We start from the raw sequence: 56,398 nt of genomic DNA, 5'->3' as shown, positions 1-56,398 counted from the left end.
CTCGGGTCTGGCGTGCAGGCCGCCCACCACCTGGCCACGGCATTTGATGGTTTGTTCGGCGAAGGCATCGCAGCGGCGAATACGCAGCCCCATATCCAGCTGGCGCAGAGCCAGGGTCGGCGTATCGAAATAGACGTTGCCGAGCTGCTGTTGTGATGATTCTTTAATCTCAAGAGAATTCAGCAGGTTGGATAACTCGGCTTGAATGTCGTGGGCGACAAAAAACTTTATCTCGATCTCAGTTTGCATAGTCATTCCGGGCTGGCAGACAACTTTGGGGGGCAGGATTCGGGTCGCGGGGATATAATGCCCGCGAGACGACTAGATTAATTCGCGGTTTAATTGAGGGCGCAGTTCGGTTACCATGCGCGCCTCATAAAATCGTATCGAGTGTTTTTTCACCGACACAGGTTTGGCCATGCCAGTAAATACTATTTTGGGGCTTTTTGCCAAGTCCCCCATCAAGCCGCTGCAGAAGCATATCGTCAAGGTTCACCAGTGCTCCCAGCAGTTGGTTCCCTTCTTTGACGCCGTTGCCGAAGACCGTTGGGAAGATGCCGAGAAGATCCGGCAGCAGATCGCCCAACTGGAAAAAGAGGCTGATACCCTCAAGCGTGAAATCCGTCTGAAACTGCCTCGCGGCCTGTTCCTGCCGGTTGCACGTACCGACCTGCTGGAGCTGTTGACCCAGCAAGACAAGATTGCCAACCGTGCCAAGGATATCTCCGGCCGCATGCTTGGCCGTCGCATGGAGTTCCCCGCCGAAATGCGGACGGATTTCATGGCTTACCTCAAACGTTGTATTGATGCGACCGCTCAGGCCGAGAAAGCGATCGGGGAGCTCGACGAGCTGCTCGAGACCGGCTTCAAAGGACGGGAAGTGGAAATGGTTGCCGAGATGATCCACCAGCTGGATCTGATCGAGGACGATACAGACACCATGCAGATCGGACTGCGCCAACAGCTGCAAGCGGTTGAGCACAATTACAATCCGATCGATGTGATGTTCCTTTACAAGATCCTCGAATGGGTAGGTGACCTGGCAGATCAGGCCGAGCGCGTAGGCGCCCGTCTGGAACTGATGCTGGCTCGTTCGTAATCGACTGACTGGGTAAACACTACTAATGGACATTATCGCGAATTACGGCACCACTCTGGTGCTCGTGGCGGCCTTGTTCGGCTTTTTGATGGCTTGGGGTATTGGCGCGAACGACGTTGCCAACGCCATGGGGACATCGGTCGGCACGAAATCCCTGACCATCCGTCAGGCGATCATCATTGCCATGATCTTCGAATTTGCCGGTGCCTATCTGGCCGGTGGCGAAGTGACGGCCACCATCCGTAACGGTATCATCGACAGCAACGCCTTTGCCGATACGCCGGATCTGCTGGTGCTCGGCATGATCGCCTCCCTGCTGGCGGCGGGCGCCTGGTTGATCCTCGCCTCCTACTTCGGCTGGCCCGTCTCCACCACTCACTCAATCATCGGCGCCATCGTCGGTTTCGCTGTGGTGAGCATTGGCCCGGAAGCGGTGCAGTGGAGCAAGTTTGGCGGCATCGTCGGCTCCTGGGTCATCACCCCGGCCATCTCAGGTGTCATCGCCTACTTCATGTTCATCAGCGTGCAGAAGCTTATCTTCAACACCGATGATCCCCTGAACAACGCCAAGCGCTATGTGCCGTTCTACATGTTCCTGACTGCGCTGGTTATCTGTCTGGTGACCATCAAGAAGGGGCTGACCCACGTTGGTCTGCACCTGAGCGATGGCGAGGGCATTCTGCTTTCCATCGCCATCTCCATCGCAGTGGCGTTTGCCGGCTGGATCTACATTCGCGGCCAGAAGTACAACCCGCAGGATGACAGCAAGATGCACTTCGCCAACGTGGAGAAGGTGTTTGGCATCCTGATGGTGATCACCGCCTGTGCCATGGCCTTTGCCCACGGCTCCAACGATGTGGCCAACGCCATCGGCCCGCTCTCTGCGGTGGCCTCTATCGTGGCTTCCGGTGGCGAGATTTCCAGTCAGGCAGCCATTGCCTGGTGGATCCTGCCCCTCGGCGGTATCGGTATCGTGATCGGTCTGGCGACCATGGGCGAGAAAGTGATGGCGACGGTCGGTACCGGCATCACTCACCTGACCCCGAGCCGTGGTTTTGCTGCCCAGCTGGCCACTGCCGCGACCGTGGTGATTGCCTCCGGCACCGGTCTGCCCATCTCCACCACCCAAACCCTGGTCGGTGCTGTGATGGGTGTTGGCCTGGCGCGCGGTATTGCGGCGCTGAATCTTGGTGTTCTGCGCAACATCGTAGTCTCCTGGATCATCACCCTGCCTGCCGGTGCCATTCTGGCTATCGCGATTTTCTATGTGCTGCAGGCTTGCTTCTCCTAATCGAAGCGGCATTCAGCAAAAAGCCCGAGTCATCGACTCGGGCTTTTTTATTGTGCGCGGGAGCTGAGGTGTTGCTCCCTTTGCATATCAGCCTTAGAGGCTGGCGCAGATCTGCCACAGATCGTACTGGATAGCGGCGGCGGTCACTTCCCGGCCTGCCCCCGGCCCCTGGATCACCAGCGGGTTGGTGCGGTAGCTGTCGCTCTCGATGGCGAAGATGTTGTCGCACGGCAAGAGGTTGGCAAACGGGTGGTGGGGCTCCAGCGACTCCAGTCCGACCCGCGCCTTGCCGTCATGCTCGAAGCGTGCCACGTAGCGCAGCACCTTGCCGAGGCGCTTGGCCCCTTCGAAGGCGGTCTGGATCGGGCCATCCAGCTCTTTCAGTCTGTCCATGAACTGATCGGCGGTCACCTTGCGCAGCGGGACGGGCACCAGATTCTCCAGCTCGATATCGGCGGAGTCGAGCTCAAAGCCAGCTTCCCGCGCCAGAATAAGCAGCTTGCGCCGTACATCCTGACCGGAGAGATCCTCGCGGGGATCCGGCTCGGTCAGGCCGTGTTGCCATGCTTCGTCCACCAGCTCGGAGAAGGGGCGAGTGCCGTCATACTGCTGGAACAGCCAGGAGAGGGTGCCGGAGAAGATGCCGGAGACCCCCTGAATGCGGTCGCCGCTCTGACGCAGCATCTGGATGCTGGACTGGATTGGCAGCCCGGCGCCCACGGTGGCGTTGTAGCGCCACTGCACCTGATGGTCACGGCAGGTCTGCTTGATGCGCTGGTAGAACTCGCTGTCGGCGGCACCGGCAAACTTGTTGGCGGCGATGATATGAATGCCGAGCTGGGCGAAGTCGGGGTAGTAGCGGCTCACCGTTTCGCTGGCGGTCATGTCCAGCGCAATCAGCGCATCGAAGCCGTGCTGCTCAAGCTGGGAGAGCAACTCCGGCCAGATCAGCGGTTTGGGGTTGAAGTTGTCCTGTACCTTGAGGGGGTTGAGTCCCTCTTCATCGAGCAGGCCCCCTTCCGAGCTGAACACCCCGTAGAGGGTGAGCGCCAGATTGAGCTCATGTTCGAGCCGTGCCTTTTCACGGGCGTAGAGGCTGAGCCAGTGGCCGCCGATATTGCCCTTGCCGAACACCACCAGTCCGACCCGGGTCGGGCGGCTGAAGAGGGCGCTGTGGAGGGCGATGAGCAGCGGCTCCAGCACTACCTGACGCAGCACGGCCACCAGACTCAGGCCATCTCGGGCCACCTGTACGAACTCCAGTGGTTGATCTGCCAGCAGCTGATAGAAGCGGTGACACTGCTCCGCGTTGTCGGTGACACCGGCGCCGACCAGCGCCACCAGACTGTACCCCTCTTTCTGGATGAGGCCGGTGAAGCTCCCTTGCAGCTGGAAGTCGCGCAGCAGCTCGAAGGCACCTTGTGCCACCTCGAGGGTGTAGGCGAGGCGCAGGATCCGGCGATCCGGCTGGCGCTGCAGGGTGAGCGGGTTGAGACGGTGACGGGCCAGATGGGCCTCGATGGTGGCCACCGTCTGCTCATAGTTGGTCTGCGGCAGCACCTTCAGCTCGATGAGGGCGATCTGATCCACCGAGGAGACGATGCGGGCGCCGCCGGAGCGGGGGGCGCGGCGCAGGATATGGGTACAGCCCTCGTCCGGGTTGTAGCTGCAGCGCAAAGTGAGGCGCTGGCGGCTGTCGGCCACCGGTTGCAGGGTGCGCGAGTGCAGCACCGAAGAACCAAGGCGGGCCAGCTCGTTCGCTTCCGCGAGGCTCAGGCGCTCCAGCAGACGCGCTTCTTTCACCCGACGCGGGTCGGCGCTGTAGACCCCGGCCACGTCGCTCCAGATGGTGGTGGATTCGCCGTCCGCCAACAGCGCCAACAGGCTGGCGCTGTAGTCGGATCCATTGCGACCGAGCAGCAGGGAGCGCCCCTCCATGTCGGCAGCGATAAAGCCGGTGACCACGATGCGACCGGCATGCTCCGCCAGTCGAGCCTTGAGCAGTTCGCTGGAGAGCGCAGTATCTACCTTGACCAGAGCGCCATCCTCGGCGCGCAGGAAACTGCGGGCATCGAGCCAGATGGCCTTGTCGCCGCGGCTGGTGAGCAGGGCTGCCAGCAGGCGCGCCGACCACACTTCGCCAAAGGCGAGCAGTCCGTTGCGGGCGAAGCGGTCAAACTGTCCTTCCAGCGTCTTGGCGATCAGCTGCATGTCGTCGGCCAGCTGCTTGCTCAGATCAAGCTGCAGTTCCCCCTCCAGCAGGCCGTCGATCAGGCTCTGCTGATAGGCCTGCAGGGCCGAGATGGCTTCACCGGCGGCTTCGTCCCCCGCTTCGGCCAGCTCCACCAGCTGGATCAGCCGGTTGGTGGTCTTGCCGGCGGCGGAGACCACGATCAGTTCATCCCCGCCCACTTGTTGTTCAACGATACTGGCGACCCGGCGATAACAGACCGGATCCGCCAGACTGCTGCCACCAAATTTGTGGACGTGACGCCGTTTCAATCCTGCTTCTGTGGCCACCGCGATCTCTCCTTGTTGCTGCTGTTCCATTACTTCTCTACCTGTTCTGCCTGCTGCGCCTGTGCAAAAGCCTGAGCCAGATCGGCCACCAGGTCTTCACCGTGTTCAATACCGACCGACAACCGCAGCAGCTGGGCGCTGATACCTGCTGCCTGCTGCGCGACCGGGGTCATGGCCCTGTGAGTCATGCTGGCCGGATGGGCCACCAGACTCTCCACCCCGCCGAGGGACTCGGCCACCGAGAAGAGGGTGAGGGCCGCGAGGAAGGCGCGAATGCCTGCCTCGCTGCAATCGAGTTCAAAACTTAGCATGGCGCCGAAGCCGGACTGTTGACGGCGCGCAATATCGTGGCCCGGATGGCTCGGCAGGCTGGGGTGATAGATGCGTTTCACCAGCGGCTGCTGTTGCAGGAAGGCGAGGATGCGATCGGTATTCTCCTGATGGGTGCGCAATCTGGGGGCCAGAGTGCGCAGGCCGCGCAGGGTGAGGTAGGAGTCGAACGCCCCGGAGGTGAGCCCCAGACAGTTGGCCCACCACACCAGCGACTCGTCCAGTGCGGCCTCCTTGGCGATCGCCACTCCGCCCACCACGTCGGAGTGACCGTTGATGTACTTGGTGGTGGAGTGCACCACCACGTCGGCACCGAGGGCCAGGGGTTGTTGCAGCAGGGGGGAGAGGAAGGTGTTGTCCACCACCACCTGCGCACCCACCTCGTGGGCGGCGCTGGCAATGGCGCTGATATCCACCACCCGCAGCAGCGGGTTGGAGGGGGTCTCGACCCATACCAGCGCAGGCTTCTGGGCCAGTGCGGCGGCCAGAGCGGCCTCATCCCCCTGATCGACAAACTGCACCCGGTAGTGGCCCTTGGCCGCCAGATACTCGAACAGGCGCCAGGTGCCGCCGTAGCAGTCGTGGGGGGCGATCAGCAGATCCCCCGCCTTGAGCAGTGCTGTGGTGACCAGATGGATGGCGCCCATGCCGGTGCCGGTGACCACGGCGCCTGCGCCCCCTTCCAGCGCCGCCAGCGCATCCGCCAGATTGGTACGGGTCGGGTTGCCGGAGCGGGCATAATCGTATTGACGGGGCTCGCCAAAGTCGGCAAAGGTGTAGTTGCTGGAGAGGTAAATGGGGGGCACCACGGCACCGTGTTGCTGGTCTGTCTCAATCCCGGTGCGAACCGCCAGGGTGGCCTTGTGGGTCATATCACTCTCCTTGATGTCTCTTTACACGCCGGCATCTTGCTGCCACGCGCCATCCCGCCATTGCGGGCTCATGGTCAACCACACTACGCCAGCTTAAAAAAGCCGTCAACACTTCCAGACGTCTAAATGGCTTTGCTGTTGGATTGCCATTAATTTCCTTAAGGGTTAAAATCCGCGCTCACGGCTAAATGAGAACAGGTGAGTCATGGGAACAGAGTGGAACGGCGACTACGTCAGCCCCTACGCGGAACACGGTAAGAAGAGCGAACAGGTCAAGAAGATTACCGTCTCGATCCCGCTCAAGGTGTTGAAAGTGTTGACCGATGAGCGCACCCGCCGTCAGGTGAACAACCTGCGTCATGCGACCAACAGCGAGCTGCTCTGTGAAGCCTTCCTGCACGCTTTCACCGGCCAGCCGCTCCCTTGCGACGAAGACTTGCGCAAGGACCAACCGGACAGCGTCCCGGCCGAAGCGCGCGCCATCATGGAAGCGCTGGGCAAAGAGATCGAAGATTTCGACAAGGAATAATCCCCAATGACGCGGCCTTGGCCGCGTCATTGCTATCAGCCATGTCCCGCTTCAGCCTGCGTCACTATCACCACCACGTCTGCAGCCATAGCCACGACTTTGCCCAGCTGGTGATCCCCCTCGACGGCCCCCTCGAGATCGAGGTGCAGGGCCGGGGGCGCAGGCTTGCCCCCGGTTCTGTCTGCGTCATCGCTCCCGGCGAGCGGCACGATTATGCCGCCGATCCGGCGCTTTCGTTTCTGGTGCAGGAGAGCGACTGGCTGCCCGGCGATCTGGCGGCCTGCCCCTTTATCGAGCTGGATGAGCCCCAGCGCCACTACCTCGCTTTTCTGCACCGCATGGTGGCCGAGGGGCGGCAGGTGGCGGGCATGGAGCAGGTGTGGCTCTCCCTGCTGGCTGAAGGGCAGGGGATGCAGAGCACTGCCACTCCGCGTCTTGCCGCTCGCATCCTCAAGGTGCAGCGCCATATCGAGGCCAACCTTGCCGCCCCGCTGACCAATCAGCAACTCGCCGCCATCGCCTGCCTTGGCCAGAGCCAGTTCAAGCTCGCTTTTCGCCAGCAGCTGGGGATGAGCGTCTCCCACTACATTCGCAGTCGGCGCATGGCACTGGCGCGCACCCTGATTGCCGGTACGCAACTGCCCGTTGGGGAGATTGCCAGCCGCTGCGGTTACCAGAATCAGGGGGCCTTCAGCGAGCGCTTCCTGGCCGAGAGCGGGCTCACTCCGTCCCTCTGGCGCCAGCAAAACGGCCACCTGCCGTAACGAAACGGCTGATCGCCGAAGACGGGATGCTCTCTTTGGGCCATGCTGCGGGTCATGCAAGGTACACGATAAACAGGAGCCGAAATGGAGACGATTAGCTGGCAGGATTTCGAGATGGTGGAGCTCCGGGTGGGCACCCTGGTGCGGGTCGAGCCGTTCCCCGAGGCGCGCAAACCGGCCTACAAGGTGTGGGCGGATTTTGGTCCCGAACTGGGGGTTCGCAAGAGCAGTGCCCAGATCACCGCCCTCTACCAGCCAGAGCAGCTGGTGGGCCGCCAGATCATCGCCGTAGTCAACTTCCCGACCAAGCAGATCGGCCCGTTTCAGTCGGAGTTTCTGCTGACCGGTTTCTATCGGCCGGATGGCGCCGTGGTGATGGCCATTCCCGAGCGGGCGGTGGAGAACGGCGCCAAGCTGGGCTGAGTTCACACCCGAACAGAGAGAAGAGAGGCGACCCAAGGTCGCCTCTCTTTTTGTTATCTGCTGTGAGTCGTTACTTCAACAGGCTGAAGATCAGCGCCGATACCGCCAGCGAACCGGTTAGCAGGATAAAGCCGTTGGTCCAGCCGTGACGGAAGCGGGCCAGCGCCTCCACCTTGTAGATGGCAATCACCGGCATGATAAACAGGATCATGGCGATAACCGGGCCGGAGAGGGTTTCCATCAGCCCCAGAATGCCCGGATTGATGACGGCGGCACCCCAGATAGAGAAGAACATCAGGGCGATACCGACTTTGTCCGCCTTGGCCAGCGGCAGGCCGGTGGGCTTGGCGATCAGGCTTTTCAGGCTTTCGCGGGCACCGAGGAAGTGGCCGAGGAAGGAGGAGCTGATGGCGATAAAGGCGATGAGCGGCCCCAGAGTCACGATCACCGGGTTATCGGTGATGTTGGCGAGATAGGAGAGCACAGAGACGTTCTGGGCCTTGGCTTCGGCCAGCTGGGCTGGCGAGAGGCTCAGCACGCAGGAGAAGACGAAGAAGAGCACGAAGCCCACCAGCATTACTGTGGTGTTGCGCAGGATCAGGCCGCTCTTGGCTTCGGCCTGCTCGCCATATTCACGGCGCTGCACGTTGGCAAAGCCGGAGATGGCGGCGGCGTGGCTGAAGGCGAACACGGTGACCGGCAGCGCCAGCCAGACGGTATTGAGGAAGCTGACCCCTTCAAACGCCGTCACTTCCGGCCATTGCCACTGAGGGATCAGGTAGCAGGAGAGCGCCGCCAGAATGGCCGCCAGCGGATAGACCATAAAGGCGAAGGCGCGCAGCATCGCTTTCTCACCCGCCAGCATCACGGCGATCATGGCGAATACCAGCACGCCGGAGAGCATCACCCGATCCGGGGTTGCCATGCCGAGCTGGTTGACCATAAAGCTCTCCACCGTGTTGGTCAGTCCGACCCCGTAGATGAGCAGGATCGGGAAGATGGAGAGGAAATAGAGCGCCGAGATAAGGCGACCGGCCATCTTGCCGAAGTGCTCCTCCGCCACTTCGGTGAAGTCGGCGTGGGGACGTGAAGAAGAGAGCACGAAGCGAGCCAGCCCGCGGTGGGCGAGGAAGGTCATGGGGCCTGCCAGTACCGCGACGATGACGAGGGGCCAGATGCCGCCCAGACCCAGATTGATAGGCAGGAACAGGATACCGGCGCCAACGGCGGTGCCAAACAGGCTGATAACCCAGTGGGTGTCGTGACGGCGCCAGCGGGTGATGCTGGCAGTGGTGGAGCAGGAACCGGATAGCTCCTTGGTAGCCTCTACAGATAAACTCATTACTAATTCACTTTTTGTTAGTATTTTAATCTGAGTTTATTGTGGTTTATCGGGATTTAATTCTCAAAAAGCGAGACTGAAACATATCACTGCCATTGCGGGGTTTAGCCAGCGAGATTGGGAATGGAATCTGGGTCACAGAATGCAACAAAACTGACAATGGTGATTTTTGTGAAATATAAAACCAAAATTTTATCTGCGATCATTTTTTTATTTTGGCTAATAAGGTGTTTTCAGAATTACGTGAAAAATCGCACCATTTCTCGCCGACCAATTGTGATGTTTCACTATCATTTCGCTTCTTTGCCAGCGTATCACGCTGTGCAAGCGCGCCTTGACCAGCTGATCACACCGGCCATCACCCCGGACAACGACTCTGAAAAAGCAGGCGGCCATCGGGCCGCCTGCATGTCTGGAGTGATGATATCGCTACTCGTCTAGTGGGCAAGAATGTTGCCCCAGGCGAGATCCGGATCCCCCATCACGATAAAGTCAGGGTTCTCCAGTGACTCGGTTTCGTTGTAGCTGAGTGGCTGCAACGCCAGGCTGAGGATGCGGCCACCTGCCGCCTCGACGATGCACTGGGCGGCGGCGGTGTCCCACTCGCCGGTGGGGCCGAGCCGCACGTAGCAATCGGCCGCCCCTTCCGCTACCAGACAGGATTTGAGGGAGCTGGATCCAAGCGGGATCAGCTCGTAGTTGATGGCCGGGTTGAGGCGGCGGGTGAGGTTCTCCAGCTTCTGGCGGCGGCTGATGGCCACCACCAGTGAGTCGGGCTGGTCATGCTCGTGATGCATGGCGCTGATGGGTAGTACCTCGCCCTTCACCTCCTTGAAGGCGCCGTAGCCGCGCACCGCCCAGTAGAGCACGTTGGACTCGGGAGCATAGATGACTCCGAGCACCGGCACATTGTCCCGCACCAGGGCGATCAGGGTGGCGAAATCGCCGCTACCCGCGATAAATTCGCCGGTGCCGTCGAGGGGATCCACCAGCCAGTACTGCCGCCAGTTGGATCGCAGGCTGAAGGGGATGTCGGCCGCCTCTTCGGTCAGCACCGGCACATGGGGGGTGAGCGCCGAGAGCGCCTGTTTGAGGTAGGCATCGGCAGCAAGATCGGCACTGGTGACCGGGGTCGCATCCTCCTTCAGCTGACGCTCGAACTGACCGCCGTGATAGATGTCGTGAAGGATCCTTCCGGCTTCGCGGGCAATCTCCTTGACCCCCGGCACCCAGGCCAACAACTCCTGCATCTCGTTATCCTCTGTCTGTTAACTGCCCGTCTGCGGGCTACTCTGCCTGCTCCGCCAGCCACTTCTGGGCCAAGAGCAGGGCACTGATGCTGCGCGACTCGGTGAAGTCGGGTCGCGCCAGCAATTCGTCGATCCGGTTGAGGGGCCAGGGGATTACCTCCAGCGGTTCGGGCTCGTCGCCGATCCGCTGCTCGGGGAAGAGATCCCGCGCCAGTAAAATGTCCATCCGGCTGGAGAAGTACCCCGGCGCCAGCGACACCTGTTTGAGCAGGGTCAGGCTGTTGGCGCCAAAGCCCGCCTCTTCCATCAGTTCCCGGTTGCCTGCCTCGAAGGCATCTTCGCCCGGGTCGATCAGCCCCTTGGGAAAGCCCAGCTCGTAGGAGTGGGTGCCAGCGGCATATTCGCGCACCAGCAGCAGGGTCTGCTCATCGAACAGCGGCACCACCATGACGGCGCCACGATTGCCGCCGCGCATCCGCTCGTAGACCCGCTCCTCGCCGTTGGAGAATTTGAGGTGGAGGGATTCCACTCTGAACAGCCGGCTCTCGGCCACGATCTCGGCCTTGAGGATCTCCGGTTTGCTCTTCTCCTGCTCCAGCTGGTCGATCGAAATCTGTTCGGGGGGGCTTTTGTGGTGCTCACTCATCAGGGGTGACGGCTCGTTAAAAAATCGTGCTTCAAGAGTAAACGACTCCCACACCGAACACCACGGGGCAGGGAGGGGAAAGGGGGAGGAAAAATCCGTTATACTGCCGCCCCGTTTTCCGAGATCCGCGATCAAGAGGCCCGATGCCACACTCCCGCTCAAACACCTTGCCATGGCACCAGATAGATACCGTCTTGCTCGATATGGATGGCACCCTGATCGATCTGCATTTTGACAACCACCTCTGGCAGCAGCTGGTGCCGGAGCGTTACGCCGAGCGGCTCGGGCTGCCACTGGATGAAGCCAAAGCGCAGATCGACGTCCACTATCACGCCGTCAACGGCACCCTCAACTGGTACTGCGTGGATTACTGGAGCGAGACCCTGGGGCTCGATATTCGTGCCCTCAAGCAGGAGCTGCTGGCGAAGATCCAGTGGCGTCCCCACGCCATCCCCTTTCTGGCCGCGCTGCGCGCCGCGGGCAAGCAGCTGGTGCTTTTCACCAATGCCCACCCCGCCAGTCTGTCGGTGAAGGATGCGCAGTTGGGACTAAGCGACCATCTGGATCTGATGGTGAGTACCCACGAGCTGGGCTGGTCGAAGGAGAGTCAGCACTGCTGGCTGGCGCTGGCACAGCGGCTGGCGTTCGATCCGGCCCGCACCCTGTTTGTGGATGATAGCGAGCGGATCCTGCGGGCTGCCGCCGACTATGGCATCGGCTACCAGCTGGCGATCCAGAATCCGGACAGCTGCAAGCCGGAGCAGAACATCACCGCTTTTCCGGCGATCCGCGACTATGCCGAGTTGCTGCCGCTGGTAATTTGAATCAGTTCAAACAAGAGAGGGCTGCATCATGCAGCCCTCTCTGTATCTGAAACCTGGCGGTGAAAAATCACAGCTCCCGAAACGGGCGCCGTTTCTCCTCTTCGATGACGATCGCCTCCAGATTGGCGACCCGCTCCTGTAGCTCCCGGATGACCAGATCCTGCTTGCCGAGGCGATCAGTGATGCGGGCATCCCCCATCTGGTAGCGAGCCCGCTTGCCGAGGTATCCGAACAATACGCTGATAAATACGATCAGGACTATGCCTGTCCACATGGTCATGTCACGACTCCTTGTCGTCTATAAACGGCGAAAACGCTGATGGGATCCGTTCTGTTTTCTCATAGCCGCCAATTGGTCGCAATGGGGCCCGTTTCGCCTTTGTGATGCAGTTGGCTATTGCTGCCGGAGCGGGCGGCCAAGCCACCACCTTGTTACCCGGGTGGCTATTGCTGCCAGAGGGGGCGGCCAAGCCAGAGTCCCCACAGGGTGAGGTGCAGCAGCACGATAAACCAGAAGACCAGCCGGTAGCTGCGCTTCTGGGTCTTGTGACGCAGCCACTGGCGGGCCACCAGAGCGCCCGGCCAGCCGCCGCACAGCTCCAGCAGATGGAGCCTAGATTCGGGAATGCGCCACTCACCCCGTACCGCCTGCCGCTTGTCCCAGGCGTAGGCGGCCACCGTGAGCAGGCTCATGGTGAGCAACACGGCCAGCGGCCACCACTGCTGCTCGCCGAGGCCGAGCCAGAGGGCGGCGCCCAGTGGCAGCAGTGCCAGCGCCATCACTGGGCCAGCTCCCAGCAGCGCTCCTCGTCCTGCTTGAGGGTGCGGATCACCTTGGCCGGATTGCCCACCGCCACCGAGTCGGCAGGGATGTCGCGGGTCACCACGGCGCCTGCGCCAATGATGGAGCGCGGCCCTATGGTAACGCCGGGGCAGATGATGGCGCCGCCGCCAATCCAGCAGTCGTCACCGATCCGCACCGGCTTGTTGTAGGCGGTCCAGTTGCGTCGTTCCAGATAGTTCATGGTGTGGGTGGCGGTGTAGATCTGCACGTTGGGGGCCAGCAGCACATGGCTGCCGATGTGCACTTCGCCCACGTCGAGAATGGTGACGTTGAAGTTGAAGAAGGTCTTCTCGCCGATGTGGATGTTGCGGCCGAATTCGCAGGTGAAGGGCGTGCTGATCCAGCAGGAGTCGGGGCAGTGGCCAAACAGTTCGTGGCAGATCTGCTGGCGCAGAGGGGCATCTCCTGCAGGTGAACCATTGAGCCGAGCCAGCAGCGCCTGACCGCGGATCCGGTCGTTGGCTATCTCCTCGCTCTGGCTATCCAGTGCCCCGCCTGCCAGTACCTTGTCCCAGTCGCTCGCCATTGCTACCTCCTCATGCTGCAAGAGGGGGCAGTATACGTGACTGTCTGGGGCGCCGTCAGTCTGTCACTTGTTGCAGGTGATCCCCGTCAACCTGCGGGCCAGACGAGGGGCAGGATCAGCAGGGCCGAGACGAAGTAGGGGAGAAGCACCCGCAGCCCCAGACTGCGACCGCCGATGCCGAGGGCCAGCAACCCCTTCACCAGCGAGTTGACCAGCCCGGCCAGCAGAATGCCGCGAGCGGCGACCTCCAGTGCCAGCTCCTTGTGGGAGAGCTGGGAGAGCGACAAGGTGATGGCATCCACGTCGGTGATCCCCGACACCAGCGCCAGCAGATAGACCCCCGAGTTGCCTACCTTGTCTTGCAGCAGAGTTGCCATAAAGCCGATCAGCGCCAGCAGCAGGCCGAACTTGATGGCGGTGGCCAGATCGAGCGGGTTGCTGGTTTCCGGCTGTACCGGGCCGTCTGTCAGCTCCTCGCGCTGGCGCCAGAACCAGAAGGCAAAGCCGTAGACGGTGGCCGCCAGCAATACGAGCGGGGCGGCGAGGCGCATCGCCAGTTCGCTGTGAATCAGCAGCACCAGCACCAGCAGCCGCAGCCACATGGTGGCCCCTGCCAGCAGGATGCCGGTAGCCAGCAGTCGCTCCAGCCCTCCTTGTTCCTTGTTGAGGCGGGCAAACTGTAGGGTGAGGGCGGTGGAGGAGGCCAATCCCGCCAGTATGCTGGTGAGCACCAGTCCGGCGCGAGTACCGAGCAGCCGCACCGCGAAGTGGCCACAAAACGAGATGCCGGCGATCACCACCACCATCAGCCAGATCTTGAAGGGGTTGAAGGCATCGAGGGGCCCCATCTCCTCGTTGGGCAGTACCGGCAGCAGTACCAGCGAGATGAGCAGAAAGCGCAGGGTGGCGTGGAATTCGGTTTCGCTGAGAAACAGCATCCCCTGCTGGATCTTGCCCTTGAGCCCCATCAGCAGGGCCGCCAGCACGGCGCAGGCCACCGCCTCGCTCGGGCTCAGCAGCACCGACATCAGCCCCAGCAGATAGGTGAGCAGCATGGCCACCGAGCTGGTGAGGCCGAACTCCCCTTGCCAGCGCTGGGCCAGCCAGACCGAGAGGCCGCAACCGATCACCACCGCCAGCAGGCCGAGCAGCGGCAGCCAGGGGCCCAGGGTGGGCAGCAGCAAACCGCACACCCCGCCGAGCAGGCCGATAAGGCCGTAGGTACGCATCCCGGCGATGCGCTGGTTATCCCCCAGTTGGCGCACCTGCCAGCCCCGCTCCAGCCCGATGATAAGGCCGATGGCCAACGAGACCAGGGCTCCGTTGACCGGTTCTGCATTGATCCACATAACGACTTCCTTTTCGTCATCTGCCTGCCTTGTTCCCATGATGGCACAGCGAGCAAGGGGCCAGAGGGGCATGGCTCACAGAGTCTGCGTCCGGCTCCCGGTGCGGGTGGCTGAGTTGATATGAGCAAAAGAGATAAGCAAAGAGTTATTTCTTTCTTCTGGGCATAACAACTCCACGGCATGCTGTTCTCAACCCAACAAGATATGGAGAATCACCATGAAACTGCGAATGACCGCCCTGACCCTGCTCTCTCTGCTGGCATTTGGTCAGGCCAATGCCGCCGAGATCCGCCTGCTCAACGTCTCTTACGATCCGACCCGCGAGCTGTTTCAGGAGTACAACGCCGCCTTTGCCAAGGAGTGGAAGGCCAAAACCGGCGACGACGTGGTGGTGAGCCAGTCTCACGGTGGCTCCGGCAAGCAGGCCCGCGCCGTGGTGGATGGACTGGAGGCCGACGTGGTCTCGCTGGCGCTGGCCTACGATGTCAACGCCATCGCCAAGGCGGGGCTGACCGCTGCCGACTGGCAGAGCCGACTCGGCAACAACGCCTCGCCCTATACCTCCACCATTGTCTTCCTGGTGCGCAAGGGCAATCCCAAGCAGATCAAGGATTGGGATGATCTGGTGCGCAAGGATGTCGCCATCGTGACTCCCAATCCCAAGACCTCCGGCGGGGCACGCTGGAACTATCTGGCCGCCTGGGGCTATGCCCTGAAGAAGAGCGGCAGTGAAGAGGGGGCCAAGCAGTTTGTCGGCGATCTCTTCAAGAACGTGAAGGTGCTGGACTCAGGCGCCCGCGGTGCCACCACCAGCTTTACCGAGCGCGGTCTCGGTGACGTGCTGCTGGCGTGGGAGAACGAAGCCCTGCTGGTGCTTGGTCAGGCGGGGGCCAGTGACAAGTTCGAGCTGGTGGTGCCTTCGGTCTCCATTCTGGCGGAGCCGCCGGTCGCGGTGGTGGACAAGGTGGCCAAGAAGCACGGTACCGAAGCGGTGGCCAAGGCCTATCTCGATTATCTCTACTCTGACGAGGGGCAGCATATCGTCGCCAAACATCACTATCGCCCCAGCAACCCGGCGATCCTGAAGGAGACGGCAACCCAGTTCCCGCAGCTTGCCTTCTTTACCGTCAAGGATCTGGAAGGGGATTGGGAGAAAGCCCAGAAGAAACACTTCGCCCAGGGCGGTCTGTTTGACCAGATCTATCAGCAGGGTCGTTGATAGCTTCGTTATCCATCACTGAACTGGCCCCTGTGCCAGCCGATAGGAGCACCAAGATGAACAAGATCCTCCTGGTTCCCGGTCTGCACAACAGTGGGCCGGATCACTGGCAGAGCCGCTGGCACGATCATTTTCCCCAATGGCAGCGGATGACCGGGCTGCCGTGGGACAAGCCGGACCTCAGGGTCTGGAGTGCCAAGCTGGCGAGCAAGTTGAAACGTCGCCGCAGCCGGGTCCATCTGGTGGCCCACTCTTTCGGCGCCCTGACCGCCATCGCGGCGGCCCGCTTGCAGCCGGAGAAGGTGGCCTCGATCTTTCTGGTGGCGCCCGCCGATCCCGCCCGTTTTGGCATTGCGGATGAGGCCTTGGCCGGGCCGCTGCAGGTGTCGGCCCAGCTGGTGGCCAGCCGCAATGATCCCTGGATGAGCTTTGAACGGGCCGAATACTGGAGCCGTCAGTGGCAGGTGCCGCTGTTCGATGCCGGTGAGGCGGGCCATATCAATGCCCAGTCCGGTCATGGGGATTGGCATCAGGGGCTGCATTTGCTGGGGGCACTCTACCGCCGTGGTGAGCTGGTAGTGGCACCGGTCAAGGCCGCATCGCCCCGGCCGGTCGTATTGGGCTTTCGCTAGGTATCTGTGAAGTGGTTGGAGGGTTGTCGGGCGCGCTGTTCGCTGGCTACTCCATGCCCCCGTTCTTTGAATGCTCCGCTCCGTATTGCTCCATTTCTTAGGTCTTTTATTTATATAAAAGACCTTTTTTTATTTGGAGTGCGCCAAGAGCCTTGTGACTCTGCGGTTAGACAAAAAAGTGATTAGCAAAGTCGCAATTGATGTTTGTTGCCGATGAGGGGAGTGCGCAGAATCACCATATCGAAAATTCTTCATAACAGATGGATGTGTTATGCGATTTGGTTCTTATTCTGTCCTGCCCGGTTTTGGTCCCACCTTGGGGTTCAGCCTGTTCTATCTGGGCCTGTTGGTGCTGTTGCCGCTCTCGGCGCTGGTGCTGTTTGCCGCGAACAACCTCACGGCAGCCGAGTTCTGGCAGGTGATAGGTTCACCCCGGGTGCTCGCCTCCTTTCGCCTGAGCTTCGGGGCGGCCTTTGTCGCGGCGCTGCTCAACAGCCTGTTTGGCCTGATCCTGGCCTGGATCCTGGTGCGCTACACCTTCCCCGGCCGTCGACTGGTGGATGCGTTGATCGACCTGCCATTTGCCATGCCGACCGCCGTTTCCGGCATCGCCCTGTGCGCCATTTTCGCCCCCAACGGCTGGATCGGCCAGCTTCTGGCGCCGCTCGGCATCCAGCTCGCCTACAACCCCATCGGCGTCGTTATCGCCCTCACCTTTATCGGGTTGCCTTTTGTGGTGCGCACCCTGCAGCCGGTGCTGCGAGAGGCTGAGAGCGAGCAGGAGGAGGCCGCCGCCAGCCTCGGCGCCGATCGCTGGCAGACCTTTATCCACGTGCTCTGGCCGACCCTGATCCCGGCCCTGCTCACCGGCTTTGCGTTGGCGTTTGCCCGTGCAGTGGGGGAGTACGGCTCCGTCATCTTCATCGCCGGCAACCTGCCGATGGTCTCTGAAATCACACCGCTGATGATCATGAGCCATCTGGAGGAGTACGACTATGCCGGTGCCTCTGCCATCGCCGTGGTGATGCTGCTGATTTCATTCATTTTGTTACTGCTAATCAACAAGTTGCAGGCCTGGAGCTGGTCTCGCATCGGAGGGAGCCGGATATGAGTTCATCTGCTATCGCCATTGAGGCGGCCTCTGTGGAGGCGACCCCCGCTCGCAAGGCGCCGGTCGTGATCCGTGAACCCCAGTGGGTCAAGTGGCTGCTGATCACGGTCGGTTTGGGCTGGTTTGCTGCCCTGTTGCTGCTGCCGTTGGCCACCGTCTTTATTCAGGCGCTGACGCCGGGGCTGGCTTTTTTCTGGCACGCCATCAGCGAGCCGGATGCCTTGAGCGCCCTCGGTCTCACCGCGTTGGTGACCCTCTGTGCGGTTCCACTCAATCTGCTGTTCGGGATTGCTGCGGCCTGGGCCATCGCCCGCTTCCGCTTCCCCGGTCGGCAGCTGCTCATCACCATCATCGATCTGCCCTTCTCGGTGTCGCCGGTGATCGCCGGTCTGATGCTGGTGTTGATGTTCGGCAGCCGCGGCTGGTTTGGTGACTGGCTGAGCGAGCACGACATCAAGATCATCTTCGCCACCCCGGGGATCATCCTGGCCACCACCTTCATTACCGTGCCCTTCGTGGTGCGCGAGCTGCTGCCCCAGATGGAGGCGCGCGGCCCGGAAGAGGAGGAGGCGGCCATCATGCTGGGGGCGAGCGGTCTGCAGATGTTCTGGCGCGTCACCCTGCCCGGCATTCGCTGGAGCCTGATGTACGGCCTGCTGCTCTGTACCGCCCGCGCGGTTGGGGAGTTTGGCGCAGTGTCGGTAGTTTCCGGTCATATTCGCGGCCAGACCAATACCCTGCCGCTGCATATCGAGATCCTCTACAACGAGTACCAGACCGGCGCCGCCTTTGCAGTGGCAAGCCTTTTGGCTCTGTTCGGGATCTTCACCCTGCTGGGGGAAACCCTGTTGGCCCGGCTGCGTGCCCAGCCCACCAAATCTCACTGATCACCGTTTTAAAGAGGCAGCCATGAGCATTCAGGTTCAACAACTCAACAAGCATTTCAATCAGTACGCGGCGCTGGCAGACATCAACCTTGACTTTCACGACGGTGAGCTGGTGGCGCTGCTCGGCCCTTCCGGTTGCGGCAAGACCACGTTGCTGCGGATCATCGCCGGGCTGGAGCAGGCCGACAGTGGCAGCGTCATCATCCGTGGCGAGGATGCCTCGGATCTCCATGTGCGCGAGCGCAACGTCGGCTTCGTGTTCCAGCACTATGCCCTGTTTCGCCACATGACGGTGTTCGAAAACGTAGCGTTTGGCCTTAGAGTCAAACCGCGCAGCGAGCGCCCGGCCGAGGCGGCCATTCGTGCCCGGGTCAAGGAGTTGCTGGATCTGGTGCAGCTCAGCCATGTGGCCGAGCGCTATCCGACCCAGCTCTCCGGCGGTCAGCGTCAGCGGGTCGCGCTGGCTCGCGCGCTGGCGGTGCAGCCCAAGGTACTGCTCTTGGATGAGCCCTTCGGTGCCCTCGATGCGCAGGTGCGCAAGGAGCTGCGTCGCTGGCTGCGCGAGCTGCACGACGAGCTGCACGTCACCAGTCTTTTCGTCACCCACGATCAGGAGGAGGCGCTGGAGGTTGCGGATCGGGTGGTACTGATGAACGCCGGACGGGTCGAGCAGATCGGCACCCCGGCCGAGGTCTATGACCAGCCTGCCAGCTCCTTCGTCCACAGCTTCCTTGGCAGCGTGAATCAGTTCCGCGGTCGGGTGGCGGAGCAGGGATTCGGTGTCGGTGAGCAGCTGCTCGGCGGGCCGTCGGCTTCTCATCTGGCCCACGGCAGTGCCGCCATCGCCTATGTCCGTCCCCATGAGCTGGAGATCTTGCCAGCCGATGCACCGGGCGGGATCCGCGCCACCATTACCCGTCTGCTGCCCATGGGACCACGCATTAGGGTGGAGCTGCGTGGCGATGGAGAGACCAAAGGGGCCCACTACGAGGCGGAGCTGACCAAGGAGGCGGCCAAGCTGTTTGTCCCGGGTCAGGGGGTGAAGCTGGTGGCCAGACAGGCGCAGTTCTATCCCGATTACCAGATTTGATGTTGTGTTGCGGGTGGCATGGCTACCTGGGGGCAGGCGCGCTGCCGGGGCATGATCCGGCCAAATAACAATAATGAGGGGGTGACCAGCTTGTGTCACCCACTCTTCGCAGGAGGCGACAAGGTGAATTTTCAGCAGTTACGAATTATCCGGGAGGCAGCGCGGCGGGATTACAACCTGACCGAGGTGGCCAACGCCCTTTTTACATCGCAATCCGGGGTGAGTCGCCATATCCGCGAGCTGGAAGAGGAGCTCGGCATCGAGCTCTTTATCCGCTACGGCAAGCGGCTGCTCGGTATGACCGAGCCTGGCAAGGAGCTGCTGGTGATTGCCGAGCGCATTCTCAATGACGCCAACAACATCCGCAAACTGGCCAGCACCTTCGCCAACCGCGACTCGGGACGTTTACTGGTGGCGACCACCCATACCCAGGCCCGCTATGCCCTGCCGCGGGTGGTAAAGGCGTTTCGCGAGCAGTTTCCGCTGGTACAGCTGGAGCTGCGTCAGGGCAGCCCGGAGGAGATAGTGCGGCTGGTGCAGACCGGCGAGGTGGATATCGGCATCAGCAGCGAGCAGCTCGACAAGAGCGAAGGGGTGGTGGCATTCCCCTACTACCGCTGGCACCACAATATCGTGGTGCCCGAGCAACATCCGTTGGCAGGCGAGCGGGATCTGACGCTGGCGGCGCTGGCCAACTGGCCTATCGTCACCTATCAAGCCGGGTTGACCGGGCGGGTGCGGGTGGATGAAGCCTTTGCTGCGGCTGGTATCGAGCCGCAGATCCTGCTGACGGCGCAGGACTCCGATGTCATCAAGACCTATGTCGAGCTGGAGATGGGGGTCGGCATACTGGCCGACATGGCGTTCGACACCCAGCGCGATCAGGGGCTGGTGCAGCTCGATGGCAGCCATCTGTTTGCCCCCCACACCGCCTGGATTGGCCTCAAGCAGGGGCAGTTCCAGCACAACTTTGCCTGGCAGTTTATCCAGCTCTGCAACCCCGAGCTGGCGCTGGCGGATATTCAGGCCCGCGCCATGGGCAGCGAGCCCGCCCTCGACTTCCAGATTTGAATCGGAAGAGATGACAGAAGGGGAGCCAATGGCTCCCCTTCCTTATTGCTGGCAGATGAGATTGCCAGCGAAAACAGACGGCTTCATATGAATTTTTTCACTTAGGTTTGTCAGTTAATTTTGTTTGTTATCCGGTACTTGGGTTGCAGGATGGAATAAGTGACTGACCAAAGTCGATCCATTCAGGATAAAGCATGCCGTATAGCTACCTATCACATCTGCGTTGCAGCAAGAGTGGCGAGATCCATGAGGCTGACCAGCCCTGGCAACTGAGCCGGGCAGGTGCGCCACTGCTGGCCAGCTACGATCTCGATGCGCTGAAGCGAGCATGGCACCCGGCGGCATTGCTGGGGCGCCCGGCCAGCCTGTGGCGTTATCACGAGTTGCTGCCGGTACGGGATCCCGCCCATGTTGTGACGCTGGGGGAGGGATTCACCCCACTGCTACGGCTGCCTACGCTGGGCAAGCAGATCGGTATTCCGGATCTCTGGATGAAGGATGAGAGCGTCATCCCCACCGGATCTTTCAAGGCTCGTGGTGCTGCGGTGGGCATCTCCCGCGCGCGTGAACTCGGCGTCACTCACTTCGCCATGCCGACCAACGGCAACGCAGGGGCTGCATGGGCGCTCTACGGTGCCCGCGCCGGACTGCGCAGTACCATCGTTATGCCGCAGGCCGCCCCCGCCATCACCCGACTGGAGACCTCCCTCGCCGGCTCCCGTCTCTATCTGGTGGATGGCCTGATCAGCGATGCCGGTCGCCAGGTGGCGCAGGCGGTGGCGGAGCACGCCCTGTTTGATGCCTCAACCCTGAAGGAGCCCTACCGGATTGAGGGCAAGAAGACCATGGGGCTGGAGATTGCCGAACAGCTGGGCTGGACCCTGCCGGATGTGATCATTTATCCCACCGGTGGCGGGGTCGGCCTTATCGGTATCTACAAGGGGCTGCGCGAGCTGCAGGAGTTGGGCTGGGTCAAGGGGGACCTGCCCCGGCTGGTGGCCGTGCAGGCGAGCGGTTGCGCGCCCATCGTAGAGGCGTGGCAACAGAGAGCCACCGAATCGAGCTTCTGGCCCGACTCCCAAACGCTGGCGTTCGGCATCAATGTACCCAAGGCGCTGGGGGATTTTCTGGTGCTGGACGCCCTTTATCGCACCGAGGGTTGCGCCATCGCGGTGGATGACAAGGCCATCCAGAGCGAGATCCGCTTGCTTGCTTCTCGCGAAGGGAGCTTTGTCTGCCCGGAAGGGGCCGCCGCGTTTGCTGCCGCTCGTCAACTGCGCGAGGCGGGCTGGATCCGGGAGCAGGAGCAGGTTGTCGTGCTCAATACCGGTGCCGGCATCAAGTACCCGGATGCGATCACTGTGCTGCCCCAGCGTCTGCAGCGTGACGGGAGGATCCCGGCATGAATCTGGATCTGCCCTTCATCCTCACGACGCTGCCCGCCTTCGGCAAGGCGGTCTGGGTCACCTTGCAACTGGGAGCCATAGTGATCCTCACTTCGCTGGCGGTCGCCCTGCTCAACGTCGCCCTGTTGAGCCTGCACAAGCGGCCGCTCAGCGCTCTGATCTGCGGATATGTCGAGCTGGCTCGCAACACGCCGCTGCTTATCCAGCTCTTCTTCCTCTATTTCGGGCTGCCTGCGCTCGGTTTGTCGCTGTCGGGTTTTACCACTGCGGTGATTGCCATGACCTTCCTCGGCGGTGGTTATCTGACCGAGGCGCTGCGTGCAGGCATTCAGGCGGTGCCCGCCAGTCAGCTGGAGGCTGGCCGGGCCATCGGTCTCTCCCGCTGGCAGCTGCTGAGCCACGTGCAGCTGCCCCAAGCCTGGCTCGCCACTCTGCCCTCGCTGTTTGCCAACTTCATCTTTCTGCTCAAGGAGACGACGGTGGCCTCGGCGGTGGCGGTGCCAGAGCTGCTCTACACCACCAAGAATTACATCGCCCTCTACTACAAGACCTACGAGATGCTGGCGGTGCTGACCTTGATGTGCGTGCTGATCTTTCTGCCGCTCTCCCTCGCTCTGCGAGTCGTTGAAAGGAGGCTGCAACATGGTCAGTTCGGTCACTGAATCGCTAATGCAGGCGAGGATCCCGATGTGGGCACTTATCTTCCAGCTGCCGCAGTCATTCGCCACCGAGGCGCAGGAAAGGAGGGCTCAATATGGTCAATTCCGTTACTGAGCAGCTGACGCAGGCGTTGCCACTGCTGGCGGTGGGTGCGGGTCAGACCCTCGCCATCTCGCTGCTGGCCATCCTGTTTGCCACCCTCGACGGTGTCGCTTACGGCGTGTTGGCACAACAGGGCGGCCGGTTGGTGCGGGGGTTGCTGCGGCTTTATCTCGAGCTGTTTCGGGTGGTGCCGGTGCTGGTGTGGCTCTATCTCTTTTTCTTCGGGTTTCCGATCTTTTTCGGCCTCGATATTCCGGCCTTCTGGTGCGCCGTGCTGGTACTCGCCATCTGGGGCGCCAGCGAGGTGGGGGAGGTGGTGCGTGGTGGCCTCAACTCCCTCGCCCGTGGTCAGCAGGAGGCCGGGTTGGCGCTCGGGCTCTCGACCTGGCAGCTCTATCGCCATGTGTTGCTGCCGCAGGCGTTGCAGCGGCTGACGCCGCCGACCATCAACATCTACACCCGCATCATCAAGACCAGTTCGCTGGCGGTGCTGATCGGGGTGGTGGAAGTGATCAAGGTGGGCCAGCAGATCATCGAGCGCACCTATGGCTCGCTGCTTATTTACGGTCTGTTGTTTCTGTTCTTTTTTCTGGTCTGCTATCCGTTCTCGCTCGCCTCGCGCTGGCTGGAGCAACAATGGGGTAATGCGGTATGACACCTCTGCTTGAACTCGGTTCTGTCAGTAAACAGTTCGGCCCGAATCTGGTGCTGGATCGGATCAGCCTCAGCGTGCGCGCCGGGGAGGTGATCGTCATTCTGGGGCCGAGCGGCTGCGGCAAGAGCACATTGCTGCGCACTCTCAACGGGCTCGAGCCCATTCAGGGGGGCGAGATCCGCTTCGATGGTGTGTTGCTGGATGGTGCCACCGACTGGCAACGAGTGCGCCAGCGGATCGGCATGGTGTTCCAGAGCTATCACCTCTTCCCCAACCTGACGGTGCTGGAGAACGTGCTGCTTGGCCCCCTGCAGGTGCAAAAGCGGGTGCGGGCAGAGGCGCTGCTGCAAGCCGAGCAGCTGCTGACCCGCATCGGCCTGTGGGAGCGGCGCCACGACTATCCGCGCCAGCTCTCCGGCGGCCAGCAGCAGCGCATCGCCATCGTGCGGGCGCTGTGCATGAACCCGCAGGTGATGCTGTTTGACGAGGTAACCGCCGCCCTCGACCCCGAGATGGTGCAGGAGGTGCTGGAGGTGATCCGCGATCTCGCCGGCAGCGGCATGACCCTGCTTATCGTCACCCACGAACTGGCCTTCGCCCGGGCGGTGGCGGATCGCATCGTCTTCATGGATGGCGGCCACATTCTGGAGCAGGCCGCCCCCCACCAATTTTTCGACAATCCCAGGAGCCAGCGTGCGCGCCAGTTCCTCGCCAAGTTTTCTTATACAAATGTCATCAAACGAAAGGAGTCAGCATGAAAAAAATCACCTCGGTTCTGCTTAGTGCCTTATTGGGACTGGGTATCGCCAGCGGCGCTGCCCATGCGGCGGACGGTTCTCTCGACAAGATCAAGGCGCGGGACAAGCTCATCGTCGGCGTATTCACCGACAAGCCGCCGTTTGGCTACGTGGACGAGAAGGGGAACTACGTCGGTTTTGACACCGATCTCGGCCGCCGCTTCGCCAAGGATCTGCTGGGGGACGAGAACAAGATCGAATTCGTGGCGGTGGAGCCAGCCAGCCGCATCCCCTTCCTGCAGAGCGACAAGGTGGATCTGATCCTCGCCAATATGACAGTGACCCCGGAGCGGCGCGAGGTGGTGGATTTCACCAACCCGAACCTGCGAGTGGCGGTACAGGTGCTGGTGCCGGAAGGGAGCTCAGCCAAGAAGCTCGATGATCTGGCCAGCAAGACCCTGATCGTGACCACCGGCACTACGGCCGACATCTGGCTGACCCGCAACCATCCGGAGTGGAAGGTGCTCAAGTTCGAGAAGAACACCGAATCCTTGCAGGCGCTGGCGCAGGGCCGTGGCGACGCCTATGCCCAGGACAACCTGGTGCTGTTCAGCTGGGCCAAGGAGAACCCGGGCTATCGGGTATTGCCCGAAAAACTGGGCTCGGAAGATCCCATCGCCCCGGCGGTGAAGAAGGGCAATATCGAGCTGCGTGACTGGGTCAACGACCGTCTCGCCAAGCTGGGGGAAGAGAAGTACCTGCTGAAACTCTATGACCAGTATGTGCGTGACAAGCTGAGCCCTGATACCGACCCGAATGATGTGATTGTCGAAGGAGGAAAATGGCAGGGTTAATGGACAAACCCTGTTTTGAAGAGTGTGTGAAGTAAGTGAAGAGTGAGGTCTTGGTTCCGTTGGTATGCAAACCGCAAGGTTTGATTTTTCCGGGCGTCCCCTGCTAGAGAGGACGCCCTTTTTTATGTGGCCAAGCGTGGGTTAGTGCACTTCATCCCACGCCATTTGCCAGTGGGAGCCGATACCCGGCTCGTACTGGGTGGCAGTGGTGGTCCACTGCTGGCAGTAGCCGCTGTAGGGGAAGGGCTTGCACTGATAGACCTTGCCATTTTTCGGCTGCTGCACCTTGGTGCCGGCGGCATAGGATTTGAGCGAGTTCGGGAAGACGAAGTCGTATTCGCCGCTGCTCTGCTCCTTGAACATCAGATCCATGGTCTGCTGGATGGTCTCGCCGCCCGCTTTCGGGGTGGCCTTAATCACCAGCTGGTGGTGACCTGCCTTGAGCCCTTCCAGCGCCATGGTAAAGGTGTGGCTGCTGTCCTTGATGTCGGCACTGCTTTCACCCTTGGCGACGCCGCCGTGGTCATAGAGGGTGTTGGTGACGGCCAGATCGCCCTGTGCGGTGACGGTGAAATCGAGGGTTGCCTTGCCGTTGTCCAGTACATAGTCGCTGGCCAGACCGCTGACGCTGATGCTGTCCACCACTGGCGGTTGCAGCTGTTGCAGGTCAATCTCGACTCGTTCCAGCTTGCTGTTTCGCTTTAGATAGACGGGGTTCATACCGTAGACCGGATTGAACTGGCCATCGGCTCCTTGCTGACCTGCGCGGATCAGGCTCTGCTCGGCGTTTATCTTGCTGGCGAGGGCATGGGCCCAGTTGTTCTTCTGGCCCTGCTCGGCATTGGTGATGGTCAGCACGGTCTGCAGATCGGGGCGCTCGCCGTTGGCATCGAATATCCGGGTCATCGCCTTGTCACCCACTGCGAGGTCGATGGAGGGGTAGATGGTGCCTGCCTGGCTCCACTCCAGCGGCGGCTGACTACCATCTTTGAACTTGGCATCGATGATGTTGTAAAAGCTGTTGCTGGTGTCGCCCACTTCCCACACGCCGAGGATCACTTGATAACCGGTGCGCTCCGGCAGGACACAGTTGTGGGTCACCTGCTTGGGCGGCTGCACCATGTTGCCGTCGATGACGCAGAAGGGGGTCAGGTCGAACGAGGCGCGGGTGAGCGGCTGGTTGGGGTTCCAGTCCTGCTTGGTGAGGTAGTAGCGCCAGTTGCGGGTGACGTGGTTGGCAGTGAAGGTCCAGCTGATGGCGAAGGGTCCGGGCTGTACTTCACGCTTGGTCCAGCGGTCGCTGGTCTGGATGTTCAGCTCGCTCCAGCGCGGGCTGCCCGCCGAGGCGATTTGACCATCCTGCGGGCCGGTTTGCGGGAAGCCTGATGGCCCCTCCACGCTCTGGGGTTCCCACTGTACGCCTCCACACTGGCTGTTGCCGCCGGTTTTGCACAGGTAGTTGCGGCTCTCGGGCTGGCTGATGTAGCCATGAGCCAGGGCGCTGCCGCTGGCCAGCAGGGCCAGCACCGCCGCGATGTGATTGAGTTGGATTTTTGCTGCCATACATTCCTCTGTTCGATAGATGTGGGCAGTCAGTTGGCCGGGGAGTTCCCCGATGCACACTTGCGTGTGGCAACCCCGCTATCCTGGACAAAACGTCTGTAGACCGGAGGCTTTGCGTCCCGACCTTTCGGTCAGTTTGCCAAATGACTAGATGGTTAGTGATGGGCCAAATGTTCGGCCATCAGCATTGTGCCCCGCATTGATTAATTATTTGAAGTCACATGTTTAAATACGTCATTCAATGGCGCGAAAATCATCCTAACTGGCTGTTTTTAAATTGTTCTCTTGTTTATGAATGGCGTCGAATACCGTTGAATATGCCGATAAGATGCATGCTTGCTGCGCGTTTTTAGGCGTAAAAAAACCTGCCAGCCGAGCTGGCAGGCCGGGTGACAATGCGACACGGATTGACGCCATCAATGACGGGCGCGCTGTTCTCCTGAGGGGGGAGATACGGGAGCTATCATTGGCGCAGTGGAGGACTCCTTGCCCAGTTTGAACACCGCAAGCCGCTCATCCAGGCTGCGGGAGAGGCCGGCCAGCAGCTCGCTCTCCTGCGCCAGTTGCGAGGCGGACTGGGACATCTCCAGCGCCGAGTCGTTGATGCCGCTGACGTTGCGGTTCATATCCTCGGCCACCATGCTCTGTTGCTCTGCAGCGGTGGCAATCTGGGTCGCCATGTCGCTTACATGCTGGATATGGTTGACGATCAGGGTGAGATCCTGACCCGCTTGTTGTGACTGGTTTACGCTGCTTTCAGCCAGTTTTCGGCTGGCATCCATGGCATTGGCTGCAGTGACGGCCCGTTGCTGCAGCTGGGCGATGGTGCTCTGGATCTCTTCGGTGGATTGGCGGGTACGACTGGCCAGCTGGCGCACTTCGTCGGCGACCACGGCAAAGCCACGTCCCTGCTCCCCTGCACGGGCTGCTTCTATGGCGGCGTTGAGCGCCAGCAGATTGGTCTGATCCGAGATTGAGCTGATAACGGCGGTCACTTCACTGATCTGCATCACCCCCTCTTTGAGCTGGTTGACCTGCAGAGTGGCCTGCTCCACTTCGGTTGCCAACGCCTTGATGCCATGCACACTGGCGTGAACATCACGGTTGCCTAGCCCGGCTTCACCTGTCGCTTCCTGGGTATCCCGCGCGGTATTTTCGGCGTGCCCGGCCACATCAGAGATGGTGGCGCTCATCTCGTTCATGGCGGTGGCGAGCTGGGCCAGTTGATCCCGCTGGCTGGTGACCGCCTGATTGGTCTGCTCGGCAGAAGCGGCGATGCGCAAGGCGGCATCCGCCACATTGCGAGCCCCCTGGCTTGCCTCCAGCAGGGCGTGGCGGATGGCGTCAAGACTCTGGTTGGTGCAACGGGCAACAACACCCAGCTCATCCTTGCCCTGTACCGGGATGCTCACCACCAAATCCCCCTTGGCGACCCGTTGCATGGCGTGGTTGATCTGGCTGAGGGGGGAGACGATGGAGCGGGTGATGCGCCAGCCCAGCAGCCCCATCAGCAGGATCACGATGGCGGTGGCGGTACCCATCTTCATGTACTGGGCCCAGATGGTCTGCTGAATATCTTGCAGCAGCATGCCGGAGCCGAGGATCCAGCCCCAGGGTTGATAGCCGGAGACCATGGAGAGTTTGTCAGCGGTTTCGCCCGACGGGCCAGTCCAGACATATTGCAGGGTCCCATGCTTGCCCCCCTTGGCGATATCCACCATCTGATACCAGAACTGCCCGGCGGTGGCAGCGCCCCCTTCGCCCATTTTCTGACCGATCAGTTCGGGGCGGATGGGGTGAACTACCATAGTGCGGTTCTCGTCGATGACAAACAGGTAGTTGTTGCCATCAAAGCGGGTGTTGGTCAGCAGTTTACGCGCCTCCTGCTGGGCCTGTTCCATGGGCAGGGTGCTGGCCAGAAACTGGATCTGGCTCATGGCCTGGTCCAGCACGGCATTGAGCCGTGCCTCTCGCTCGCTCATCAGATTTCGCTGGAGCGCATTGGCCGAGATGAGCAGCAGCGAGACAAAACCGACAAACGCCAACGTGAGCAGCAAGATCAATTTGCGGCTCACGGTGATATCACCGAGCTTGAACATGATTAAACCCTCGTTATCCCGTTTTATGGTGGCTCTGTACCGCTGCAGCCAGTTCGTCAAAGTTAACAACTCATTTACTTTCAGCCGTTTGCCGACCGTTTCTGATGAGCGTTTGAACAACAGTATAGCCAGCAGACAGCGCTCCCCATTTTTTGGTAGCGTGTTCATGCGCATCCCTGCGCAATTTTTGCCAAAGAGTGTGAATCATTTGGCATTTCACTAAAAAAAGGAGTGGGCCCCGCTGCGGGTGACCCCATCACAAGAGGGAATTTATGAGTTCCATTGCCAGGAATTACTTCAACCAACTCAACGCCGATTATCTGCAGGTACACAGGTGCAAAGAGGATCTTTTCTGGTCCACTTATATGGGCACCAGCGACGATCAGGCCGGTTTTACCGCGGCCGAGCAAGCCTACAAGGCTTTTTGTGCCAATCCTGCCCGCCTGCCCGCGTTGCGGGAGATGCTGGCGCAGGCCGAAGAGGATGATCTCAAACGCGGCCTGCGGGGCTGGCTCGCCTTCTTCGAGTGCAATGTGATTGAAGATCCCACCGCTGCCGCCCTGATGGATGAGCTGGTGGCCGCCGAAGCTGAGCTGTTTGCCCGCCGCCGCGAGCTGAAACTGACACTGCTGGATGAGCAGGGCCAACGGGTCGCGGGTAGCCTGCCCGCCGCCAGCACCTCCCTTGCAGCCAGCCCGAGCGAGGCTGTGCGCCAAAGCGCACTCGCCATGTTCTATACCCTGGAGCAGTGGGTGGTCAGCAACGGTTTTCTCGAGGTAGTGGCGATCCGTAACCGCTTTGCCCGCGCCATGGGCTATCGCAATTACTTCGACTACAAGGTGCGCAAGAACGAACAGATGAGCCCGGATCAGCTGTTCGTCATCCTCGATGACTTTATTGCTCGCACCGACGCCCGGCTGCAGAAAAGCCTTGCCGAGCTGAAAGCGGCCAAGGGGGAGGCGGCCCTGCTGCCCCATAACCTGCGCTACGCCATCAGTGGTGATGTAACCCGCCAGCTCGATCCTTATGTGCCCTTCTCGCGGGCGCTGAAGGATTGGGTCCAGAGCTTCCGTCGTCTCGGCATCCAGTATCGTGGGGCGACCCTGACGCTGGATTTGTTGACCCGTGAGGGGAAATACGAGAACGGCTTCTGCCACGGCCCGGTGCCGAGCTTCTTCCAGCAGGGGGAGTGGGTGCCGGCGGTGGTCAACTTCACCAGCCTGGCTGATCCGGCGCAGGTGGGCAGCGGCTGGAGCGGCCTCAACACCCTGTTCCACGAGGGGGGCCACGCCGCGCACTTTGCCAATGTCACCGGCAACGCGCCCTGCTTCTCACAGGAGTTTCCGCCCACTTCCATGGCCTATGCCGAGACCCAGTCGATGTTCTGCGACAGCCTGCTGGACGATGCCGACTGGCTGAAACGTTACGCCAGAAATACTGAGGGAGAGGCGATCCCCGACGCGCTTATCAAGGAGATGATCGCTGCACGCCAGCCGTTTCGCGCTTTCAACGAGCGCCAGATTGCGCTGGTGGCCTACTTCGAGCGGGATCTCTACGCCATGGATGATGCCGAACGAACTACGGATGCCGTGCTGGCGCTGGCCCGCCAGTGGGAGCGCAAGATTGTCGGGGTGGCGAGCCCGCGCCCGTTGCTGGCCATCCCGCACCTCCTGAATCAGGAGTCGGCCTGTGCCTATCACGGATACCTGTTGGCACTGATGGCAGTGGAGCAGACCCGTGCTTACTTCCTCAAGCGTGATGGCTACCTCACTGACAACCCGCGTATCGGACCGGATCTGGCCGCCCATTACTGGGGACCGGGCAACGGCATGACTCACGATGAGACGTTGCGCAGTCTGACCGGCGAGGGGTTCAGCGCGGTACCGCTGGCTGAGGCATGCAACATGAGTGCTGCTGAAGCGTGGCAACAGGCGCAAGCCTGCATGGCCGCGGCCCAGCAACGCCCTGCGGCTGGTGAGGGCACCCCGCTCGATGCCCATATCCGGGTGGTCCACGGCGCAGAGCTTATCGCCGACAACAGCGAGTCGGAAACTCGCATGTTGGCCGACTTCGAGGCATGGATCGTCAACCATTACCAATAAGCGCCTGTCGCGTAATATACACAGCTCCCGCATCGAGGGCGGGAGCAGTGCTGTGTATGGCTGTTTATTGTCGCAAGCGTGGTAGGCGCTATCGTTTTATGGGGAAGTTCGCGACATAAATTGTCGCTTTGTCGATTGAAACCATATTTTATCCATCAAATATGTATTCGTATGAACATGAATATGAATTGCAGGCTACAAGATAGTGGACTCCTTGAGCCCCGCTCTTTTCATCTTTTTGTTAATAGTGTTTTTTGTGGTCATCTTTGTGCATAAAGATTGTTCCACTCACCTATTTGATATCTATTCTCATCTTATCGGGTTGACTAAATTGTCCACAACTGCAAAATCGCCTCCCTTGCCACCCCCGATGTGAGTCGGGTTCGGAAAGCTTCAGATCTCTTCCCCCCGAGATGGCTGGGCCGCACATAGGAAAGGTGCTGGCCTGTTCATGCCCGCCTTTCACCCTCGAAATCAGCACACACGTCAGGAAGTTCTCTTGTTATCCAGCAGGAGCGGACGGGTGTGGATATCCGTATGGCCGTGCAGGGACGATATGACCAGCGTTTGTTATGGGTGGTATGTTGCGAATGAATCGCATCTTTTTGATGTTGGCGCTGTTACCCCTGCTGGTGTGCGCCAGTGAGATAGACAGGGCTCGCGAAGCCTGGGTGCTCAAGGCCCGAGCCGGGGAGCTGGATGGTGCGGCGTACGGGCTGGATGCCCTCTATCGGCAGAGTGGTGATGGCAAAGTGCTTGATGACTTGATAGCCGTGCAGTTGTGGCGTGGCGACCGCAAGGGGGCGCTGGCCGCCTGCGAGCCGTGCGAGTTCAGTCCCATCAGCAACATCACGCTGGAAGGGGTGGCCCGTGCCGCCCGTGACGAGAAGCGTTATTCCGAGGCGATCAGCTATTACCGCATCCTGCAGGGGCGTGATCCTGCCAACCGCAATGGTTGGCTCGGACTGTTTCTCACCGCCAGCGATCAGGGAAACCGCGAGCTGGCCCGCCGCGCAGCGGCTGACTATGAAGCACGTTTTGGCCGCGATCAGGCGATCCTTGATGCCCGTATCTATGCCGCCCGTCAGAGTGAAGATCCCATGGGCGAGCTGCTGGCTCGCCAGCAGTGGCTGGAGCTGGAACCGGATAATCACGAGCAGGTATTGGCACTTTATCGGGTAGCCGTGAGTCTGGGGGCGGGTCCTGCCGCTGCGGAGTTGATGGGCCGTTATCCCGAATTGTTCAAACCGGTCGACCGGCTCTGGCTCGACTACTACCAGGCGGTCAATCTACTGCGGGTCTCGGCCCAGACCGAGGATCCGGCGCTGGCCCGTCGCTCCCTTACCCGTACGCTGGCGCTGCAGGACAGGATCCTGGCACGTGCGCCACACGATCATGTGCTCTACACCAGTGTTCGCCGCGATGTAGTGGTGACGCTGGTGGCCCTGGGCGATTTTTTCCGGGCCGAGCAGGAGTCCGCCGCGCTGCAGGCCGAGGGGCCATTGCCTGACTATGTGCTGGAGGCGCGCGCCGATGCGCTGGCCGGGTTGGGACGGGTGGATGAGGCCTCCGTGATTTACCAACAACTGGCGACCCCGGCGCGAGCCAACGACAAGCGGCTGCTGGAGAAGCGCTTCTACGCCTATTCGGATGGCGAACGTTATGGCGCGGCGCAGGGGCTGTTGGCTGGTTGGCAGGAGCCGCCGACTCGCTGGGATTTCACCGGCAACATGCGCATGGCCAACGACGACTACGAAAAGGTATTGCAGCTGAAAACCCTGCTGCAGGCCTGGCGTGGTGAGGCGGGTGCAGCAGAGAAACAGCTGGAAGTGTGGTTGCAAACCGCGCCAGCCAACCCATGGCTCTGGCTGCAACTGGGGGATATTCGGCGCTGGCGGGGTCATTCCGACGAGGCCGAGCAGGCCTATGAACAGGCGGTGCGCTGGCTGCCAGCCGGACGTGCTGTGCTGGCCGAGTCCGGTCGCCTCAACGCCCGGCTCGACAGGGGCGACTGGCAGGGCACGCCGCAGGCCGTGCGTGCCCTTGGCAACCTGACCCGCGATCGTCAGGAGTTGCAGCAGCGGCTGACCCTGGAACAGGCCCCGCAGTTTGTCACCGACCTGACCCATGGTCGCAATGAAGGGGGCTCGGTACAGGCCAGCCGTGACTGGAGCTACGACAGCCGCCTTTACAGCGCTCGCACTGATGGTGGCGATCGGCTGTTTGTCCGTCGTCAGGGTAGCTTTGGCGAGTTCGATCTGCAGCCCGAACGTGCCGCCTATACCGGGCTGGGGGCCGAGATCTTTTTCTACCCGCTGCAACTGACGCTGGAGGGGGGCACGGGCAGCGAGCTCAACCACAAAGGCTATCTGTGGAGTCGCATCGACTGGCGGCTGGACGATCGCTGGACGTTGGGCACAGCCATCAACCTCAACAGTGCCGACACCCCGCTGCGGGCATTGGCGCGCGGCAACTACGCCGATCAATACCAGCTTGATCTGGGGTGGCGTCAGGACGAGACCCGCGAAGGGGCGCTGCGGTTGGAACGGATGGATATCAGCGATGGCAACCGGCGGCTGAGTGTCTCCGGCTGGCTGCGTCAGGATCTCTGGCGTCGTGATCGCTGGTGGTTCGATACCACCTTGCGCGGGGCCACTTCTCGCAACGAGGTGGTAGACGTCGACTACTTCAACCCCCTGCAGGATCGCAATCTGGAGCTGGAGCTGGCGGGGCGCTATCGGCTGCCGCTGGATGGGCGTCGCTTCCTGCTGCAGAGCCTGATCATGAGTGGCAACCACTATTGGCAGCAGGGCTATGGCAGCGATCAGGGGTGGCAGCTCAGCTACCGCCACGACTGGATCCTCTCTCCCGCCCTCAGCCTGGGTTATGGCCTGGGCCGCCGTCAGGCCATTTATGACGGTAACCCGGAGTTCGGAAATTTCATCTTCGCCAATCTGCAATGGAGTTTCATGTGATGAGACGCTGGCTTGCTTCTTTTGTTTTGCTGCTTGCACTGTTGCCTTCGCTGACACAGGCGGCTCGGCACCCCGATGACTATGTGGTGCTCTGCTACCACGATATCGTCGACCTGAAATTGACCCCTAATCTCAAGCTTTACCCCCAGACCATCCGGCGCGACACCCTGATCCGCCACTTCAACTGGATCAAACAGCAGGGCTATCACCCGGTCAGCTTCCAGCAGATCCTGGATGCCAAAGCGGGTAAAGCACCACTGCCAGAGAAGGCGATCCTGCTCAGTTTCGACGATGGCTATGAGAGCTTCTACCGGCTGGTCTATCCGTTGCTCAAGCTCTACAACTACCCGGCGGTCTTTGCGCTGGTGGGCAGCTGGCTGGACGTAGCCGATGACCAGATGGTCCCGTACGGCAATGACAAGCTGCCACGCAGCTACTTCGTGAGCTGGCCGCAGATCCGCGAGATGCAGGACTCCGGGTTGGTGGAGTTGGCCTCCCACACCTTCACCTCCCACTACGGGCTACTCGCCAACCCGCAGGGCAACGTGCAGCCAGCGGTCACAACCGCAGGCTGGAGCCAGCATGGCTACGAGAGCATGGCCGACTATCGGGCGCGGATTAAGGCTGATTTCGACGCATCGGCCCATCAGCTCAGGGAGCAGACCGGTCGGGCACCACGGATCCTGGTCTGGCCCTACGGCGCCTTCAACCAGGCTGCGCTGGAACTGGCGGGGGCCGCCGGGATGCCCTACACCTTCACGCTGGCGGAAGGGCTCAACAAGCTGAGTGACTCTGGCAACACGGTACGCCGCTACCTGCTGGAGGAGGACACCAGCCTCGAAACTCTGGACGAGATCATGGGGGGCAATACCTGGGAGCGGCAGGTGGAGCGCTTGGTGCATGTGGATCTCGACTATGTCTACGACAAGGACCCGCAGCAGATGAACAAGAACATCGATATGCTGCTGGACCGGATCAAGGGTTACGGCATCACCACCGTCTATCTGCAGGCCTATGCCGATGACAACGGTGACGGGGTGGCGGAGGCGCTCTACTTCCCCAACCGCCATATGCCGGTCAAGGCGGATCTCTTCAACCGGGTGGCCTGGCAGCTGAAGACCCGGGCCGGGGTCAAGGTGTTCGCCTGGATGCCGGTGATGGCCTACGACATGGGTCCGAACCACGCTTATGTTACCGACAGTCGTACCGGTGCCCCGGCCAAGGGACAGTATCTGCGCCTGTCGCCATGGGATCCTGCCAGCCGTCAGCTGCTGCTGGATATCTACGAGGATCTCGGTTTTTACACCAAGTTCGACGGTCTGCTGTTCCATGACGATGCCTTCCTCAGCGACTACGAGGGGCCGATGCCGCTGGCGCGCACTCCGGATGCGCTAGAGGCGCAAGGGGAGCAGAAGACCGATCTGCTTATCGAGTTCACCATGGCGCTGCGCGATGCAGCAGCCCGTTATCGGCAGGGGGGAGCCGACGGGCTCAAGACTGCCCGCAACATCTATGCGGCACTGGTGACCGAGCCGCAATCCCAACAGTGGTTTGCCCAGAGCATGGCTGCGTTTGCCAAGGCCTATGACTACACCGCAGTGATGGCGATGCCCTATATGGAGCAGGCGGAAAACCCCGATGAGTGGCTGGCCAAGCTGGCGGAGGATTCGCTGGCACAGGTGCCGGCCAATCGACTGGTGTTCGAACTGCAGAGTCGCAACTGGCGTACCGATCAACCCATCCCCGATGCCGAGCTGGCCCGCTGGATGGAAATCATTCAGCGCAAGGGGGTAACCAACTTTGGCTACTACCCGGATGATTTTCACAACAACCAGCCGGATCCGGTGGTGCTCAAGCCGGTCTTTTCGGTGCAGACCCAGCCCCAGCCGACTCGGTTGTCGGTCACCTCGGTCTCTGGCCATGTCGCCACGGCTAGCCATGGGGAGGCGATACGGTGAAGGATTTTCTCGAAGGGATAGCCATCTTTACTCTGGCTTATCCCAGTCTGATGGCAATGGTGTGGGTCTGTGGCGGTCTCTATTACTACTTCCAGTGGGAGCGGCGTGATATCGCGCTGGCAAAACGTGGATTGGTACTTCCCTATTACCCCAGGGTGACCCTGATGGTGCCTTGCTACAACGAGGGGGCCAATGTCGAGGAGACCATCGGTCACTTGCTGCGTCAGCGTTATCCCGATTTCGAGGTGCTGGCCATCAACGATGGCAGCAAGGATGACACCGGCGCGCGGCTGGATCGGCTGGCGCAGCAGGATCCGCGTCTGATGGTGCTCCATCAGCACAACCAGGGCAAGGCGATGGCGCTCAACAACGGGCTGGCGATTGCCAGCGGGGAGATCCTGGTTGGCATCGACGGGGATGCGGTGCTGGACTATGACGCGGTGCGCTGGATGGTGAAGCACTTCATCGAGAGCCCGAGGGTCGGGGCGGTCACCGGCAATCCGCGGGTACGCACCCGCTCCACCATTATCGGCAAGATCCAGACTGGCGAGTTCAGTTCCATTATCGGACTCATCAAGCGGGCCCAGCGGATCTACGGCACCGTCTTCACCGTCTCCGGGGTGGTGGTGGCCTTTCGCAAGCAGGCAGTCGAAGCCGTCGGTGGCTGGAGCAATGACATGGTGACCGAGGACATCGATATCAGCTGGAAGCTGCAGCTGGCGGGCTGGCTCATCCACTATCAGCCGCAGGCACTCTGCTGGGTACTGATGCCCGAGACGGTGCGTGGTCTCTACAAGCAGCGGTTGCGCTGGGCTCAGGGAGGGGCTGAAGTGTTTCTGCGTTACGGGTTGCAGGCAATGCGCTGGCGCAATCGCCGTTTCTGGCTACTACTGCTGGAGTATCTCTCCAGCGTTGCCTGGTGCTACAGCATGTTGCTGCTTGCGCTGGTCTGGCTCATTGAGCCGGACCTGAGCGGGCTGGCGGTGGGTCACCTGTTCCAGTGGACCGGGGTGATGATGACCGCGATTTGTCTGCTGCAGTTCGGGGTCAGCATCTTTATCGATAACCACTATGACAAGAGCATGGCTCGCAGCTTTATCTGGTGCGTCTGGTATCCGCTCATCTACTGGCTGCTCAATCTGGTGACCGTGGTAGTAGCCGTGCCTAGGGCGATCCTGCGTCGTCGTGGCCAGCTGGCCGTGTGGGAAAGTCCTGATAGGGGAGAGTCGTTCCGTGACAAAACATAAGCTGGCGAAAGAGATGATCATCAGCAACGGCACCCGGCGTAGCTGGAAGTACCGACTACGAGATCTGCTGATCCTGTTGGTGACCTGGGGGGGGTGGCTGTTTCTGGCATTGCAACCCTGGCTCAACTATCTGGAGACGGATGAGAACGAGAGCTTTATTGGCTCACTCGATGCTGCCGAGGTGGGACAACTGTTTCTGGTCCTGCTGTTTGGTATCTTCCTGCTGATCCACTCCTGGGCCAAATACAACAAACTGCTGCACCGACTGATGGGCAAGCGCACGGCCTCGAAAGCACCGTGAGCATGAGCGGCCAGCCGACCCCTCATGCTGTAAAAATGATCGCTTGCTGCTTTAAGGGCAATGCATTTCTCCTGCGCGGGTGTCCCACTGCGGTGTCACTCACGGCAGGGCCGTTTTCTGCTGTTTTCCGTTTTGCACCTGCTCTGTCATTCATCAATGACTTTATTTCCACAATGTTCGCAGATGGCATGTCGTTCAAAGCGATCCATGTTGGCCAGAAAGGGGCCCGCAGCCCAACCGGTAATGAAATCCTTGATAAAGGCTTTGCGCTTTTGCTCCGGTGTCGGCTGCTGGCCAAAAGATTTGTCGACCAGCACCACGACATGGCTGGTTTCGCACTGACAGCTTGGGCAGAAGCGTCTTTCGTTAGAGGTAAGCAACGGGTTCTCCTTGTCCGTGGTCGGTCGGGGTGGTCTGTGCTGCCACCGCAGCCATTAATTATCCCCATTTGATTCCCTTTGCCAGCAGAGTGTCAACCACCCTTCTGATGAACAGGGAGCAGCCCGATTGAGCAGGGGGTCTCCGGAGCCCTCTGTTGTTGCTGTTTGTCACACATTGCCACACAAGCTTCTCCCTGTGGCAAAGTCTTGTGACCGGCTGGCTGTGTAATGGCGCCATCAGCAGGTAGATGAGGTCCTGCAGCGATGTAACCAGGGGGGATGTTATGACGGGCAAACGGGTGTGGTGGCTGCTGCCACTGCTGGCGGTTGGGGTCTGGTGGCTGGGTTATGCGGGGGACGCCAACGGGGTGTGGCCCTGGCGTCATGAGATGTTGCTGCTGACCGGCCTGCTGGGGATGGCCTATATGGCCATTTCGCTGTTGCTGGCGTTACGCTTGCCGCAGCTGGAAGTGTGGTGTGGTGGTCTGGATCGGATGTTGCGATTGCACCGCCAGACGGCCGTCGGCGGCGCATTGGTACTGACTGCCCACTGGCTGCTGGTGGAGGTGCCCAAGTGGGCGGTCTCTGCAGGCTGGCTGAGTCGTCCCGCCCGGCGTGGGGCCAGCGCTGCCGAAGTGGGTGCCGGAGCAGGCAATGGCATCTCGCTCCATGCCCTTGGCAATACCCTGGGTGAGTGGAGTTTCTATCTGCTGATCGCGCTGGTGGTGCTGAGTTTGCTGGCACTGGTGAGTTATGGCCGTTTTCGACTGATCCACCGGCTGGCCCCGCTCATCTATCTGGCGGGCTGGTGTCACGGGCTCTGCCTGCTGCCTCAGATTGGGGCCATGACCCCGGTGGGGGTATCGATCTGGTTTGTCGGTGGGCTGGGAGCTATCGGGGCCCTCTACTCCCTGCTGGGACAAGTGGGAGCGCGGGAGCGCCATCCCGGCCGGGTCATTGCGGTGCGGGCGCTGGCGGATCACACCTGCGAGCTGACCATGCAACTGGAGCGGCCGCTCGCCCATTACCGCCCGGGTCAGTTTGCCTTCTTCGAATTTGATGCCAAGGAGGGGGCGCACCCCTTTACCCTAGTGCGGGTGTCGGCGGATCGGCGCCAGTTGGTGATCGCGGTGCGGGCGCTCGGGGATCATACCCGTCAGCTGGTGGCAGAGGCGCGCGTCGGGGATGGAGTGGTGGTGACCGGCCCCTATGGTGCTTTTGTCGCCCCGCAGGGAGGAGGGCGAGCCCTCTGGCTGGGTGCCGGGATCGGCATCACCCCGTTTGTCGCCTGGCTGGAGGGGCTGGCTGCCCGTGGGGAGCACGGCGAGGGGATCACCCTGATCCAGTGCGCGCCGGATCTGGCGGGGGCTGTCTACCACCAGCGGTTGGCCGAGCTCTGTCATCGCACCGGCGTTCGCTATCAGCTGCATCTGGACAAGGCAGCCGGGCGACTGGATATGGCCCGCATCGCGCAAGATGCGCCCGAGCAGGTGTGGTTTTGCGGGCCGGAGGGGATGGCAGATGCCCTGGCCCGGTTGTTGCCGGACAGGCATCTGCATCGCGAGCTGTTTCGCTTTCGCTGAGCTCGATGGGTGCTGTTACTTGGCGCTCGCAGGCAGTTGCTTGAGGGCGGCTTGTACCGCCGCCTCCAGCTGCGGGTCGCGTCCGGCCACCATATCGGCGGGGGTTAGCGGCACCTGCAGGTCCGGGATCAGCTCCTGATTTTCGTAGAAGGTGCCGTCCGGCTTGCGCAGCCCCAGTGTCGGAATGCCGTAGGCGAGCCCCGGAAATAGTCTGGAGTCGTGGGCGTAGACCATGGTGCCGGTGCCGGGTACAGGGTCGCCGACGATGGGGCCGACCTTGAGGGTGCGGTAGTACTCGGGGAAGGCGGAACCCTCCGAGTAGCTGCCTGCATTGACTAGCACCACCGAGGGCTTGGTCCACTGGCGGGTGGCGGCATCAGTTTCACCCTTACCCTGACGTGGCCAACTGCTGGCCATTCCCTTGGTGCTGCCGCTGCCGGTCAGAAACTCCACCAGGGTGTTGGCCAGGTAGCCCCCCTTGTTGAAGCGCACATCGACGATCAAGGCCTCGCAGTCACGTAGCCGGCCAAGGGCCTGTGCCACCAGCTCTTCATAGGCTGCGCTGCTCATCTCCGGCAGGTAGGCGTAGCCAACGCGGCCCTGGCTCAGGGTGGCCACCAGCTCCTGGCGCTTGCTGACCCAGTTGTCGAGCTGTAACCGATACTCCTGCTGCAGATCGATGGCGGTCACCTCCAGCTCGCTCGCTGCCTTGCCCTGCGGTGGCTGAACGGTAAGTACCAGCCGGTTGCCGGCCTGCTGGTTGAGGGCCTGATCCAGATCGCTCAGATTGGCAATCGGGAGGCCGTTGATGGCGAGCAGACGGGAGCCCGGAACAATGTCGCTCTCCTGGTCCAGCGGGCCGCCTGCCAGCAGGGCGGTGAGGGTCACCCCCTGCTCGTCATCCTGCCAGTACCCCCCCAGGCTGGCGGTTTCGTCCGCCATGCGCGGGAAGGGAGCCGGGCCGCTGCCCCAGGTGTGGGAGACATTGAGCTCGCCAGCCAGTTCTGCGAGCAGGTTGCCAAAGTCGCGGGGATTGCCGATGCCCGACAACTGGCGGCGGTAGGCGGCGACATAGCCGTCCCAATCCACCCCGTTCATATCGTCCCGATAGAATTCGTCCCGGGTGAGCCGGGTGATCTGATCGAAGGCGGCGGCCATACGAGCTCGCCAATGCAGCTGGTTTTGCAGGGCAAAGGGGGCGCTGTGGATCTCGCCTGAGTTGAGGTCGATGCGGGTGATCTCCCCCTCCCGAACCAGGGTGGCGAGGGTGGCTTGCCGGTTGAGGCTGGCCAGTACCGGGCCTGGCTGTTCGGCAAACAGCACCCGGGTATCACCTTTGCGCAGATCCCGGGCATAACCTTTGATCTCGCTCTGATCACCGTCGCCAGCCTCTTCGACCAGATAGATAAGCTGGTCATCAACGATGCGACTGGTCAGCAGTACCCCGGTGGGCAGTAGCTGCAGCGCCTCGCGATGGCCCAGTCGTTCACTCTCGAAGCCGTAGCCACCTTTGGGAGCCTCCCGCTCGGCCAGAAAGTCGGCCTTGGCGGCGCGACTGCTGTATAGGCCGAGCAGATTGTTACCGAGCGGTTCGCCATCGGCCCCCAGCACACCATATCGGGTCGATTGCCAGTAGAGGATAGCGCCATCCTGGCTCCAGACGGGAGAGCTATCCTGATAGCCGTTGAGGCTGACATTGACCGGTACCGCGCCGGGGCTGGCGGTATCGATGACGGCGATCTCCTGCTGAGCCGAGTCGGGGCGGAAGGTGAGCGCCAGATGGCGGGAGTCGGGGGCAAAAGCGAGAGAGACCTCGTGGCGTGACGGATTGAAGCTGGCAGGGACCAGCTCCCGCTGCTGGTTGCTCGCCAGATCCAGCAGATGGATGGCCTGACCATCCACCACAAAGGCGAGCTGTTTGCCGTCCGGGGAGAGCACAGGACGGCTGATCCCCTTGCCGGGAATGGCCAGCAGCAGGCTTTCGGTCAGGGTACCCGGTGCGCTGAACAGCCGCTCGGGATCCTCCTTGCTCAGCCGGTAGAGCGCTGCGTGTCCCTGCTGCTCCGAGAGGTAAATGAGGGAGCCACCTTGCTCTGCATAGAGCGGACTGGACTGTTCGCTTGGGGAATGGGTGAGCTGTCGCACCCGCTCTCGGCCAGGGTTGACGGCGTAGAGGTTGCCTTCGCTGGTCAGGATCAGCTCGTCTCCCTCTTCGCTGACCACCATGTCATCTGCCATCCCGGACGATACGCCGAGTTGATCGGGTTCGATGGCTATCTGCGGCTGAATAAGCAGTTTGCGTGGAGTATTGCTGCCCGCGTCGAGGCGATAGATCTCCCCTTGCCACGACCAGACCAGATCCCCCTTGGTCGAGGTACTCAACCCCCTGACCGGGTGACCCTGATAGTGGGTGAGCTGCAGCTCTGTACCGCTGGCGAGATCCCGGCGCCAGACGTTGAAATCGCCGCTGCGCTCACTCAGGTAAAAGAGAGCATCCCCCTTGTCGCTCCAGACCGGATCGGTGGCCGCAATCCGATCTTCGGTCAGTTGCTTATGCTGCTTGCCATCAAACAGCCAGAGGCGGGAGACGGCAAATGAACGCTGGTGTTTGCGAAACGGTTGATCCATGGCTGGCATCTGATAGGCCAATCTGGCACCGTGCGGACGCGCCAGAGTGGCAGGTAGCGGCAAGTCCGCTTGCAGCATTCCGCCACTAACCGGCGTCCAGTAGAGCGCGCCCCACTGAACCCCTTCCGCGATGAAGTGATCGGCTGTAGCCGAGCCCGGGCGCTGGCTGCTCAGCAACAGCCGTTTGCCATCGGCGCTGAAGGCTTGCGGCAGATCGGTGCGCGAATCGCGGGTGAGGCGCACCATCTCGCCGCCGCTGGCGGGCACCACGAACACATCTTCGTTGCCATAGAGATTGGCGGCAAAGGCGAGTTGTTTGCCATCGGGCGACCAGACGGGGCGCTGGCTCAGGTAGCCGCTGCCGGTGAGCGCTGTGGCGGGCCCCCCCTCGGCACTGGCTACAAAAATTCGCCCCTGCCAGGTAAAGGCGAGCCGAGTGCCATCGGGAGAGAGGGCAGGTTCGCGTAGCCAGCGCGGCTCTTCGGCTCCGGCTGTGCCGGTCAACAAGAGCAGGACGCTGGCCAGCAGCAGACGGGGCAGCGAAGAGTTCGGCAAGAAGTACAGAGACATGATGTCATCCTGAATCAGGTTCAAATGCTCATATTTACCGATCAGAGGCCTCATGGCCAGCCAGAAAATATAAGCTATCTTTTTGTTTTTATTATCAATTGGCCATATCAGCGAAGGCCGTTCATGGGCCATTCACCTCTCACCGCCAAGATATGTTTCATTGGGTCTATTGAGTATTGATGGCGATCCAATATCATGGCGCTCGCTCGCCGCTCGGCGGGCATCGTTCAGATGATCTGGTAACAAGAAAAGCCCGCACCAGAGGCTTGTCGAGGGATGGAATGAGAGCCGTATTACTGTGTTTGTTGGGGCTTTGGCCCGCATTGAGTTTTGCCTTGACCGAAAAAGCCGATTTGGTGGTGGTCAAGAAGTCGACCTATAGCCTGACCCTGATGAAGGATGGCAAAGAACTGAAGCGCTACTGGATTGCTCTGGGCCCGGCGCCCAAGGGGCACAAGCAGCAGGAAGGGGACCAGCGTACGCCGGAAGGGCGCTACACCCTCGACTACAAGAAGACCAATTCCGGTTACTACAAAGCCATCCATATCAACTATCCGAACCTGGATGATATCAAGCGTGCCAATGAACTGGGTGTTCGTCCGGGTGGTATGATCATGATCCACGGCCAGCGCAACAGCATTGGCAACCGCAGGGTTCAGCCCTCCAACTGGACCAATGGCTGCATCGCCATGCTCAACCACGAGCTGGATGAGGTGTGGAACGCTGTTGACCCGGGTACGCCCATCGTCATCGAGCCCTGATCCCCTTGTGCACGCCCGCGACTCCGCGGGCGTTTTATTTCCCGCCAGTGATGACGTGACAGCGCTTGCTGTCCCGTGCTAGTTTTTTCGGCTCGCTTTGGCTGTGACAAGGAAGATCACATGATGTCAGTAACGAGCTTGCCCGAGCGAACGGGGATGCTCTGGTGGCGCGCCACACTGGATATGCTCCCGCTCTCCATTTCGGTGATCCCCTGGGGGATCCTGTGTGGCGCTTTGGCGTTGCAGGCAGGGCTGAGTCCGCTTCAGGCTCAGCTGATGTCGTTGCTGGTCTACGCCGGAGCCGCCCAGCTCTCGGCCACTACCCTGTTCGGGGCGGGCACGCCCCTGCTGCCCATTATGGGCTCCACCATGGTGATCACTTCCCAGCATCTGCTTTACGGCTTCACCTTCCGCCGTGACGTATTGCCGCTTTCCCTGCGCTGGCGGGCCAGCCTTGCCTTTTTCCTGACCGATGAGATGTTCGCTGTGGCGCTGAAAGACCGGGAGCGCAGCGGCCGCTTTGACCCGGCCTACGCGCTCATCGCAGGATTCGTCTTCTATCTGTTCTGGAATCTGGCGACCCTGCTCGGCATCGCGGCCGGCCAGTACATCGATGGGCTGGACAGCATGGGGCTGGATTTTGCCATCGCGGCCACCTTCATCGCCATGACCATTCCCGCCATGAAAAACCTGCCCATGGTGGCGGCCACTCTGGTGAGCGGCGGCACAGCGTTACTTACCAAGCCGCTGCTGGCGGAGATCCACATCATCGTCTCGGCTCTGGCTGGCATGGTGGTGGGCTATGTGCTGCACCGGATGAGGAGGTAGCGTGAGTTGGCTGATGATTGGCCTGCTGGCCCTGATCACCTTTTTCAACCGCTTCGCCTTCTTTTCTCGGTTGACCCGATATCAGCCGGGTGCCGAGATGGGGGCGTTTCTCGGCTTCTCGGCCCAGTCGGTGCTGACCGCCATCTGGTTGCCCATCGTCTTTAGCTACGAGCCGGGGATAGGTCTTGACTGGGATCCTGACTACCTGGCCGCCACCCTGTGGGTGATGCTCTTGACCCTGTTGCGGCTGCCGACTCTGGTTGTGGTGGTGGGCGGAATGGGGGGCTTCTTCCTGCTGCGCTGGCTGGGAGGCATAGCAGAGCTCTTGCCTTGGTGAAACGCGAGTCGTGATCTTGTGTAATGGATGTCATTATTCGACATCCGTCATGTCATGAATGTCACTTCAAAAAAGGCCTTTAAATGGTGAGGATATGGGCTCTGTCCGTGAAGGAGTGTCCCATGTCTTTGACCGAAACCTGTCAGCGCATTGTGCGCGATCCCCATCTCTCCGCAGCCCAGAAGAGCCATGCACTGGCACTGGCTGCCGAGAATGCATTGCCCTACCCCGACCTGCCTGCTGCAGTCGCCGAGGCGATGACGCAGGGATTTATCTGCGACATGTTCGAAGGGCACGCCCCCTACAAGCCACGTTATGTACTGCCGGACTATGACAAATTCCTGACTCAGGGCTCTCCCTGGCTGGAGCTGGCGGCGCCGCAGGATTTCGACGAGGCGCTCGATGCCCTGCGCATCCTCTATCACCATGTCCCCTCGGTCACCGGCATGCCGGTCTGGCTGGGGCGGCTCGACCACCTGCTGCTGCCCTTCGTCGGCGAACTGGATGACGAGACTCTCTATCGCAAGCTGAAGGGGTTCTGGGTCTATCTGGACCGGGTGCTGCCGGACGCCTTCATGCACGTCAACATCGGCCCCGATGACAACCGGATCTGCCGCCTGATCCTGCGCATCGACAACGAGCTCAAGCAGGTGGCGCCAAACCTCACCTTTTTCCACGATCCGGAGCAGACCCCGGACGATCTGCTGCTGCAGGCGGTGAAGAACATTGCCGAGTGCAGCAAGCCGCACATCGCCAACTACCCGATCCATCGCGATACCTTCGACCAGCGTGGTTTTGGTATCGTCAGCTGCTACAACGCCCTGCCGCAGGCGGGTGGCGCCAATACCCTGGTGCGCATCTCCCTCAAGCGGGTCGCCGAGCAGGCTCAGGGTATAGATGATTTCCTCGGCTGCCTGTTGCCCCACTACTGCCGTCTGGCCTCGCAACTGATCGAGGCGAGAGCCGCCTTCCTGCACGAGGAGTCCGGTTTCTTCGACTGCTTCCTGGTCAAGGAGGGGCTGCTGGATGAGGAGCGCTTTGTCCCCATGTTCGGCATCTACGGCATGGCGGAAGCGGTGAATATCCTGATGGATAAAGAGAATCTGCCAGATCGTTATGGACACGACGACGAGGCGAATCAGCTTGGCTATCGCATCTCGGCTCAGCTCTCGGAATATGTCACTGCGACGCCGCAAACCCACGCCTGGGGGGGGCGCGCGCTGCTGCACTCACAGGGTGGCCTCAGCATCGATGTGGCTGTGACTCCCGGGGTGCGCATCCCTTATGGTCATGAGCCGGATCCCGCCAGCCATGTGTTGGCGCTGGCGCCGCACCATAGCTATTACCACTCGGGGATCAGCGAGATCCTGACCCTGGATCCCACCATCCGCCAGAACCCGCAGGCGCTGTTGCAGCTCTGCAAAGGGGCGCTCGCCATCGGTATGCGCGAGTTCACCGCCAACGTGGCCGACAGCGATCTGGTGCGGGTGACCGGCTACATGATCCGCAAGAGCGATGTGGCTCGTTTCGCAGAAGAAGGCTCGCGCTTGCAGACCACCTGTCTCGGGGCCGAGGCGAGTGAAGTGACCGCCATTCGTCAGCGAGCACCGCGGGTAGTCGCCCACGAATCGACCATCTGCGAGTATTGAGTTCGCACCGATGGCTGATGTTTTGCCAACACGCAGCGCCCTGGTGAGCAGGGTGCTGCCCTTTTCTTGTGTTGACGGGCCGGGCAACCGGCTGGTGCTGTTTCTGCAGGGCTGCAACTTTCGCTGCCCCGGCTGCCATAATCCGCACACCATAGGGCTGTGCGACGATTGCGGTGACTGTATTGCTGTCTGCCCGAGCGGTGCGCTGACCCTTACTGAGGGCCGCCCCGGGAAATGCAGCGTGCGCTGGCAGGCGGCGCTCTGCACCGATTGCGATGCTTGTCTCGATGCGTGCCCGCGCAGCGCCAATCCGAAGATTGCCACCATGACGGTGACCGAGGTGCTGGACCTGCTGCGCCGCTACAGCCCCTTGCTCAGCGGGATTACCGTCTCCGGTGGTGAGGCGACCACCCAGCTTCCCTTCGTGGTTGCGCTGTTTGCCGCCATCAAGGCTGCGCCGGATCTGGCTCATCTCACTTGCCTGCTCGACAGCAACGGCTCGTTGGCCGAGAGCGGTTGGCAGCGGCTATTGCCGGTGCTCGATGGCGCCATGCTCGATCTCAAGGGGTGGCGTGACACGGTGCATCATTCGCTGACCGGCTATGGTCGCGAGCGGGTGTTGGCGTCTCTGCAACTGCTGGCACGTCACGGTAAGCTGACCGAACTGCGGCTGCTCCATGTGCCGGGCAAGAGCGATTTTCTGGATAAGAGCGGTGAGCTGGACGCGGAGCTCGCCGCTTTCCTGCTGCGGCTGGGGCCAGTACCTATCCGTATCAATGGTTTTCGTCATCATGGGGTACGTGGTGAGGCGAGTCGCTGGTCAGACGCGACCCGCAGCGAGCTGGAGTGGCTGGCGAATCGGTTACGTGCTGCTGGAGTGGGGGCCGTGACCTTGCCCCCTTTGATCTGAAGGGGCGAATCGATTCCCTGGTTGTGCAGTAAAAGCAAACAACTGTGACTTCTGTCTATTGGAGGGGACCTTGTGGCTCGTTATGATATTGCCCATCCGTCCACCCTCCACGACAGATAAATCATGAGTGAAAGCAAGGCGTTATATCGGGTTCAGTTTATTTGCCACAACGAGCGCTATGAGGTTTATGTGCGCGAGGTGAATCAGGGCCAACTGTTTGGATTTATCGAGATCGCCGATTTTGTCTGGGACAATCACACGGCGCTTATCGTCGATCCCAGCCATGAAAAGCTCAAGAGCGAATTTGCCGATGTGCATCACACCCTTATCCCCATGCATCAGGTGTTGCGCATCGATCAGGTGAAAAAGCAGGGGGCTGCCCGCATTACTGATCTGGGTAGCAATGTCGCCTCTTTCCCCAGCCCCATTTATACCAAACGTCCCTGATCCCTCATTGCCATGGATGTTTCGCCGTGGCGAAACATCCATCTCTTCTCGCTGTCACCTGGCTCAGGGCTCGACCAGCTCGCGACCCAGTTGCAGGATCCGCTGGCGGAACCAGTGGCGGGCCGAACCATCACCGGCCGGGCCATACCAGACCAGACTGTGACTCACCTTGCCGTAATCGAACGGTGCCGGGCGCATCACCAGATCCGGCTGACTGGCCATGCAGGCCGCCCATCCACCGATGGCGGTGAGGATCAGATCGGTCTGGGGTAGCAGGGCCGCCGCGCTGGCAAAATCGGGCAGGGTGGCGCCAATCTGGCGACGCACCTGTTGCTGGGCCAGACTCTGCTCGAAGAAGGGGTTGGCCAGCTCCTGATCCCGGATGGCGATATGGCGCCAGCTCAGATAAGCATCGAGATCCCAGGGCTTGGCGAGCGCCGGATGATCTTTGCGTAACAGGCAGACCAGTTTTTCTTCCCGCAGGGTCTCCCACACCAGCCCAGGCTGGCGCGGTAACGGCTGGCTCTGGTCATGGGGCAGGATGACGAAGTCGAGTTTGCCCGCTGCCAGCGCCTCCAGCCCCTGCTCATCCTTGTTCCAGATCTCCGGCACCATACCCGGCACCTCCTGCATCAGCTGACCCAGAATGGGGCCCACCGGCCAGGTCATCACACTCTCGCGCAATCCGAGCCGCAAGCTGCCCTGCCACTGCTGGGGGTTGAAGGCGTTCTGGCGGGTGAGGCCGTTCAGCTCCCCCAGCAGCCGATGCAGGGTGGGAGCCAGTCGCTCGGCCATGGGGGTGAGCAGCAGCTGGTTGCCCTGGCGATAGAGCAGTTGATCCCCCAGCAGATCCCGCAGCTGGTTGAGGGTCTTGCTGACGGTAGAAGGCGTGGTGCAGAGCCGCTCGGCGGTGCGGGTGACGCTCTGGTTGTCTAGCAGCAGATGCAGGGTGACCAGATGGCGACCTCCCAGCCGAGAGAGAGCGATCAGATCCATAAGTACTCCACAAGCGAAGGGAAGAGACAAGACAAAAAAGCCCCGCCGAAGCGGGGCTTGTGCGGATTAGCCCTTGAGCACAGCCGCCATGGCGTCGGCCACGTAGTCGACGTTGCGGCTGTTGAGGCCCGCCACGCACATGCGGCCGGAGCGCACCAGATAGACGGCGAACTCTTCGCGCAGTCTGTCAACCTGCTCCGGCGTGAAGCCGGTGTAGCTGAACATGCCGCGCTGGTTGATGAAGTAGCTGAAATCGCGGCCCGGCACCTTGGCGCTCAGCACCTCGAACAGCTTCTGGCGCATGGCCTTGATGCGGGTGCGCATCTCGGTCACTTCATCGACCCACATGGCGTGCAGCTCGGGTTGGCTCATCACAGCCGCGGTGATCTGGCCACCGTGAGTGGGAGGGCTGGAGTAGTTGCGGCGCACGGTGGCCTTCATCTGGCCCAGTACGCGGCTGGCTTCTTCGGCATCCTGGCAGATGACCGACAGGCCGCCGCACCGCTCGCCGTAGAAAGAGAGGTTCTTGGAAAACGAGTTGCTGACGAAGAAGCTGACGCCGGCGGCCACCATGGCGCGAATGGCATAGGCATCCTCTTCCAGCCCGTCACCGAAGCCCTGATAGGCGATGTCCATAAAGGGGATCAGGTTCTTCTCGACCACAAGTGCGATCACCCGATCCCACTGGGCACGGGAGAGATCCACCCCGGTCGGGTTGTGGCAGCAGGGGTGCAGCAGCACGATGCTCTTGGCTGGCAGGCTGCGCAGGCAGTCGATCATGGCATCGAACTGTACGCCGCCAGTGGCCGCATCGTAGTAGGGGTAGTCATGCACCTTGATGCCGGCCCCCTCGAACATCGCCTTGTGGTTGTCCCAGGTGGGATTGCTGACCCACACCTCGGAGGTCGGGAAGTAGCGCTTGAGCAGATCGGCGCCGATCTTCAGGGCGCCGGAGCCACCGATGGTCTGGATGGTGGCGATACGTCCCGCCTTGACCGCTTCATGGTCGGCACCAAACAGCAGGTGCTGCACCGCAGTGCGGTAGTTGGCGGCACCCTCCATCGGCTGGTAGGGACGCGGCGCCGGGGCGGCAGCGCGCTGGGCTTCGGCCTGCTGCACCGACGGCAGCAGCGGAATGCGGCCCTGCTCGTCGTAATAGAGGCCGATCCCCAGGTTCACCTTCTGTTCGCGGGTGTCTTTGTGGAAGGTCTCGACCAGGGTCAGGATGGGGTCGCCAGCATAAGCATCGACGTGTTCAAACATGGGGGGTCCTTGAAATTGACTGTCCAGTAAAACCGGCGGTCAGCCGGGCTGGACATCATGGCGCAAAGCTGGCGGTGGCTCAAGCCCGAAAGGGACGGGGGCTGGCGGGCAGACGCCGCACAGCCGTAAACGGGATGATGCGGGGTTGCCCTCAGCCTCGTTCACCGGCCTTACTTCAGATAGGATCGCAATACCCGCACTACTTGATCCAGATCTTCCAGCCGCTCGGCCGGGGTCGCCTCTTCGGCGCCCAGGTGCTCACGCATGTGCCCTTCCAGCACCTCCAGCATCAGGCCGTTGACGGCACCACGAATGGCCGCGATCTGCTGCAAAATGGCGGCGCAGTCGCTCTCCTGCTCAAGTGCGTGCTCCAGCGCGCCCGCCTGCCCCTTGATGCGACGTACCCGTGCCAGCAGCTTCTTTTTACCGTGAATGGTGTGTGACATGCAGGATCCTCTCGATCAATAAAACTATACTGGGGTATAGTATATTGCATTATCATCCTCAGGAGAAATCCATGTCATCCCTTGTCTCATCCCACTGCCACCAACCCGTCGTCCACGAAGGGAATCCGCTGGCTGAACAGAAAACCCGTTGGACCGTGCTGCTGACCGTCATCATGATGGTGGTGGAGATCGGCGGCGGCTGGTTTTACAACTCCATGGCGCTGCTGGCCGACGGCTGGCATATGAGCTCCCACGCGCTGGCGCTCGGTCTCTCGGTGCTGGCCTATCGCGCCGCCCGCCACTTTGCCCGCGACCACAGATTCAGCTTCGGCACCTGGAAGATCGAGGTGCTGGGTGGCTTCACCAGTGCTCTCCTGCTGGTGGGGGTGGCCGGGCTGATGCTGTTCGAGTCGGTGTTCCGGCTACTGGATCCCAGCCCAATCCACTATCAACAGGCGATCGCCATCGCGCTGGTGGGGCTGCTGGTGAACCTGGCCTGTGCCTGGTTGCTCAAGGATGATCACAGCCATCATCACCACGGCCATGGGCATGACCACCATCATGAGCATCACGACCACGATCATCATGACCATGACGCTCACCACGGCCATCAGGATCTCAACCTGCGCGCCGCCTATATCCACGTGCTGGCGGATGCGGCCACTTCCGTGCTGGCGATCCTAGCACTGGTGGGGGGCATGCTGTGGGGGGCCGACTGGCTGGATCCCCTGATGGGCATAGTGGGGGCCGTACTGGTGGCTGTGTGGGCCTGGGGTCTGTTGCGTGACTCCGGTCGGGTGTTACTGGATGCCGAGATGGATACCCCGTTGGTGGGTGAGATCCGTGAGGTGATTGCCGACCTGCCGGATGCCGAGATCCGCGATCTGCACGTCTGGCGGGTGGGACAGCAACAGTATGCCTGCGTGCTCTCCCTGCTGATGGCGGCGCCTGTCTCCGCCAGCGAGATCCGCGCGCGGTTGGCGATACATGAAGAGCTGGTCCATGTAACCATAGAGATAGCCACTCCATAGCCAGACTTATAGCTGTCTATGCCAGATAGCGTGCAACTTGCACTCTGCAACACGAGCAAATCGAAGCGGTTGTTTCTGGGGAGGCCTGTGGCAGGCAAGTGCTGACTATATGCCTGGTACAAGCCTCACCGTAGCCAAGGGTGAGATGTGACGGTTTGAGTTAACGTTCGAAGAAGCGATAGAGGTGTTCTACCTGCATCGGGCAGTCAGCTACCAGATGCACATGATCGCGGGCCTGCTCGACCGTATCGAAACTGACCGGGCAGCCGAGGGTGTCGGTCAGCTCGTAGAGAGCGCCATCATTGCCTCTGAATTCGATGAGCCAGCCGGGGATGGCCACGTCGTGGAGTATTTCGGCCTCTTGCAGGATCTGTTGTTGATAGAGCTTGCGAAGTTCACTGACTGTCATGATGCTCTCCTGTGAAGGGGGATTCAGCTCCAGTCTATGCCTCTCTTTGTGCGGACGGCAACCGGATCATCCCCGCAGGACCTCCCGGGCCCAGCGGATACGGATAAAGGTCTCGGCATTACCACCCCGATCCGGATGGTGCTGCAATGCCAGCTCCCGCCAGCGGCGGCGGATCGCCTCCTGACTCGCCCCTTCATTCAACTCGAACAGGGCCAGCGCCTCGGCTTTGTGCCCCTCACCGTCATAAGCGTGCCAGAAGCGGTTGAGCAGGGCCTCTACTTCGGCACGATCGGTCTGCCAGAACACCTGCCAGTCGAGATAGTAGCTACGCAGATTTTCGCTAAGGGCAAAGCCGTGGTTGACCTCCTGGTTCCCGGCCAGCGGTTCGAGCCGGATATCCAGGGTGCTGATCACTAGCCACCATCCTTCTTGCCTGAGCTCGGCCTGCAACTGGTAGAGGGCGTTCATGATCAGGAAGTTGACCCGAAACAGCTGCAACTGCTCGTCGTCGGCCAGCCGGGGGATCGCCCCCTGCTGGCGCAGGGCGGCCATCAGTTCATGCACCTTGTAGCTGCCCGCCGCCTGTTGCAGCAGCACCAGCAGAGGGGCGATCAGCGGATTATGGTTGGCTTCGTTCATTCGGCGCCCTGCTCTCTGGGCGGCTGCAGGGCGATCAGCAGCTCACCCGCCTGCGGAGTGACGGGGCCGGTAACGATCTGGGGCTTGCCCTTGCCATCCATGATGAAGAGCGGGATGGCGCCGGGATTGGCGGTCTGATACTGGGCCCAGTCGAACGCCTCGCTCAGGCGGGTCGCCTTGATCTGGCCGCCCCGGCTCAGCAGGCTGCTCAGCCGGGCATAGTTGATGTCGGGGCCGAACAGGTTCTGGCGAGCGCGAAAGGTGGCGCTCTCCCGGTTGGCCTTGCCGTGCTGCTCGCTGGAGCGCAGGGAGTAGACCTGCTCCTCGCCGTAGAGGTGGGCAAAGTGCAGCACCCCGAGGGCGTTGTTGTGGCGGTTGGGGGAGAGCGCCAGCACGGTACTGATGCTGGTAAGCGGCAGGTGCAGCTCGGCATGTTCCGACTGGGGGTTGCCGAAATAGCAGGGGAGGTTGCTCATCCGTGCCTGTTTGCAGAACTCCCAGGCGGGATCGCAGAGCTGTACCGGCACCCCCTGATCCGCCAGCGCCCGGCCTATGGCCCGCGCCACCGAGTTGGCCCCTATGATGAGCCAGGTGTTGGGGGCGCTCTGGCGCATCTTGAGCAGGCTGGCCAGCGGTGCCGAGGTGAGGCTCTGCAACACCACGGTGGAGATGATCACTGCAAATACCAGCGGCACCAGCTTGTCGGCATCGGGGATCTCGGCCTGATGCAGACTGATGGCGAACGAGGCGCTGACCGCCGCCGCAACGATACCGCGCGGGGCGATCCAGCTCAGCAGGGCGCGAGCCCGCCAGGAGAGATCCGAGCCCCAGGTCGAGACCAGAATACAGAGCGGACGCGCTACGAATTGCACCACGCAGAGCAGCGCCAGCACCATGGGGCCGAGCTGCCAGAGCTGGGCCAGATCGAGGCGCGCCGCCAGCAGGATAAACAGGCTGGAGATAAGGATGACAGCGAGGTCTTCTTTGAATGCCAGCACCTCCTCGAGATCCAGCCCCTCCTGATTGGCGAGCCAGATGCCGAACACGGTCACCGCCAGCAGACCGGATTCGTGGCTGAGCCAGTTGGAGAGACTGAAAGTGACCAGCACCAGCGCCAGCACGCCGAACTTGTGCAGACTGACCGGCAGCCAGTCCTTGCGAATGAGCAGGGTTGTGAGCCAACCAGCCGTCCCCCCGATCAGGGAGCCGACCAGCACTGTCTTGCCCAGCGCCAACAGGGTATGGCTGATGAGGTCTCCCTGACTGCCGAGGCGTACCGCCTCGAACACCAGCACCGCAAACAGGGCGCCGATGGGGTCGATGACGATCCCCTCCCAGCGCAGGATCCTGTCCACCTCCCGGGTGGGGCGGATCACGTTGAGCATGGGGGCGATCACCGTCGGGCCCGTTACTACCAGTACCGCGCCGAGCATGGTGGCGACCCGCCAGTCCAGCCCCAGCAGGAAGTAACCGGCGCTGCCGATGACGGCGAAACTGACCAGCATGCCGGTGGAGCAGAGATTGCGCACCACCTTGCCGATCCCCTTGAGCTCGGCCAGATGAAGGGTCAACGCCCCCTCGAACAGGATGATGGCCACCGACAGGGAGACCAGCGGAAACAGCAGATCCCCGAGCAGGGCATCGGGGTCGAGCAGGCCGCTGACCGGGCCCAGAGTCAGGCCGGTGAGCAGCAGAAACAGGATGGCGGGTACCCGCAGCGACCAGGCAAGCCATTGGGCCAGCACGGAGACCAGGGCGATCCCGGCCAGAGAGAGGGCAATCATGCAGACCTCGATTCAGGCAGTGAGTATGGAGCTAGTGTAGTGGCTAAGTTGGTCAGATTGACACCCGAAGGAGCGTGCATCATGGCCGGGATGGGGAGATGTGCGACAGTCGGCGTCATGGTGGCTGGCGGTGTTGTGCAGGGCGCCAGCCAGATGCCAACCGTGGTGATGGGGTGGCCTCGGGGCCGGATTAGATGGGGCTCTCCTTGTGGAGCTCGCCGACACAGTCGGCCAGCGCCAGTACCAGTGCGGAGCGCACCATCTGATCGAGCCGGTTGAGCTGCATCTGGTAGAAGGCCCAATCCTCTTCGCTGGCAGGGGGCTCCAGCTTCATCATGCCGCCCTGATTGACCCCGTGCAGGCGGTCGAGCAGATCGCGGATCGGCTTGTCGCTGAAGCGGTAATCCTTGGGGTCGCGCACCAGAAAGTCGCGGATCTTGAGATAGGCTTCCAGATCCTGATAGCGCTCAAGGGAGATGAGGCCGAGGGCGAAGATAAGCTTGAGGCGCACCTCCAGCTGGCCGAGGGGGCCGCTCTGGTTGAGCAGTGGTTCAATGGCGTATTTGACGGCATACTCCTCCTGACGAAAGGCGCGTCGCATCAGGGAGTCGACCGCTTCTTCCAGGATGGTCACGGCTTCGAGAAAGAAGCCGCGGGGGCCATCCTGCTCGTTCAGTCGTTCCAGTACTTCATCTTCCTGGTGTGTGGTCATAGGTGCATTGGGTCCAGCTGACAGGGAGAGAGTTAGCCTCTCTCCCGGTTTTTATCATATGGGGCGCATTTCCTTGCGATTCAATCAATAGGAGCATCCGGTCATGCGCCGCCAGCAGGGTATTACAAGGTCTCGTAACGAGCCACTATGGTGCGGACGATTTCGCTCTCTGCATCCAGTCCGGTGACGCGGGCCAACGCTTTGGCCGGGCCAAGCTCCGCCAGCAGCTGTTGCAGCTCCACTGCCTGCGGATCATCGGCATTGCGATAATGGAGCGCCGCGGCGATCCCCTCCTGCAACTGCTCGTTTGGCAGGCCGTACTCCAGGGTGCCGAGCAGCGGCTTCACCAGTCGGTCCCCCGCCGCCAGCTTGCGCAGTGGCTGACGACCGACCCGGTCAATCTCGTCCACCAGATAGGGGTTGGCGAAGCGGGAGAGGATCTTCTCGATGTAGGCGGCATGCAGGCGCGGGTCGAAGCCGTAGCGTTTCACCAGCACGGCACCGCTCTCCTCCATGGCGCGGCGCACCTTGCTGCGGATCACCGGATCTTCGATCGCCTCGCGCACGGTGCGATAGCCCCGCAGTTTGCCGAGGTAGGCGGTGACGATGTGGCCGGTGTTGAGGGTGAACAGCTTGCGCTCGACGAAGGCCATCAGGTTGTCGGTGGGCTCCATGCCCGCCACCTGCGGTAGCTCCCCCTTGAACTGGGTCTGGTCGACGATCCACTCGCTGAAGCTCTCGACCGTCACTTCCAGCGGATCATCGTTGGCAGCCGTGGCGGGCGGTACGATGCGATCCACCGCCGAGTCGACGAAGCCTATACAGGATTCGAGCGTGGCATGATACGCGACCGGCAGGTACTTGAGTACCTCCCGCTTGAGGTGGCTGGTGCCGCGCACCATGTTTTCACAGGCGATGACGTTCAGCGGTGTCAGGTTGCCGGCATCGAAGCGGGCCTGCAGCCCCTTGGCCAGGGTACTGGCAATCTTGTCCAGAATGTTGGGGCCGACCGCGGTGGTGACCAGATCGGCAGTGATGATACGGGCGATCACCTCGTGACCGGCGGAGCTCACCGCCGCCACGTTGCGCACCACGTCCAGTTTCTGATCCGCCCCTACCACATGAACCTTGTACTCCTGACGGTGGTTGAGCTGGTCGATCAGGATGTCGTTGACGTCGGCGAAGGTGACCTGATGGCTGGCATCTGCCAGCACTTTACCGATAAAGCCGCGACCGATGTTACCAGCACCAAAATGTAATGTTTTCATGATATTAACCTCTTGAACCAAAGACTATGAAAGATGATTACGCAGCCTGTTCGGCACCCAGCAGATCCAGGAAGGCCTGGGGATCCGTGGTGCTGGCCAGCCGGTCGATGAGACCGGGTTCATCCAGTGCATTGGTCAGGCGGGTTATCACCTGCATGTGTTCGTCGTTGCGGGCGGCGATGCCGATCACCAGCCGCGCCACCTCATCGGCAGCTTCGCCAAAGGCTACCCCGGCCGGGTACTGGCAGATGACGATGCCGGTACGCTTCACAAACTCCTTGGCGGCGATGGTGCCGTGAGGCACGGCGATGGATTCGCCGAGGTAGGTGGAGACCAGCTGTTCGCGCTCCAGCATGGCGTTGACGTAGTCGGGCGCCACGTAGCCCCGCTCCGCCAGCAGTCGGCCTGCGGTCAGGATGGCGGCCTCCTTGCTGTCCGCTTTCAGTCCCAGATGCACGTCATGACGGCTCAGGGTAAAG

At 61.3% G+C, this 56,398-nt stretch carries 54 protein-coding genes and 1 riboswitch (2 of these 55 cut by a window edge); of the genes, 31 read left to right on the top strand and 23 right to left on the bottom strand.

From position 1 onward, the window contains the following. A protein-coding gene (locus G5171_RS13780) for an inorganic triphosphatase (protein ID WP_421250945.1) crosses the window boundary here: on the bottom strand, nt 1-249 show its 5' portion. It extends 720 nt beyond the left edge of the window; 249 of the gene's 969 nt are visible here — the first part of the coding sequence; its start codon is at nt 247-249; the stop codon falls past the left edge of the window. 169 nt (nt 250-418) lie between these two features. On the opposite strand from G5171_RS13780, the gene G5171_RS13775 reads away from it, so the two are divergent. Continuing rightward, nucleotides 419-1,099 carry a TIGR00153 family protein gene (locus tag G5171_RS13775; RefSeq protein ID WP_005340244.1) on the top strand — a complete coding sequence of 227 codons (681 nt, stop codon included), beginning with the start codon at nt 419-421 and terminating at the stop codon, nt 1,097-1,099. Nucleotides 1,100-1,124: 25 nt separating this feature from the next. Beyond that, the gene (locus G5171_RS13770) at nt 1,125-2,390 is read left to right on the top strand and encodes an inorganic phosphate transporter (RefSeq protein WP_042053268.1); all 1,266 of its coding nucleotides are present in this window, start codon (nt 1,125-1,127) and stop codon (nt 2,388-2,390) included. A 93-nt stretch (nt 2,391-2,483) separates the two neighbouring features. Here the strand turns inward: G5171_RS13770 and G5171_RS13765 are convergent, their stop codons facing one another. After that, nucleotides 2,484-4,940 carry a bifunctional aspartate kinase/homoserine dehydrogenase II gene (locus G5171_RS13765; protein WP_421260325.1) on the bottom strand — a complete coding sequence of 819 codons (2,457 nt, stop codon included), beginning with the start codon at nt 4,938-4,940 and terminating at the stop codon, nt 2,484-2,486. Then, on the bottom strand, nt 4,940-6,112 hold the full coding sequence (metB, locus tag G5171_RS13760) for a cystathionine gamma-synthase (protein ID WP_421260324.1): 1,173 nt from the start codon (nt 6,110-6,112) through the stop codon (nt 4,940-4,942). Before metB ends, G5171_RS13765 begins: the two co-directional genes overlap by 1 nt. Nucleotides 6,113-6,317: 205 nt before the next feature. Here metB and metJ point away from each other — a divergent pair, with 205 nt between their 5' ends. The 3 genes from metJ to G5171_RS13745 all read left to right on the top strand — a co-directional run bounded on the left by metJ (nt 6,318) and on the right by G5171_RS13745 (nt 7,828). Continuing rightward, on the top strand, nt 6,318-6,641 hold the full coding sequence (gene metJ / locus G5171_RS13755) for a met regulon transcriptional regulator MetJ (RefSeq protein WP_005340251.1): 324 nt from the start codon (nt 6,318-6,320) through the stop codon (nt 6,639-6,641). A 41-nt stretch (nt 6,642-6,682) separates the two neighbouring features. Next, nucleotides 6,683-7,405, top strand: coding sequence for a helix-turn-helix domain-containing protein (locus G5171_RS13750; RefSeq protein ID WP_421260327.1), 723 nt, complete (start codon nt 6,683-6,685; stop codon nt 7,403-7,405). An 84-nt stretch (nt 7,406-7,489) separates the two neighbouring features. After that, nucleotides 7,490-7,828 (top strand): tRNA-binding protein, encoded by a 339-nt coding sequence (locus G5171_RS13745; protein WP_335842295.1) that lies wholly within the window; start codon nt 7,490-7,492, stop codon nt 7,826-7,828. A gap of 70 nt (nt 7,829-7,898) precedes the next feature. Here G5171_RS13745 and G5171_RS13740 read toward each other — a convergent pair whose 3' ends face one another. Beyond that, complete coding sequence (locus tag G5171_RS13740; protein ID WP_139408588.1) at nt 7,899-9,170, bottom strand: aromatic amino acid transport family protein; 1,272 nt, start codon at nt 9,168-9,170, stop codon at nt 7,899-7,901. Between the two features lie 171 nt (nt 9,171-9,341). On the opposite strand from G5171_RS13740, the gene G5171_RS13735 reads away from it, so the two are divergent. Next, a complete protein-coding gene (locus G5171_RS13735; protein WP_421250949.1) occupies nt 9,342-9,611 on the top strand; it encodes a hypothetical protein in 270 nt (89 codons plus the stop codon). Here the strand turns inward: G5171_RS13735 and cysQ are convergent. Beyond that, a complete protein-coding gene (gene cysQ, locus G5171_RS13730) occupies nt 9,608-10,420 on the bottom strand; it encodes a 3'(2'),5'-bisphosphate nucleotidase CysQ (RefSeq protein ID WP_337073664.1) in 813 nt (270 codons plus the stop codon). The genes G5171_RS13735 and cysQ overlap by 4 nt on opposite strands. Before the next feature lie 37 nt (nt 10,421-10,457). Continuing rightward, nucleotides 10,458-11,066 (bottom strand): ADP compounds hydrolase NudE, encoded by a 609-nt coding sequence (gene nudE, locus G5171_RS13725; protein WP_043850035.1) that lies wholly within the window; start codon nt 11,064-11,066, stop codon nt 10,458-10,460. A 143-nt stretch (nt 11,067-11,209) separates the two neighbouring features. Here nudE and yrfG point away from each other — a divergent pair, with 143 nt between their 5' ends. Then, a complete protein-coding gene (gene yrfG / locus G5171_RS13720) occupies nt 11,210-11,890 on the top strand; it encodes a GMP/IMP nucleotidase (protein ID WP_421260323.1) in 681 nt (226 codons plus the stop codon). 67 nt (nt 11,891-11,957) lie between these two features. Here the strand turns inward: yrfG and G5171_RS13715 are convergent, their stop codons facing one another. From G5171_RS13715 to G5171_RS13700, 4 genes are all read right to left on the bottom strand, one after another. Further along, the gene (locus G5171_RS13715) at nt 11,958-12,170 is read right to left on the bottom strand and encodes a hypothetical protein (RefSeq protein ID WP_005348798.1); all 213 of its coding nucleotides are present in this window, start codon (nt 12,168-12,170) and stop codon (nt 11,958-11,960) included. 164 nt (nt 12,171-12,334) lie between these two features. Next, nucleotides 12,335-12,673, bottom strand: coding sequence for a DUF1294 domain-containing protein (locus G5171_RS13710; RefSeq protein ID WP_103251910.1), 339 nt, complete (start codon nt 12,671-12,673; stop codon nt 12,335-12,337). After that, entirely contained in the window at nt 12,670-13,260 is a 591-nt protein-coding gene (locus G5171_RS13705) for a sugar O-acetyltransferase (protein ID WP_042053277.1), read from the bottom strand. Before G5171_RS13705 ends, G5171_RS13710 begins: the two co-directional genes overlap by 4 nt. 86 nt (nt 13,261-13,346) lie before the next feature. After that, nucleotides 13,347-14,609, bottom strand: a complete 1,263-nt coding sequence (locus G5171_RS13700; protein WP_216979561.1) for an MgtC/SapB family protein — start codon at nt 14,607-14,609, stop codon at nt 13,347-13,349. Between the two features lie 217 nt (nt 14,610-14,826). Here G5171_RS13700 and G5171_RS13695 point away from each other — a divergent pair, with 217 nt between their 5' ends. The 11 genes from G5171_RS13695 to G5171_RS13645 all read left to right on the top strand — a co-directional run bounded on the left by G5171_RS13695 (nt 14,827) and on the right by G5171_RS13645 (nt 25,033). Then, a complete protein-coding gene (locus G5171_RS13695) occupies nt 14,827-15,828 on the top strand; it encodes a sulfate ABC transporter substrate-binding protein (RefSeq protein WP_421230950.1) in 1,002 nt (333 codons plus the stop codon). 56 nt (nt 15,829-15,884) lie between these two features. Continuing rightward, complete coding sequence (locus G5171_RS13690) at nt 15,885-16,460, top strand: RBBP9/YdeN family alpha/beta hydrolase (RefSeq protein ID WP_040067346.1); 576 nt, start codon at nt 15,885-15,887, stop codon at nt 16,458-16,460. Between the two features lie 271 nt (nt 16,461-16,731). After that, nucleotides 16,732-17,571, top strand: a complete 840-nt coding sequence (gene cysT / locus G5171_RS13685; RefSeq protein WP_421260322.1) for a sulfate ABC transporter permease subunit CysT — start codon at nt 16,732-16,734, stop codon at nt 17,569-17,571. After that, on the top strand, nt 17,568-18,458 hold the full coding sequence (gene cysW / locus G5171_RS13680; protein WP_005343065.1) for a sulfate ABC transporter permease subunit CysW: 891 nt from the start codon (nt 17,568-17,570) through the stop codon (nt 18,456-18,458). The genes cysT and cysW overlap by 4 nt, the downstream gene beginning before the upstream one ends. A 22-nt stretch (nt 18,459-18,480) precedes the next feature. Next, complete coding sequence (locus G5171_RS13675; protein ID WP_108613814.1) at nt 18,481-19,548, top strand: sulfate/molybdate ABC transporter ATP-binding protein; 1,068 nt, start codon at nt 18,481-18,483, stop codon at nt 19,546-19,548. A 123-nt stretch (nt 19,549-19,671) separates the two neighbouring features. After that, on the top strand, nt 19,672-20,619 hold the full coding sequence (cbl, locus tag G5171_RS13670; protein WP_040096707.1) for an HTH-type transcriptional regulator Cbl: 948 nt from the start codon (nt 19,672-19,674) through the stop codon (nt 20,617-20,619). A 194-nt stretch (nt 20,620-20,813) separates the two neighbouring features. Then, nucleotides 20,814-22,025, top strand: coding sequence for a threonine synthase (locus G5171_RS13665; protein ID WP_421260321.1), 1,212 nt, complete (start codon nt 20,814-20,816; stop codon nt 22,023-22,025). Next, nucleotides 22,022-22,687: an amino acid ABC transporter permease gene (locus G5171_RS13660; protein WP_421260320.1), complete on the top strand. Its 666-nt coding sequence runs from the start codon at nt 22,022-22,024 to the stop codon at nt 22,685-22,687. Before G5171_RS13665 ends, G5171_RS13660 begins: the two co-directional genes overlap by 4 nt. Nucleotides 22,688-22,779: 92 nt before the next feature. Beyond that, complete coding sequence (locus tag G5171_RS13655; protein WP_421260319.1) at nt 22,780-23,442, top strand: amino acid ABC transporter permease; 663 nt, start codon at nt 22,780-22,782, stop codon at nt 23,440-23,442. Beyond that, nucleotides 23,439-24,200: an amino acid ABC transporter ATP-binding protein gene (locus G5171_RS13650; RefSeq protein WP_421260318.1), complete on the top strand. Its 762-nt coding sequence runs from the start codon at nt 23,439-23,441 to the stop codon at nt 24,198-24,200. Before G5171_RS13655 ends, G5171_RS13650 begins: the two co-directional genes overlap by 4 nt. Next, nucleotides 24,197-25,033 (top strand): transporter substrate-binding domain-containing protein, encoded by an 837-nt coding sequence (locus tag G5171_RS13645; protein ID WP_075115973.1) that lies wholly within the window; start codon nt 24,197-24,199, stop codon nt 25,031-25,033. The genes G5171_RS13650 and G5171_RS13645 overlap by 4 nt, the downstream gene beginning before the upstream one ends. Nucleotides 25,034-25,174: 141 nt before the next feature. Here the strand turns inward: G5171_RS13645 and gbpA are convergent, their stop codons facing one another. Together gbpA and G5171_RS13635 are read right to left on the bottom strand one after the other, a co-directional pair. Further along, the gene (gene gbpA, locus G5171_RS13640; protein ID WP_421260317.1) at nt 25,175-26,596 is read right to left on the bottom strand and encodes an N-acetylglucosamine-binding protein GbpA; all 1,422 of its coding nucleotides are present in this window, start codon (nt 26,594-26,596) and stop codon (nt 25,175-25,177) included. Nucleotides 26,597-26,661: 65 nt separating this feature from the next. Beyond that, nucleotides 26,662-26,747, bottom strand: a riboswitch (cyclic di-GMP riboswitch). A 265-nt stretch (nt 26,748-27,012) separates the two neighbouring features. Next, nucleotides 27,013-28,695: a methyl-accepting chemotaxis protein gene (locus G5171_RS13635; protein WP_216979555.1), complete on the bottom strand. Its 1,683-nt coding sequence runs from the start codon at nt 28,693-28,695 to the stop codon at nt 27,013-27,015. Between the two features lie 272 nt (nt 28,696-28,967). Between G5171_RS13635 and G5171_RS13630 the strand changes: the two genes are divergently transcribed. The 5 genes from G5171_RS13630 to G5171_RS13610 all read left to right on the top strand — a co-directional run bounded on the left by G5171_RS13630 (nt 28,968) and on the right by G5171_RS13610 (nt 37,278). Next, nucleotides 28,968-30,797, top strand: a complete 1,830-nt coding sequence (locus G5171_RS13630; protein ID WP_421260316.1) for a M3 family metallopeptidase — start codon at nt 28,968-28,970, stop codon at nt 30,795-30,797. Nucleotides 30,798-31,387: 590 nt separating this feature from the next. Next, entirely contained in the window at nt 31,388-33,772 is a 2,385-nt protein-coding gene (gene pgaA / locus G5171_RS13625) for a poly-beta-1,6 N-acetyl-D-glucosamine export porin PgaA (RefSeq protein WP_421250958.1), read from the top strand. After that, nucleotides 33,772-35,730: a poly-beta-1,6-N-acetyl-D-glucosamine N-deacetylase PgaB gene (pgaB, locus tag G5171_RS13620; RefSeq protein ID WP_421250959.1), complete on the top strand. Its 1,959-nt coding sequence runs from the start codon at nt 33,772-33,774 to the stop codon at nt 35,728-35,730. Before pgaA ends, pgaB begins: the two co-directional genes overlap by 1 nt. Next, nucleotides 35,727-36,977 (top strand): poly-beta-1,6-N-acetyl-D-glucosamine synthase, encoded by a 1,251-nt coding sequence (gene pgaC / locus G5171_RS13615; RefSeq protein WP_421250960.1) that lies wholly within the window; start codon nt 35,727-35,729, stop codon nt 36,975-36,977. Before pgaB ends, pgaC begins: the two co-directional genes overlap by 4 nt. Then, nucleotides 36,964-37,278 carry a hypothetical protein gene (locus tag G5171_RS13610; protein ID WP_005343076.1) on the top strand — a complete coding sequence of 105 codons (315 nt, stop codon included), beginning with the start codon at nt 36,964-36,966 and terminating at the stop codon, nt 37,276-37,278. Before pgaC ends, G5171_RS13610 begins: the two co-directional genes overlap by 14 nt. A gap of 146 nt (nt 37,279-37,424) precedes the next feature. On the opposite strand, the gene G5171_RS13605 is transcribed toward G5171_RS13610, so the two are convergent. Further along, the gene (locus G5171_RS13605; protein ID WP_005343077.1) at nt 37,425-37,658 is read right to left on the bottom strand and encodes a hypothetical protein; all 234 of its coding nucleotides are present in this window, start codon (nt 37,656-37,658) and stop codon (nt 37,425-37,427) included. A gap of 284 nt (nt 37,659-37,942) precedes the next feature. Between G5171_RS13605 and G5171_RS13600 the strand changes: the two genes are divergently transcribed. Next, nucleotides 37,943-39,241, top strand: coding sequence for a ferredoxin reductase family protein (locus tag G5171_RS13600; RefSeq protein ID WP_216979550.1), 1,299 nt, complete (start codon nt 37,943-37,945; stop codon nt 39,239-39,241). A 15-nt stretch (nt 39,242-39,256) separates the two neighbouring features. Here G5171_RS13600 and G5171_RS13595 read toward each other — a convergent pair whose 3' ends face one another. Next, nucleotides 39,257-42,439, bottom strand: coding sequence for a S41 family peptidase (locus G5171_RS13595; protein ID WP_421260315.1), 3,183 nt, complete (start codon nt 42,437-42,439; stop codon nt 39,257-39,259). A 281-nt stretch (nt 42,440-42,720) separates the two neighbouring features. On the opposite strand from G5171_RS13595, the gene G5171_RS13590 reads away from it, so the two are divergent. The 6 genes from G5171_RS13590 to G5171_RS13565 all read left to right on the top strand — a co-directional run bounded on the left by G5171_RS13590 (nt 42,721) and on the right by G5171_RS13565 (nt 47,371). Further along, on the top strand, nt 42,721-43,200 hold the full coding sequence (locus tag G5171_RS13590; protein ID WP_005343080.1) for a L,D-transpeptidase family protein: 480 nt from the start codon (nt 42,721-42,723) through the stop codon (nt 43,198-43,200). Between the two features lie 120 nt (nt 43,201-43,320). Beyond that, nucleotides 43,321-44,028 (top strand): AzlC family ABC transporter permease, encoded by a 708-nt coding sequence (locus G5171_RS13585; protein ID WP_216979548.1) that lies wholly within the window; start codon nt 43,321-43,323, stop codon nt 44,026-44,028. Nucleotide 44,029: 1 nt separating this feature from the next. Next, nucleotides 44,030-44,365 carry an AzlD domain-containing protein gene (locus tag G5171_RS13580; RefSeq protein ID WP_108541394.1) on the top strand — a complete coding sequence of 112 codons (336 nt, stop codon included), beginning with the start codon at nt 44,030-44,032 and terminating at the stop codon, nt 44,363-44,365. Between the two features lie 122 nt (nt 44,366-44,487). Continuing rightward, nucleotides 44,488-46,014 carry a YjjI family glycine radical enzyme gene (locus G5171_RS13575; RefSeq protein WP_421250963.1) on the top strand — a complete coding sequence of 509 codons (1,527 nt, stop codon included), beginning with the start codon at nt 44,488-44,490 and terminating at the stop codon, nt 46,012-46,014. Nucleotides 46,015-46,024: 10 nt separating this feature from the next. Further along, a complete protein-coding gene (locus G5171_RS13570; RefSeq protein ID WP_421244421.1) occupies nt 46,025-46,924 on the top strand; it encodes a YjjW family glycine radical enzyme activase in 900 nt (299 codons plus the stop codon). A 123-nt stretch (nt 46,925-47,047) separates the two neighbouring features. Then, nucleotides 47,048-47,371 (top strand): DUF1820 family protein, encoded by a 324-nt coding sequence (locus G5171_RS13565; protein ID WP_005343086.1) that lies wholly within the window; start codon nt 47,048-47,050, stop codon nt 47,369-47,371. 63 nt (nt 47,372-47,434) lie between these two features. Here G5171_RS13565 and G5171_RS13560 read toward each other — a convergent pair whose 3' ends face one another. The 3 genes from G5171_RS13560 to G5171_RS13550 form a co-directional block, all read right to left on the bottom strand. Next, nucleotides 47,435-48,367 carry a LysR family transcriptional regulator gene (locus G5171_RS13560; protein WP_005343087.1) on the bottom strand — a complete coding sequence of 311 codons (933 nt, stop codon included), beginning with the start codon at nt 48,365-48,367 and terminating at the stop codon, nt 47,435-47,437. Nucleotides 48,368-48,433: 66 nt separating this feature from the next. After that, nucleotides 48,434-49,630: an aromatic amino acid transaminase gene (locus G5171_RS13555; protein ID WP_288727298.1), complete on the bottom strand. Its 1,197-nt coding sequence runs from the start codon at nt 49,628-49,630 to the stop codon at nt 48,434-48,436. Nucleotides 49,631-49,800: 170 nt separating this feature from the next. Continuing rightward, a complete protein-coding gene (locus G5171_RS13550) occupies nt 49,801-50,076 on the bottom strand; it encodes a metal/formaldehyde-sensitive transcriptional repressor (protein ID WP_005343089.1) in 276 nt (91 codons plus the stop codon). A 71-nt stretch (nt 50,077-50,147) separates the two neighbouring features. Between G5171_RS13550 and dmeF the strand changes: the two genes are divergently transcribed. Beyond that, entirely contained in the window at nt 50,148-51,107 is a 960-nt protein-coding gene (gene dmeF / locus G5171_RS13545; protein WP_421260314.1) for a CDF family Co(II)/Ni(II) efflux transporter DmeF, read from the top strand. A gap of 160 nt (nt 51,108-51,267) precedes the next feature. Here dmeF and G5171_RS13540 read toward each other — a convergent pair whose 3' ends face one another. The 6 genes from G5171_RS13540 to G5171_RS13515 form a co-directional block, all read right to left on the bottom strand. After that, nucleotides 51,268-51,516, bottom strand: coding sequence for a hypothetical protein (locus G5171_RS13540; protein WP_266135317.1), 249 nt, complete (start codon nt 51,514-51,516; stop codon nt 51,268-51,270). A 66-nt stretch (nt 51,517-51,582) separates the two neighbouring features. Next, a complete protein-coding gene (locus G5171_RS13535) occupies nt 51,583-52,155 on the bottom strand; it encodes a DNA-J related domain-containing protein (RefSeq protein WP_421250965.1) in 573 nt (190 codons plus the stop codon). Next, nucleotides 52,152-53,939: a sodium:proton antiporter gene (locus tag G5171_RS13530; RefSeq protein WP_337073641.1), complete on the bottom strand. Its 1,788-nt coding sequence runs from the start codon at nt 53,937-53,939 to the stop codon at nt 52,152-52,154. Before G5171_RS13530 ends, G5171_RS13535 begins: the two co-directional genes overlap by 4 nt. Nucleotides 53,940-54,129: 190 nt before the next feature. Beyond that, nucleotides 54,130-54,651: an MltR family transcriptional regulator gene (locus G5171_RS13525; protein WP_005354914.1), complete on the bottom strand. Its 522-nt coding sequence runs from the start codon at nt 54,649-54,651 to the stop codon at nt 54,130-54,132. Nucleotides 54,652-54,773: 122 nt separating this feature from the next. Next, the gene (locus tag G5171_RS13520) at nt 54,774-55,919 is read right to left on the bottom strand and encodes a mannitol-1-phosphate 5-dehydrogenase (RefSeq protein WP_268011673.1); all 1,146 of its coding nucleotides are present in this window, start codon (nt 55,917-55,919) and stop codon (nt 54,774-54,776) included. Nucleotides 55,920-55,956: 37 nt separating this feature from the next. After that, nucleotides 55,957-56,398 carry the 3' portion of a PTS mannitol transporter subunit IICBA gene (locus tag G5171_RS13515; protein WP_268011672.1) on the bottom strand. 1,481 nt of this gene lie beyond the right edge of the window, so the window shows 442 of its 1,923 coding nt (coding positions 1,482-1,923); its start codon lies off the right edge, out of view — the gene reads right to left on this strand; it ends in the stop codon at nt 55,957-55,959.

Source organism: Aeromonas sp. 600774, assembly GCF_049175075.1.
GTDB classification, from domain to species: Bacteria; Pseudomonadota; Gammaproteobacteria; order Enterobacterales; family Aeromonadaceae; genus Aeromonas; species Aeromonas veronii_A.
The sequence above is the reverse complement of the archived record's forward strand: the minus strand, read 5'-3'. Positions and strand labels throughout refer to the sequence as shown.

Excerpts from the sequence above, each read along its gene's own strand:
- G5171_RS13775 (WP_005340244.1), top strand. The coding sequence starts at position 419 with ATGCCAGTAAATACTATTTTGGGGCTTTTTGCCAAGTCCCCCATCAAG.
- G5171_RS13770 (WP_042053268.1), top strand. The coding sequence starts at position 1,125 with ATGGACATTATCGCGAATTACGGCACCACTCTGGTGCTCGTGGCGGCC.
- G5171_RS13765 (WP_421260325.1), bottom strand. The coding sequence starts at position 4,940 with ATGGAACAGCAGCAACAAGGAGAGATCGCGGTGGCCACAGAAGCAGGA.
- metB (WP_421260324.1), bottom strand. The coding sequence starts at position 6,112 with ATGACCCACAAGGCCACCCTGGCGGTTCGCACCGGGATTGAGACAGAC.
- metJ (WP_005340251.1), top strand. The coding sequence starts at position 6,318 with ATGGGAACAGAGTGGAACGGCGACTACGTCAGCCCCTACGCGGAACAC.
- G5171_RS13750 (WP_421260327.1), top strand. The coding sequence starts at position 6,683 with ATGTCCCGCTTCAGCCTGCGTCACTATCACCACCACGTCTGCAGCCAT.
- G5171_RS13745 (WP_335842295.1), top strand. The coding sequence starts at position 7,490 with ATGGAGACGATTAGCTGGCAGGATTTCGAGATGGTGGAGCTCCGGGTG.
- G5171_RS13740 (WP_139408588.1), bottom strand. The coding sequence starts at position 9,170 with ATGAGTTTATCTGTAGAGGCTACCAAGGAGCTATCCGGTTCCTGCTCC.
- cysQ (WP_337073664.1), bottom strand. The coding sequence starts at position 10,420 with ATGCAGGAGTTGTTGGCCTGGGTGCCGGGGGTCAAGGAGATTGCCCGC.
- nudE (WP_043850035.1), bottom strand. The coding sequence starts at position 11,066 with ATGAGTGAGCACCACAAAAGCCCCCCCGAACAGATTTCGATCGACCAG.
- yrfG (WP_421260323.1), top strand. The coding sequence starts at position 11,210 with ATGCCACACTCCCGCTCAAACACCTTGCCATGGCACCAGATAGATACC.
- G5171_RS13715 (WP_005348798.1), bottom strand. The coding sequence starts at position 12,170 with ATGACCATGTGGACAGGCATAGTCCTGATCGTATTTATCAGCGTATTG.
- G5171_RS13705 (WP_042053277.1), bottom strand. The coding sequence starts at position 13,260 with ATGGCGAGCGACTGGGACAAGGTACTGGCAGGCGGGGCACTGGATAGC.
- G5171_RS13700 (WP_216979561.1), bottom strand. The coding sequence starts at position 14,609 with ATGTGGATCAATGCAGAACCGGTCAACGGAGCCCTGGTCTCGTTGGCC.
- G5171_RS13695 (WP_421230950.1), top strand. The coding sequence starts at position 14,827 with ATGAAACTGCGAATGACCGCCCTGACCCTGCTCTCTCTGCTGGCATTT.
- G5171_RS13690 (WP_040067346.1), top strand. The coding sequence starts at position 15,885 with ATGAACAAGATCCTCCTGGTTCCCGGTCTGCACAACAGTGGGCCGGAT.
- cysT (WP_421260322.1), top strand. The coding sequence starts at position 16,732 with ATGCGATTTGGTTCTTATTCTGTCCTGCCCGGTTTTGGTCCCACCTTG.
- cysW (WP_005343065.1), top strand. The coding sequence starts at position 17,568 with ATGAGTTCATCTGCTATCGCCATTGAGGCGGCCTCTGTGGAGGCGACC.
- G5171_RS13675 (WP_108613814.1), top strand. The coding sequence starts at position 18,481 with ATGAGCATTCAGGTTCAACAACTCAACAAGCATTTCAATCAGTACGCG.
- G5171_RS13665 (WP_421260321.1), top strand. The coding sequence starts at position 20,814 with ATGCCGTATAGCTACCTATCACATCTGCGTTGCAGCAAGAGTGGCGAG.
- G5171_RS13660 (WP_421260320.1), top strand. The coding sequence starts at position 22,022 with ATGAATCTGGATCTGCCCTTCATCCTCACGACGCTGCCCGCCTTCGGC.
- G5171_RS13655 (WP_421260319.1), top strand. The coding sequence starts at position 22,780 with ATGGTCAATTCCGTTACTGAGCAGCTGACGCAGGCGTTGCCACTGCTG.
- G5171_RS13650 (WP_421260318.1), top strand. The coding sequence starts at position 23,439 with ATGACACCTCTGCTTGAACTCGGTTCTGTCAGTAAACAGTTCGGCCCG.
- G5171_RS13645 (WP_075115973.1), top strand. The coding sequence starts at position 24,197 with ATGAAAAAAATCACCTCGGTTCTGCTTAGTGCCTTATTGGGACTGGGT.
- gbpA (WP_421260317.1), bottom strand. The coding sequence starts at position 26,596 with ATGGCAGCAAAAATCCAACTCAATCACATCGCGGCGGTGCTGGCCCTG.
- G5171_RS13635 (WP_216979555.1), bottom strand. The coding sequence starts at position 28,695 with ATGTTCAAGCTCGGTGATATCACCGTGAGCCGCAAATTGATCTTGCTG.
- G5171_RS13630 (WP_421260316.1), top strand. The coding sequence starts at position 28,968 with ATGAGTTCCATTGCCAGGAATTACTTCAACCAACTCAACGCCGATTAT.
- pgaA (WP_421250958.1), top strand. The coding sequence starts at position 31,388 with ATGAATCGCATCTTTTTGATGTTGGCGCTGTTACCCCTGCTGGTGTGC.
- pgaB (WP_421250959.1), top strand. The coding sequence starts at position 33,772 with ATGAGACGCTGGCTTGCTTCTTTTGTTTTGCTGCTTGCACTGTTGCCT.
- G5171_RS13600 (WP_216979550.1), top strand. The coding sequence starts at position 37,943 with ATGACGGGCAAACGGGTGTGGTGGCTGCTGCCACTGCTGGCGGTTGGG.
- G5171_RS13595 (WP_421260315.1), bottom strand. The coding sequence starts at position 42,439 with ATGTCTCTGTACTTCTTGCCGAACTCTTCGCTGCCCCGTCTGCTGCTG.
- G5171_RS13590 (WP_005343080.1), top strand. The coding sequence starts at position 42,721 with ATGAGAGCCGTATTACTGTGTTTGTTGGGGCTTTGGCCCGCATTGAGT.
- G5171_RS13585 (WP_216979548.1), top strand. The coding sequence starts at position 43,321 with ATGATGTCAGTAACGAGCTTGCCCGAGCGAACGGGGATGCTCTGGTGG.
- G5171_RS13575 (WP_421250963.1), top strand. The coding sequence starts at position 44,488 with ATGTCTTTGACCGAAACCTGTCAGCGCATTGTGCGCGATCCCCATCTC.
- G5171_RS13570 (WP_421244421.1), top strand. The coding sequence starts at position 46,025 with ATGGCTGATGTTTTGCCAACACGCAGCGCCCTGGTGAGCAGGGTGCTG.
- G5171_RS13565 (WP_005343086.1), top strand. The coding sequence starts at position 47,048 with ATGAGTGAAAGCAAGGCGTTATATCGGGTTCAGTTTATTTGCCACAAC.
- G5171_RS13560 (WP_005343087.1), bottom strand. The coding sequence starts at position 48,367 with ATGGATCTGATCGCTCTCTCTCGGCTGGGAGGTCGCCATCTGGTCACC.
- G5171_RS13555 (WP_288727298.1), bottom strand. The coding sequence starts at position 49,630 with ATGTTTGAACACGTCGATGCTTATGCTGGCGACCCCATCCTGACCCTG.
- G5171_RS13550 (WP_005343089.1), bottom strand. The coding sequence starts at position 50,076 with ATGTCACACACCATTCACGGTAAAAAGAAGCTGCTGGCACGGGTACGT.
- dmeF (WP_421260314.1), top strand. The coding sequence starts at position 50,148 with ATGTCATCCCTTGTCTCATCCCACTGCCACCAACCCGTCGTCCACGAA.
- G5171_RS13540 (WP_266135317.1), bottom strand. The coding sequence starts at position 51,516 with ATGACAGTCAGTGAACTTCGCAAGCTCTATCAACAACAGATCCTGCAA.
- G5171_RS13535 (WP_421250965.1), bottom strand. The coding sequence starts at position 52,155 with ATGAACGAAGCCAACCATAATCCGCTGATCGCCCCTCTGCTGGTGCTG.
- G5171_RS13530 (WP_337073641.1), bottom strand. The coding sequence starts at position 53,939 with ATGATTGCCCTCTCTCTGGCCGGGATCGCCCTGGTCTCCGTGCTGGCC.
- G5171_RS13525 (WP_005354914.1), bottom strand. The coding sequence starts at position 54,651 with ATGACCACACACCAGGAAGATGAAGTACTGGAACGACTGAACGAGCAG.
- G5171_RS13520 (WP_268011673.1), bottom strand. The coding sequence starts at position 55,919 with ATGAAAACATTACATTTTGGTGCTGGTAACATCGGTCGCGGCTTTATC.